General features: G+C 71.9%; 46 protein-coding genes and 1 pseudogene (1 of these 47 only partly in view). 30 read left to right on the top strand and 17 right to left on the bottom strand.

All coding sequences use genetic code 11. The features are described 5' to 3' along the window. Together ACWDN5_RS11400 and ACWDN5_RS11395 are read right to left on the bottom strand one after the other, a co-directional pair. Window positions 1-67: the start of a helix-turn-helix transcriptional regulator gene (locus ACWDN5_RS11400; protein ID WP_449676120.1), read on the bottom strand. The gene continues 551 nt to the left of window position 1, outside the view; 67 of the gene's 618 nt are visible here — the first part of the coding sequence; its start codon is at window positions 65-67; the stop codon falls past the left edge of the window. Beyond that, window positions 64-1,173: a threonine synthase gene (locus ACWDN5_RS11395; protein ID WP_449676119.1), complete on the bottom strand. Its 1,110-nt coding sequence runs from the start codon at window positions 1,171-1,173 to the stop codon at window positions 64-66. The genes ACWDN5_RS11400 and ACWDN5_RS11395 overlap by 4 nt, the downstream gene beginning before the upstream one ends. 769 nt (window positions 1,174-1,942) lie before the next feature. Between ACWDN5_RS11395 and ACWDN5_RS11390 the strand changes: the two genes are divergently transcribed. The 8 genes from ACWDN5_RS11390 (at window position 1,943) to ACWDN5_RS11355 (ending at window position 18,708) form a co-directional block, all read left to right on the top strand. Beyond that, window positions 1,943-8,695 (top strand): SDR family NAD(P)-dependent oxidoreductase, encoded by a 6,753-nt coding sequence (locus ACWDN5_RS11390; protein ID WP_449676118.1) that lies wholly within the window; start codon window positions 1,943-1,945, stop codon window positions 8,693-8,695. 5 nt (window positions 8,696-8,700) lie between these two features. After that, a complete protein-coding gene (locus ACWDN5_RS11385) occupies window positions 8,701-12,978 on the top strand; it encodes a beta-ketoacyl synthase N-terminal-like domain-containing protein (protein ID WP_449676117.1) in 4,278 nt (1,425 codons plus the stop codon). After that, window positions 12,975-13,289: an acyl carrier protein gene (locus ACWDN5_RS11380; protein ID WP_310972761.1), complete on the top strand. Its 315-nt coding sequence runs from the start codon at window positions 12,975-12,977 to the stop codon at window positions 13,287-13,289. The genes ACWDN5_RS11385 and ACWDN5_RS11380 overlap by 4 nt, the downstream gene beginning before the upstream one ends. Continuing rightward, complete coding sequence (locus tag ACWDN5_RS11375) at window positions 13,286-14,089, top strand: alpha/beta fold hydrolase (protein ID WP_449676116.1); 804 nt, start codon at window positions 13,286-13,288, stop codon at window positions 14,087-14,089. The genes ACWDN5_RS11380 and ACWDN5_RS11375 overlap by 4 nt, the downstream gene beginning before the upstream one ends. Further along, window positions 14,089-15,255: a glycosyltransferase gene (locus tag ACWDN5_RS11370; RefSeq protein WP_449676115.1), complete on the top strand. Its 1,167-nt coding sequence runs from the start codon at window positions 14,089-14,091 to the stop codon at window positions 15,253-15,255. The genes ACWDN5_RS11375 and ACWDN5_RS11370 overlap by 1 nt, the downstream gene beginning before the upstream one ends. 44 nt (window positions 15,256-15,299) lie before the next feature. Further along, window positions 15,300-15,752, top strand: a complete 453-nt coding sequence (locus tag ACWDN5_RS11365; RefSeq protein ID WP_449676113.1) for a GNAT family N-acetyltransferase — start codon at window positions 15,300-15,302, stop codon at window positions 15,750-15,752. A gap of 26 nt (window positions 15,753-15,778) precedes the next feature. Continuing rightward, window positions 15,779-16,615 carry an SDR family NAD(P)-dependent oxidoreductase gene (locus ACWDN5_RS11360; protein ID WP_449676112.1) on the top strand — a complete coding sequence of 279 codons (837 nt, stop codon included), beginning with the start codon at window positions 15,779-15,781 and terminating at the stop codon, window positions 16,613-16,615. A gap of 62 nt (window positions 16,616-16,677) precedes the next feature. Next, entirely contained in the window at window positions 16,678-18,708 is a 2,031-nt protein-coding gene (locus tag ACWDN5_RS11355) for a DHA2 family efflux MFS transporter permease subunit (protein WP_449676110.1), read from the top strand. A 16-nt stretch (window positions 18,709-18,724) separates the two neighbouring features. Here the strand turns inward: ACWDN5_RS11355 and ACWDN5_RS11350 are convergent, their stop codons facing one another. Continuing rightward, window positions 18,725-19,561: a PHP domain-containing protein gene (locus ACWDN5_RS11350; protein WP_449676108.1), complete on the bottom strand. Its 837-nt coding sequence runs from the start codon at window positions 19,559-19,561 to the stop codon at window positions 18,725-18,727. Between the two features lie 65 nt (window positions 19,562-19,626). On the opposite strand from ACWDN5_RS11350, the gene ligD reads away from it, so the two are divergent. Continuing rightward, window positions 19,627-20,568 carry a non-homologous end-joining DNA ligase gene (gene ligD / locus ACWDN5_RS11345; protein WP_449676107.1) on the top strand — a complete coding sequence of 314 codons (942 nt, stop codon included), beginning with the start codon at window positions 19,627-19,629 and terminating at the stop codon, window positions 20,566-20,568. Window positions 20,569-20,640: 72 nt separating this feature from the next. Here the strand turns inward: ligD and ACWDN5_RS11340 are convergent, their stop codons facing one another. Next, a complete protein-coding gene (locus ACWDN5_RS11340; RefSeq protein ID WP_449676106.1) occupies window positions 20,641-21,837 on the bottom strand; it encodes a thiolase family protein in 1,197 nt (398 codons plus the stop codon). Window positions 21,838-21,968: 131 nt separating this feature from the next. Between ACWDN5_RS11340 and ACWDN5_RS11335 the strand changes: the two genes are divergently transcribed. The 5 genes from ACWDN5_RS11335 (at window position 21,969) to ACWDN5_RS11315 (ending at window position 30,135) form a co-directional block, all read left to right on the top strand. Then, entirely contained in the window at window positions 21,969-22,409 is a 441-nt protein-coding gene (locus ACWDN5_RS11335) for a winged helix-turn-helix transcriptional regulator (protein ID WP_310972752.1), read from the top strand. Window positions 22,410-22,612: 203 nt separating this feature from the next. Continuing rightward, complete coding sequence (locus ACWDN5_RS11330; RefSeq protein WP_449676104.1) at window positions 22,613-26,191, top strand: discoidin domain-containing protein; 3,579 nt, start codon at window positions 22,613-22,615, stop codon at window positions 26,189-26,191. A 58-nt stretch (window positions 26,192-26,249) separates the two neighbouring features. Then, entirely contained in the window at window positions 26,250-27,011 is a 762-nt protein-coding gene (locus ACWDN5_RS11325) for an SDR family oxidoreductase (RefSeq protein ID WP_449676102.1), read from the top strand. Window positions 27,012-27,110: 99 nt separating this feature from the next. Beyond that, entirely contained in the window at window positions 27,111-29,411 is a 2,301-nt protein-coding gene (locus ACWDN5_RS11320) for a glycosyl hydrolase family 95 catalytic domain-containing protein (RefSeq protein ID WP_449676101.1), read from the top strand. A gap of 55 nt (window positions 29,412-29,466) precedes the next feature. Next, a complete protein-coding gene (locus ACWDN5_RS11315; RefSeq protein WP_310972748.1) occupies window positions 29,467-30,135 on the top strand; it encodes an HAD family hydrolase in 669 nt (222 codons plus the stop codon). Window positions 30,136-30,141: 6 nt separating this feature from the next. Here ACWDN5_RS11315 and ACWDN5_RS11310 read toward each other — a convergent pair whose 3' ends face one another. Next, on the bottom strand, window positions 30,142-30,303 hold the full coding sequence (locus ACWDN5_RS11310) for a hypothetical protein (protein WP_310972747.1): 162 nt from the start codon (window positions 30,301-30,303) through the stop codon (window positions 30,142-30,144). A gap of 170 nt (window positions 30,304-30,473) precedes the next feature. Here ACWDN5_RS11310 and ACWDN5_RS11305 point away from each other — a divergent pair, with 170 nt between their 5' ends. Beyond that, window positions 30,474-30,956 carry a hypothetical protein gene (locus ACWDN5_RS11305; RefSeq protein WP_449676100.1) on the top strand — a complete coding sequence of 161 codons (483 nt, stop codon included), beginning with the start codon at window positions 30,474-30,476 and terminating at the stop codon, window positions 30,954-30,956. Between the two features lie 90 nt (window positions 30,957-31,046). Here ACWDN5_RS11305 and ACWDN5_RS11300 read toward each other — a convergent pair whose 3' ends face one another. After that, the gene (locus ACWDN5_RS11300; protein WP_449676099.1) at window positions 31,047-32,126 is read right to left on the bottom strand and encodes a hypothetical protein; all 1,080 of its coding nucleotides are present in this window, start codon (window positions 32,124-32,126) and stop codon (window positions 31,047-31,049) included. Window positions 32,127-32,480: 354 nt separating this feature from the next. Continuing rightward, entirely contained in the window at window positions 32,481-33,656 is a 1,176-nt protein-coding gene (locus ACWDN5_RS11295; protein ID WP_449676097.1) for a CaiB/BaiF CoA transferase family protein, read from the bottom strand. 139 nt (window positions 33,657-33,795) lie between these two features. On the opposite strand from ACWDN5_RS11295, the gene ACWDN5_RS11290 reads away from it, so the two are divergent. Then, window positions 33,796-34,728 (top strand): LacI family DNA-binding transcriptional regulator, encoded by a 933-nt coding sequence (locus tag ACWDN5_RS11290; protein ID WP_449676096.1) that lies wholly within the window; start codon window positions 33,796-33,798, stop codon window positions 34,726-34,728. Here the strand turns inward: ACWDN5_RS11290 and ACWDN5_RS11285 are convergent. Continuing rightward, complete coding sequence (locus ACWDN5_RS11285; RefSeq protein ID WP_449676095.1) at window positions 34,707-35,312, bottom strand: HAD family acid phosphatase; 606 nt, start codon at window positions 35,310-35,312, stop codon at window positions 34,707-34,709. The two genes, ACWDN5_RS11290 and ACWDN5_RS11285, sit on opposite strands and share 22 nt — an antisense overlap. A gap of 161 nt (window positions 35,313-35,473) precedes the next feature. Between ACWDN5_RS11285 and ACWDN5_RS11280 the strand changes: the two genes are divergently transcribed. The 3 genes from ACWDN5_RS11280 (at window position 35,474) to ACWDN5_RS11270 (ending at window position 38,001) form a co-directional block, all read left to right on the top strand. Next, complete coding sequence (locus ACWDN5_RS11280) at window positions 35,474-35,713, top strand: OST-HTH/LOTUS domain-containing protein (protein WP_449676094.1); 240 nt, start codon at window positions 35,474-35,476, stop codon at window positions 35,711-35,713. An 84-nt stretch (window positions 35,714-35,797) separates the two neighbouring features. Next, on the top strand, window positions 35,798-37,120 hold the full coding sequence (locus tag ACWDN5_RS11275) for a M20/M25/M40 family metallo-hydrolase (RefSeq protein ID WP_449676092.1): 1,323 nt from the start codon (window positions 35,798-35,800) through the stop codon (window positions 37,118-37,120). Further along, window positions 37,120-38,001, top strand: coding sequence for an alpha/beta fold hydrolase (locus ACWDN5_RS11270; protein ID WP_449676090.1), 882 nt, complete (start codon window positions 37,120-37,122; stop codon window positions 37,999-38,001). Before ACWDN5_RS11275 ends, ACWDN5_RS11270 begins: the two co-directional genes overlap by 1 nt. 2 nt (window positions 38,002-38,003) lie before the next feature. Here the strand turns inward: ACWDN5_RS11270 and ACWDN5_RS11265 are convergent, their stop codons facing one another. Continuing rightward, on the bottom strand, window positions 38,004-38,687 hold the full coding sequence (locus ACWDN5_RS11265) for a methyltransferase domain-containing protein (RefSeq protein ID WP_449676089.1): 684 nt from the start codon (window positions 38,685-38,687) through the stop codon (window positions 38,004-38,006). Window positions 38,688-38,715: 28 nt separating this feature from the next. Between ACWDN5_RS11265 and ACWDN5_RS11260 the strand changes: the two genes are divergently transcribed. From ACWDN5_RS11260 to ACWDN5_RS11250, 3 genes are read left to right on the top strand one after another with little or no spacing between them, the layout of a single operon-like run. Then, the gene (locus ACWDN5_RS11260; protein WP_449676088.1) at window positions 38,716-39,093 is read left to right on the top strand and encodes a MerR family transcriptional regulator; all 378 of its coding nucleotides are present in this window, start codon (window positions 38,716-38,718) and stop codon (window positions 39,091-39,093) included. Between the two features lie 31 nt (window positions 39,094-39,124). Further along, window positions 39,125-39,712 (top strand): ArsR/SmtB family transcription factor, encoded by a 588-nt coding sequence (locus ACWDN5_RS11255; protein WP_449676086.1) that lies wholly within the window; start codon window positions 39,125-39,127, stop codon window positions 39,710-39,712. 1 nt (window position 39,713) lies between these two features. Continuing rightward, the gene (locus tag ACWDN5_RS11250; RefSeq protein WP_449676084.1) at window positions 39,714-40,442 is read left to right on the top strand and encodes an SRPBCC family protein; all 729 of its coding nucleotides are present in this window, start codon (window positions 39,714-39,716) and stop codon (window positions 40,440-40,442) included. Here the strand turns inward: ACWDN5_RS11250 and ACWDN5_RS11245 are convergent. The 3 genes from ACWDN5_RS11245 to ACWDN5_RS11235 all read right to left on the bottom strand — a co-directional run bounded on the left by ACWDN5_RS11245 (window position 40,439) and on the right by ACWDN5_RS11235 (window position 42,740). Further along, a complete protein-coding gene (locus ACWDN5_RS11245; RefSeq protein ID WP_004561940.1) occupies window positions 40,439-40,663 on the bottom strand; it encodes a DUF5703 family protein in 225 nt (74 codons plus the stop codon). The genes ACWDN5_RS11250 and ACWDN5_RS11245 overlap by 4 nt on opposite strands. Beyond that, window positions 40,660-41,673 (bottom strand): YncE family protein, encoded by a 1,014-nt coding sequence (locus ACWDN5_RS11240; RefSeq protein WP_310973209.1) that lies wholly within the window; start codon window positions 41,671-41,673, stop codon window positions 40,660-40,662. The genes ACWDN5_RS11245 and ACWDN5_RS11240 overlap by 4 nt, the downstream gene beginning before the upstream one ends. Before the next feature lie 98 nt (window positions 41,674-41,771). Beyond that, a complete protein-coding gene (locus ACWDN5_RS11235; protein WP_310972737.1) occupies window positions 41,772-42,740 on the bottom strand; it encodes an aldo/keto reductase in 969 nt (322 codons plus the stop codon). An 86-nt stretch (window positions 42,741-42,826) separates the two neighbouring features. Here ACWDN5_RS11235 and ACWDN5_RS11230 point away from each other — a divergent pair, with 86 nt between their 5' ends. From ACWDN5_RS11230 to ACWDN5_RS11215, 4 genes are all read left to right on the top strand, one after another. Beyond that, window positions 42,827-43,864: an LLM class F420-dependent oxidoreductase gene (locus ACWDN5_RS11230; RefSeq protein WP_310972736.1), complete on the top strand. Its 1,038-nt coding sequence runs from the start codon at window positions 42,827-42,829 to the stop codon at window positions 43,862-43,864. A 1-nt stretch (window position 43,865) separates the two neighbouring features. Then, a complete protein-coding gene (locus tag ACWDN5_RS11225) occupies window positions 43,866-44,708 on the top strand; it encodes an undecaprenyl-diphosphate phosphatase (protein ID WP_310972735.1) in 843 nt (280 codons plus the stop codon). A gap of 83 nt (window positions 44,709-44,791) precedes the next feature. Beyond that, window positions 44,792-45,499 carry a histidine phosphatase family protein gene (locus ACWDN5_RS11220; protein ID WP_449676082.1) on the top strand — a complete coding sequence of 236 codons (708 nt, stop codon included), beginning with the start codon at window positions 44,792-44,794 and terminating at the stop codon, window positions 45,497-45,499. Window positions 45,500-45,592: 93 nt separating this feature from the next. Next, entirely contained in the window at window positions 45,593-47,647 is a 2,055-nt protein-coding gene (locus ACWDN5_RS11215) for a M3 family metallopeptidase (RefSeq protein ID WP_449676081.1), read from the top strand. A gap of 128 nt (window positions 47,648-47,775) precedes the next feature. On the opposite strand, the gene ACWDN5_RS11210 is transcribed toward ACWDN5_RS11215, so the two are convergent. The 3 genes from ACWDN5_RS11210 to ACWDN5_RS11200 form a co-directional block, all read right to left on the bottom strand. Beyond that, on the bottom strand, window positions 47,776-48,351 hold the full coding sequence (locus ACWDN5_RS11210) for a ClpP family protease (RefSeq protein WP_310972732.1): 576 nt from the start codon (window positions 48,349-48,351) through the stop codon (window positions 47,776-47,778). Window positions 48,352-48,478: 127 nt separating this feature from the next. Beyond that, complete coding sequence (locus ACWDN5_RS11205; RefSeq protein ID WP_449676079.1) at window positions 48,479-49,465, bottom strand: malate dehydrogenase; 987 nt, start codon at window positions 49,463-49,465, stop codon at window positions 48,479-48,481. Between the two features lie 183 nt (window positions 49,466-49,648). Then, entirely contained in the window at window positions 49,649-50,080 is a 432-nt protein-coding gene (locus ACWDN5_RS11200; protein WP_310972730.1) for a MarR family winged helix-turn-helix transcriptional regulator, read from the bottom strand. 94 nt (window positions 50,081-50,174) lie between these two features. Between ACWDN5_RS11200 and ACWDN5_RS11195 the strand changes: the two genes are divergently transcribed. From ACWDN5_RS11195 to ACWDN5_RS11180, 4 genes are all read left to right on the top strand, one after another. Continuing rightward, window positions 50,175-50,573: a nuclear transport factor 2 family protein gene (locus tag ACWDN5_RS11195; protein WP_449676077.1), complete on the top strand. Its 399-nt coding sequence runs from the start codon at window positions 50,175-50,177 to the stop codon at window positions 50,571-50,573. After that, window positions 50,570-50,935, top strand: coding sequence for a VOC family protein (locus tag ACWDN5_RS11190; RefSeq protein WP_310972728.1), 366 nt, complete (start codon window positions 50,570-50,572; stop codon window positions 50,933-50,935). The genes ACWDN5_RS11195 and ACWDN5_RS11190 overlap by 4 nt, the downstream gene beginning before the upstream one ends. Before the next feature lie 2 nt (window positions 50,936-50,937). Then, window positions 50,938-51,789, top strand: coding sequence for a TIGR03560 family F420-dependent LLM class oxidoreductase (locus ACWDN5_RS11185; RefSeq protein ID WP_449676076.1), 852 nt, complete (start codon window positions 50,938-50,940; stop codon window positions 51,787-51,789). A gap of 271 nt (window positions 51,790-52,060) precedes the next feature. Continuing rightward, window positions 52,061-52,663: a DUF4360 domain-containing protein gene (locus tag ACWDN5_RS11180; protein WP_396136951.1), complete on the top strand. Its 603-nt coding sequence runs from the start codon at window positions 52,061-52,063 to the stop codon at window positions 52,661-52,663. A gap of 65 nt (window positions 52,664-52,728) precedes the next feature. On the opposite strand, the gene ACWDN5_RS11175 is transcribed toward ACWDN5_RS11180, so the two are convergent. Together ACWDN5_RS11175 and ACWDN5_RS11170 are read right to left on the bottom strand one after the other, a co-directional pair. Beyond that, entirely contained in the window at window positions 52,729-54,816 is a 2,088-nt protein-coding gene (locus ACWDN5_RS11175) for an FUSC family protein (RefSeq protein ID WP_310972726.1), read from the bottom strand. Next, window positions 54,813-57,383 (bottom strand): annotated as a pseudogene (locus ACWDN5_RS11170) (GH92 family glycosyl hydrolase); the annotation flags it as partial. The gene ACWDN5_RS11175 and the pseudogene ACWDN5_RS11170, both read right to left, overlap by 4 nt. Window positions 57,384-57,477 lie beyond the last annotated feature (94 nt).

Here is a 57,477-nt window from a genome sequence, read left to right as displayed (position 1 = left end):
GGAACATCCGGCCGACGGCGTGGGCGATCTTCTCCGCCTCGCGCAGCAGCAGCTCGTCCTCGGTCATCCGATCAGCTCCCGCAGCTTGTCGGCGGCTTTAAGGCCGGAGCCGGTGAGCACGACGACCGTGGTTTCGCCGTCACGGATGGCGCCCCGCGCGCGGAAGACGTCGATCGCCGCCGCGGCCGTGGCGCTGGTCGGCTCCGCGTACAGGCCCACGGCCGCCAGGCGGCGGGCGGCCGCGGCGATGGCGTCCTCGTCGATCGCCGCGGTGTCCCCGCCCGAGCGCCGGATCGCCGCGAGGACCTCCGGCAGCCGCACCGGACGGCGGATCGCCGTGCCTTCGGCGACGGTCGGGGCGAACTCCGGTGGCTGCCGGTCGTGGAAGGCCGCGTCGAGGGGGGAGCAGTTGCGCGGCTGCGCGACCAGCAGCCGCGGGCGCCGCTTGATCGACCCGGCTTCGAGGAGTTCCCCGAACCCGAGGTCGCAACCCAGCACGATGCTGCCCGCGCCGGCCACGGTGACGACGGCGTCCGGGGCGCGGAACCCGAGGTCCTCCCACAGCTCGTAGGCGAGGGTCTTGGTGCCCTGCAGGAAGAACGGGTGCCAGTTGTGGCTCGCGTAAGTCGTGCGGTCCGACCGGCGGACGGCCTCGGCAGCAGTGTCGTCGCGGGTGCCCGGCACCAGTTCGACGGCCGCGCCGTACGCGCGAGTCTGGAGCACCTTGGCCGGTGACGTCCCTTCCGGGGCGAGGACGGTCGCCGCGATCCCGGCCGCGGCGCTGTAGGCCGCCACCGACGAGCCACCGTTGCCGGAGCTGTCCTCCAGGAGCTCCCGGACCCCGGCGCCGGCCAGCGCCGAGACCATGACGCTGGAGCCGCGGTCCTTGAAGCTGCCGGTCGGGCTGAACCATTCGAGCTTGAACCGGACGTCGGCACCGGCCCAGTCCCGGGGGACGAGCGGGGTGCAGCCTTCCCCGAGGGACACCGGGCGCAGGTCGCCGGGCAGCGCCGCCCGGTACCGCCAGAGCGAGCGGACGCCGGTGTCGACGTCCGCCGGGCGCAGGCCGGGCCGGGGTGCCACGGTCAGCGGGGCGCCGTCGTCGCCGCGCCAGCGCAGTGGGTCGCCGGGGTACCGCGTCCCCGATCGCTCGTCGGTGTACCAGTACTCCACCGCCACCTCCAGGTCTGGACGAACAGTCCAAGCTTAGACGTACTGTCTAGTGCTACTCCGCAGTACGCGAAATGTCTTCAGCTTCTTCTCAGGAAAAGCCTGTAACGCGATGGTGGGAAATTTCGATCACGCGCGCCCGCCCGGGGTACCGCCGGTGGTCGCCCGAATACCGGCGGTCGCCCCGATCGGCGTGGATGTGGCCTCCGACGTCCCCGTTCGTGGTCTCGTGAGCACCGAGAATCCCGGAGGGCGAACAATCCACTGTGGACTCGGCGGGGTGTGCGGAGGTGTGTCGGCAATTCTCGTTGCGATTTGTTCAGCGCTCGGGAACATTCCTGTTAAATCGCCGGTGGGGGTATTCGGCGGCGGCTTGTCCGGATCGGCGAAGCGAACGTCCGGGTCCCTCAGCTTTACCGGCGGGATAAGCGCCGGGGGTCCCCGGGAAACGCCGGACCCGACGGACGGCGTGGTCCGGATCGGCCAGTGCGTGCAGGTCCACCAGGCGGGATGGCTTGCGCCGTCCGGCGGCGCGTGCCGGGTGGACCACGTCCCGAACCGGTCCACTCCCGGCAGGACCGGGTATTGGTCGTGGCCCGTGTCCGGGGCGGGAACGTGACGGCGACGTTAAATTCTTGCACCTTCGGCCTGGTCGCTCCCGAATTTTCTGAACCATGGCGATGAAATCGCGGTGGGTTGTTGACGGCACGGAAGGAACCCGCTTAAGTACTCCCCGTTACCCTTCACCCTTTCGTGCGTAGCGGGAGTTCCCATGCGTCTCTCGAAAGACGACTCCGTGCCGGCCGGGCTGGTCGTCGCCGTGTCGCCGCTGCGATGGCCGTCGGCACGCGGCGTCGCCGCCGCCGCACGCGGGGGCGGGCTCGGCGTGCTCGACCTCACGGCCGGAGGCACCGCGGCCGCGGACGAGCTCGCACTGCTCGGCGAATGGGGCGTCCCGGCGTTCGGGGTCCGGCTGGCCGGTCCGGCGGACCTGCCCGACGCCGTGACCACCGTGCTGCTGACCGAAGACGCCGAGTGCGCCCCGCGGGACTTCCCGGGACGGCGAGTGCTGGCCGAGGTCACCTCCCGCGCCGCGGCCGGCCGGGCCGTCGCCGCCGGCGCCCACGGCCTGATCGCCCGCGGCCACGAAAGCGGCGGCCGGGTCGGGGAACTGAGCACCTTCGTGCTGCTGCAGGCCCTGCTCGCCGACGACACCCTGGACATCCCGGTGTGGGCCGCGGGCGGCATCGGGCCGCACACCGCCGCGGCCGCCGTCGCCGGTGGCGCGGCCGGCGTCGTCGTCGACACCCAGCTGGCCCTGCTCCCGGAAGCCGAACTGCCGTCGGCCCTGACCACCGCCGTCACCGGGCTCGACGGCTCGGAAACGACCGTCACCGACGGCGTCCGCGTGCTGGCCCGCCGCGGCATCGAACCCCTGGAAGCCGGCCAGGACGTCTTCCTCGCCACCCGGTTCCGCGACCGCTGGGGCACGGTGACCGCGGCGGTGCGCGGCCTGGCCGACGCCGTCGGCGAGGCCCTCCGCCTGCCGGACGCGGTGCTGGGCCCCGGCAGCGCGGGCAGCCGCGCGCTCGGCACGGCCCTGCCGGTCGCCCAGGGCCCGATGACCCGGGTCAGCGACCAGCCCGCCTTCGCGGCCGCGGTCGCCGCGGGCGGCGCGCTGCCGTTCATCGCGCTGGCCCTGTCCGGCCCGGAACAGACCCGCGACGTGCTGGACCGGACCCGCGCGGCCGTGGGCGGCGCACCCTGGGGCGTCGGCGTCCTCGGGTTCGCCGCCGACGACGTCAAGGCCGCGCAGCTGGCCGTCATCCGCGAACTCCGGCCGACGCACGCGATCATCGCCGGCGGCCGGCCCGCGCAGGCCGTGGCGCTGGAAGAGGCCGGCATCGCCACCTTCCTGCACGTGCCCTCGCCGGGGCTGCTGAAGCAGTTCCTCGAAGCGGGCGCCCGCAAGTTCGTCTTCGAAGGCTCCGAATGCGGCGGTCACGTCGGACCGCGCACCAGCTTCCCGTTGTGGGAGGCCCAGCTCGGCGTCCTCGCCGACTTCCTCGCGGCCACCCCGGACGCGGCCACGGACCTGCAGCTGCTGTTCGCCGGCGGCATCCACGACGAACGCTCGGCCGCGATGGTGGCGGCCCTCGCCGCCCCGGTGGCCGCGCGCGGTGCGGCGATCGGCGTGCTGATGGGCACCGCCTACCTCTTCACGCGCGAGGCCGTCGACGCGGGTGCCGTGCTCCCGCTGTTCCAGCGCAGCCTGCTCGAAGCCGAGCACACCGACCTCCTCGAGACCGCGCCGGGCCACGCCACCCGCTGCGTGCGCAGCCCGTTCACCGAGGAGTACGCGGCGATCAAGGCGGATCTCGCCGAGCGCGGCGTGCCGAGCCGCGACGCCTGGGAGCGGCTGGAAACGCTCAACGTCGGGCGGCTTCGCCTGGCGAGCAAGGGCATCGAGCGCGTGGGCGCCGAGCTGCGGGACGTCGGCGAAGACCGTCAGCTCGCCGAAGGCATGTTCATGGCCGGCGAAGTCGCCGTCCTGCGCTCGGCCGTCACCACGATCGCCGGCCTGCACCACTCGGTCGGCGAAGGCGCCAACGCGTTCCTGCGGGCGCGGGCGGCCGAGTTCGGCGTCACCGAGACCGAACCGGGCGCGCCGGCGCCGCTGGACATCGCGATCGTCGGCATGGCGTGCATGTTCCCGCAGGCCCCGGACCTGGCCGCGTTCTGGGCGAACGTGCTGGCCGGCACCGACGCGGTCACCGAGGTGCCCCCGCAGCGCTGGGACACCTCCCTCTATTACGACCCCGAGGGCCAGGGGGAGCGGACGCCGTCGCGCTGGGGCGGGTTCCTGCCCGAGATCGGCTTCGACCCGCTGAAGTACGGCATTCCGCCGTCGTCGCTGGCCAGCATCGAGCCCGTGCAGCTGCTCGCCTTGGAAGCCGCGCACCGCGCGCTGGCCGACGCGGGCTACGCCGACCGCGCGTTCGACCGGGCCCGGACGTCGGTCGTGTTCGGCGCCGAAGCGGGCAGCGACCTGTCGAACGCGATGACCCTGCGGTCCGTGCTGCCGTCCTACCTCGGCGAACTCCCGTCCGAACTGGACGAACGGCTGCCGAAGATCACCGAGGACTCCTTCCCGGGCGTGCTCGCGAACGTCATCGCCGGGCGCATCGCCAACCGGCTCGACCTGGGCGGGGCCAACTACACCGTCGACGCCGCGTGCGCGTCCTCGCTGACCGCGGTCGACGTCGCCTGCAAGGAACTGACCGCCGGCACCAGCGACCTCGTCCTGTGCGGGGGCGCGGACCTGCACAACGGCATCAACGACTACCTCCTGTTCGCCTCGGCGCACGCGCTTTCGCCGACCGGGCGGTCGGCGACGTTCGACAACGCGGCCGACGGCATCGCGCTCGGCGAAGGCGTCGCCTGCCTCGCCCTGAAGCGCCTCGCCGACGCCGAACGCGACGGTGACCGCGTGTACGCCGTGATCAAGGGCGTCGGCGCGGCTTCGGACGGCCGCGCGCTGGGGTTGACGGCGCCGCGGCCCGAGGGGCAGCACACCGCGCTGACCCGCGCCTACCGCAACGCCGGTGTCTCGCCCGCGCGCGTCGGGCTGGTCGAGGCGCACGGGACCGGCACCGTCGTCGGCGACCGGACCGAGCTGGGCACGCTGACCAAGGTGTTCACCGAGGCCGGCGCCGCCCCCGGGGCGTGCACGATCGGCTCGGTGAAGTCCCAGATCGGGCACACCAAGTGCGCCGCGGGCCTGGCCGGGCTGATCAAGGCCGCCCTCTCCGTGCACACCGGCGTCAAACCGCCGACGCTGCACCTCGCGGCACCGAACCCGGCCTGGGACCCGGCGACCAGCCCGTTCGTCTTCCAGTCGGCCGCGCAGCCGTGGACCGCGCCACCGGCCGAGCGGCTGGCCGGGGTCAGCGCGTTCGGCTTCGGCGGCACCAACTTCCACGTCGTGCTCGCCGCCCACGACGGCGTCCCGCCCGCGCAAGCCGCCGACGAGTGGCCGGCGGAACTGTTCACCTTCGCGACGGAGGCGGCGGCGCGGGATCTGCTGGCCCTGGCTTCGGAGGCCCCTTCGCCGTGGCGGCTGCGGGACCTGGCCCTCGCGGCGGCCCAGCGGGCGCAGGGACGTCCGGCCCGCCTGGCCGTCGTCGCGTCCACTGTGGACGAATTGACCGGACTGCTGCGGCAGGCACTGGACGGGCACGACGCCCCAGGCGTGTTCCGCGCGGACGACACCGTGGCGGGCGAGGTCGCGGTGCTGTTCCCCGGCCAGGGCAGCCAGCGGCCGGGCATGTTCGCCGAGCTGTTCGTCACCTTCCCCGAGCTGCAGCGCTACCTGCGGCTCGACCCGGCGACGGCCGAGGTCGTCTTCGGCCCGGCGGTGTTCGGGGAGCCGGCGCGGCGGGACCGCGTCGAGCGGGTCACCGACACGCGCGTCGCCCAGCCCGCGCTCGGGATGGCCGGGCTGGCCGCGTTCCGGCTGCTGACCCGGGCCGGCGTGCGGCCCGGGATGCTGGGCGGCCACAGCTACGGCGAACTGACGGCTCTGGCCGCGGCGGGCGCCTTCACGCCGGAAGGGCTGGTGCACGCGAGCCACGTCCGGGCGGCGGCGATCCTCGACGCGGTTCCCGCCGACGACCCGGGCGCGATGGCCGCGGTGTCGGCGTCCGCCGCCGAGGTTCTCGCGGTCCTCGGGGAATCGCCGGTCGTGCTGGCGAACCACAACTCGCCCAAGCAGACGGTGATTTCCGGGCCGACAGCCGACGTCGAGACCGCGGTCGGGCAGCTGCGGGCCGCCGGGCTGGGCGCGAAGCGGATCCAGGTGGCGTGCGCGTTCCACAGCTCGCTGGTGGCGCCGGCGGGGGAGACGTTCGGCCGGGCCCTGGAGGCGATCGGCGTCGTGCGGCCCGCGGTTGCGGTGTACGGCAACCGGACGGCCGGGCCCTACCCGCAGGAGCCGGACGCGATCCGCGGCGAGCTGGCCGCCCAAGTGGGCTCGCCGGTCCGGTTCGTGGAGCAGGTCGAGGCGATGTACGCGGCCGGGGCCCGGGTGTTCGTCGAGGCCGGGCCCGGTGCCGTGCTGGCCAAGCAGGTCGCCGCCATCCTCGGCGACCGGCCGCACCGGACGGTCGGGTTCGAGCAGCCGGGCCGCCGCGGCCTGCCGGGCTTCCTCGGCGCGCTGGCGCAGCTGGCGGTGTCCGGAGTGCCGCTCGAGACGGGCTGGCTGTTCCGCGGGCGTGACGCGGTGGACGCATTCGTGGCGCCGCGGCCGAAGCGTCCCGGGTGGACGGTCGACGGCCACCTCCTCCGCGCGGCGGACGGCACCATCCCGGCGGGCGCCCTCCGCCCGGCGGAGCGGGTCTCGTTCGGGGTGTCGGCCGCGGCTCCGCCGGCGGCGACGTCGGAGGCGATGGTCGCGGACTTCCTGCGCACGAGCCGCGAGATGATCGCCGCCCAGCGCGACGTCCTGTTGGGCTTCCTCGGCACGGACGCTCCGTTGCCTTCCCCGGTCCCGGTCATCGAACAACAGCCCGCGGCGGTGGCGCCGGTCGCGCTGCCGAAGTCCGCTTCGGTGCTGGAGACGGTGGTCGAGGTGATCGGGGAACGGACGGGTTATCCGGTGGAGATGATCGAGCCGGACCTCGATCTGGAAGCCGATTTGAGCGTGGATTCGATCAAGCGGGCGGAGATCGCGGGTGAGCTGGCGTCCCGGCTCGGGCTCGCCGGCGGTGACGTGGAGGAGTTCGCGAAGGCGCGCACGGCGGCGGCGATCGCGGCGCTGATCGGCCCCGCGCCGGCCCCGGAGACCGCTTCGGTACTGGAGACGGTGGTGGCGGTGATCGGGGAGCGGACGGGTTATCCGGTGGAGATGATCGAGCCGGACCTCGATCTGGAAGCCGATCTGAGCGTGGACTCCATCAAGCGCGCCGAGATCGCCGGGGAACTGGCGACGCGCTTGAACCTCGACCCAGGTGGCGACGTCGAGGAACTGGCCAAGGCCCGCACCGCCGCGGCGATCGCCGACCTCATCGACGGCGAACGTCCCCCAGTGGCGTCGGACGCCACATCGGGGCGCTCGGAGCCGGCCGAGCCCGCGCCGCTCATCGTGGCGCCGAAACGCCTGGTCATGGCCGAAGCCGACCTGCCACCCGCCGAGACGCCCGACGTCACCGGGCGGAAGTTCCTGCTTCTCGGCGGGGGGCCGCTCGCCGAGGCCGTCCACACTCACCTCACCGGGCTCGGCGCGACGGCCGAGGTCGCCGACGAGGTCCGTGCCGGGTTCGACGGGGTCCTCTTCCTCCCCGGCACCGCGCTGCCCGCCGCCTTCCCGCAGTACCAGGCCGCCCTCGCGACGAACCCGTCCTGGCTGCTCACCGCCGGGCCCGGCGAAGGCCTGCGCGGCTTCCACCGCAGCCTCGCCCGCGAATACCCCGCCACCCTCACCCGCGTGGTCGAGCTGTTCCCGGACGAAACACCCGAAAACCAAGCCACCGCACTGATCCAAGAACTGTCCACAGCAGACCGCGAACCCGTCGTCGTCCGTGACGGCAACGCTCGCAGGGGTTTCCGGATGACCGAACAGGACCTCGGCCCGCTCGCCACCAACGGCGCGGGCCCGGCCGGCGACGGCGCCGCCGAAGCCGCCGCCATCGGCCTGACCCGGGACTCGGTCGTCCTGCTCGTCGGCGGCGCCAAGGGCATCACCGCCCGGTTCGCCACCACCCTCGCCGCGGCCGCCGGGTGCCGGATCGAACTGCTCGGCCGGACACCCGTGCCCGCCCACCACGACGAACACCCGCAGGCCACGACGGCCCAAGACCTCCGAGCCGCGCTCATCGGATCCGGCTCGAAGAGCCCCGCCGAGATCGAACGTGCCGTCCGCCGGATCCTGGGTGAACGCGAGGTCCGGCAGACCCTGGCCAAGCTCGAAGCCCTCGGCAGCCCGGCGCGCTACCAGTCGGTCGACATGCTCGACGCCGAAGCCGTGCACCGCGCGGTCAAGGAGATCCACGCCGAGCACGGCCGGCTCGACGGCATCGTCTACGCGGCCGGCGTCATCGAGGACAAGCTCGTCGCCGAGAAGACGCCCGAGTCGTTCGAGCGCGTCTACGGCACCAAGGTCGACGGCGCCCGCACCCTCCTCGAAGCGACCGCCGACCTGCCCGAAGAGCCCGCTTTCGTCGTCCTGTTCGGCAGCATCGCCGCCACGCTCGGCAACCGCGGCCAGTCCGACTACGCCGCCGCGAACGACGCCCTCGAGACGCTCGGCCGCCAGTGGCCGGCCGGGCGGGCGGTGACCGTCCACTGGGGACCGTGGGCCCCGACCGGTGAGCACGACGGCATGGTCACGCCCGAACTCATGCGCGACTACGCCCGCCGCGGCATCGCGCTGATCGACCCGGAGGAGGGCACCCTCGGCCTGCTGCGCGAGCTGGCCTGGGGCCGTCCGGGCACCGGCGCCGTCGTCCACACCGCCTCGGGCTGGTGACCGGCATGCGCGTGGCCATCGTCGGGATGTCGGTCCTGCTGCCCGGCGCCCCCGACCTGGTGAGCTACTGGCGCAACCTCGCGGGCGGCGTCGACGCGATCACCGAGGTGCCGCCGGGCAAGTGGGACCACGCGCACTACGCGCCGGACGAGCAGCGCCGGGCCGACCGGGTCTACTGCCGGCGCGGCGGGTTCGTCGACGAACTGGCCGAAGTGGACGTCACCGGCTTCGGGATCATGCCGAAGTCCGTGCCCGCCACCGAGCCCGACCAGCTGATCGCGCTGCGCGTAGCGGCGCAGGCCGTCGCCGACGCCGGTGGCCCGGACCGCCTGCCCGCTGACCGCGCGAAGGTCGGCGTCGTGCTGGGCCGCGGCGGGTACCTGACGCCCGGGCTGGTCCGGCTCGACCAGCGGGTCCGCACCGCGAGCCAGCTCGTCCGCACCCTCGGCGAGCTCATGCCCGACCTCGACGCCGACCGGCTCGACGCCGTCCGCCAGGCCTTCACCGACCAGCTCGGCCCCGAGGCACCCGAATCCGCGATCGGGCTGGTGCCGAACCTGGCCGCGTCGCGGCTGGCCAACCGCCTCGACCTGCGCGGCCCGGCCTACACGGTGGACGCCGCGTGCGCGTCCTCGCTGATCGCCGTCGACCACGCCGTGCGGGAGCTGGCCACCGGCCGGTGCGACGTCGTCCTCGCCGGCGGGGTGCACCACTGCCACGACATCACCTTCTGGAGCGTGTTCACCCAGCTCGGCGCGCTGTCACCGTCGGAGCGGATCCGGCCGTTCCACCGCGACGCCGACGGGGTGCTGATCGGCGAAGGCACCGGCGTCGTCGTCCTCAAGCGCCTCGAAGACGCCCAGCGCGACGGCGACCGCGTCTACGCCGTGATCACCGGGACCGGCGTCGCCTCCGACGGCCGGACCGCGAGCCTGGCCAGCCCCGACTCCGGTGGCCAGGTCCGGGCCGTCCGCCAGGCGTGGGCCGCGGCCGGCCTCGATCCGGCCGCCCCGGACTCCATCGGCCTGCTGGAGGCGCACGGCACCGCGACCCCGGCCGGCGACGCCGCGGAACTCACCACGCTGAAAGAGGTGTTCGGAAGCGCAGGCTCTGCCGTTCTGGGCTCGGTCAAGTCGATGATCGGCCACACGATGCCCGCGGCCGGGATCGCCGGGCTGGTCAAGGCGGCCTTGGCCGTGCACCACGGCGTCCTGCTGCCCACGCTGCACTGCGACGACCCGCACCCGGAGCTGGCCAAGACCCGCTTTTCCACGCTGGCCGCCGCCGCGCCGTGGGACGCGCCGGTGCGCCGCGCCGCGGTCAACGCGTTCGGCTTCGGCGGGATCAACGCCCACGTCGTCCTCGAACAGGCCCCGGGCCGCGCGAAACCGGTCGTGGTGCGCGAGCCCGAGCGCGTGCTGCGGCTGGCCGCGCCGACCCTCGACGCGCTGCGCGAGGCGTTCGACCGGCCCGGGCCGCCGGAAACCGGGCGCGGCCCGGTCCGGCTCGGCATCGTCGACCCGACCGGGAAACGGCTGGCCCTGGCCCGGAAGGTCCTGGCGCGCGGCCGGGCCTGGCGCGGCCGCAACGACGTCTGGTTCGCCGACCGCCCCCTGCTCGGGCCGGGCGGCGGCAAGATCGCGTTCCTCTTCCCCGGCCTGGAGTCGGAACTCACGCTCGACTGCGGCGACGTCGCCCGTCACTTCGGTCTGCCCTGGAAGCACGCGGACGTCGAGGTCGGCGACGTCGGGCGGCAGGGTGCGGCGGTGTTCGAGCTGGGCCGGCTGCTGCACGGCGCCCTCGGCCGGCTCGGTGTCACGCCGGACGCCGTCGCCGGGCACAGCCTGGGCGAATGGACGGCGATGGCCGTCGCCGGCGTCTACGCCGAAGAAGAGGTCGACACCTTCCTCGCCGGGTTCGACCCGGACGCGCTCGTCGTCCCCGGTCTCGCCTTCGCCGCGATCGGCGCGTCCGCGCCGCGGGTGACCGAAGAGCTGGCCGAGCGGGCGGACGTCGTCCTCTCCCACGACAATTCCCCGAACCAGGCCATGATCTGCGGGCCGGAAGCGGCGGTCGGCGCGCTCGTGGAGCGGTTCCGCGACGCCGGGATCGTGGCGCAGGTGCTGCCGTTCCGCTCGGGCTTCCACACCCCGATGCTGCGGCCGTACCTGGACCCGATCCGGGCGGCGGCCGAGCGGTTCACGCTGCACCCGCCCGCCCTGCCGCTCTGGTCGGCGACCACGGTGTCCGAATACCCGGCGGGTGCGGCCGGGATCCGCGAGCTGTTCGTGCGCCACCTGCTGCAGCCGGTCCGGTTCCGCCCGCTCGTGCGGGCCCTGTACGACGCCGGGTTCCGCGCGTTCGTCCAGGTGGGCGCCGGGCAGCTCGGCTCGCTGGTCGGCGACACCCTGCACGGCGAGGAACACCTGGTCGTGGCCGCGCACTCGGCGCAACGACCCGGGCTCGCGCAGCTGCGCCGGGTCGCGACCGCGCTGTGGGCCGACGGTCTCGACGTCGACTTCGCGCGCCTGCCCGGCGAACGCCCGGCCGCGCCCAAGGCGGTCAAGCTCGATCTCGGCGGCCGCCTGATCTCCCTGGACGACCAGGTCCGCGCGCGGATCGCGCTGCCGGCCGCCCGGAAGGCAGGCGTGGACGACCTGGCCGCGAAGGGCCCGCTCGCCGCGGAGTTCGCCGCCCTGCTGGCCGACACCGCCGAGCTGGCGTCCACCGTGCTCGCCGGCCCGGCGCGCCGCCTCCCGGCACCGCGGGCACTCGACACCACCCTCACCGTGTCGCTCGAAACGATGCCGTACCTGCTCGACCACTGTTTCTTCAAACAGCCACCCCAAGCCGACCCGGGCGATCGCTGGCCGGTCGTCCCGGCGACCACGGTGATCGACCACCTCATGCGGTTCGCCGAGCAGGCCGCGCCCGGACGGCAGGCGGTCGCCGTGCACGACGTGCGGCTCAGCCAGTGGATCACCGCGGTTCCGGCGGTCACCGTGCCGGTGCGCGTCCGGCCGCACGGCCCGGACCGGGTGCACGCGGCCATCACCGGCTACTCCCAGGCCGTCGTCGAACTCGCCCCGCAGTACCCGGCCGCCGCACCGGCGCCGTGGCGGTTCCCGGCGTCGGCCGAGAAGGTGCCCGAGACCACGGCGGCCCAGCTGTACGACGAGCGGTGGATGTTCCACGGGCCGCGCTTCCAGGGCGTCACCGAGCTGACCGCCATCGGCGACCGGCACGTGCGGGCCGTGCTGACCACCCCGGCCGCGCCCGGCGCGCTGCTCGACAACGTCGGCCAGGTGCTCGGCTACTGGATCATGTCCCGGCTGCCCGAACGGACCACCGTCTTCCCGGTCGCCATGCGCGAAATCCGGTTCCACGGGCCGCACCCGGCCCCGGGCGAGCGCCTGGAGTGCCTGGTCCGGATCACCGGGCTGACCGGCGAGTTCCTCGACGCGGACATGCAGCTCGTCCACGACGGCCGGGTCTGGGCCGAGTTCGCCGGCTGGCGCGACCGGCGGTTCGACAGCACGGCGCACATCCGGCAGGCCGACCGGACGCCGGAGCGTTCGACGCTGTCGCACGAGCAGCCGGGCGGCTGGGCCCTGGTGCGCGAGCAGTGGCCCGACCTGGCCACCCGCGAGCTGATCATGCGCAACTACCTCGCCGGCCCCGAACGCGACGCCTACGACCGCCGTCCGCCGCGCGGGCGGCGCCAGTGGCTGCTCGGCCGGATCGCGGCCAAGGACGCGGTCCGCCAGTTCCTCTGGGCCCGCGGCGAACCCGAGATGTTCCCCGCCGAACTGCGGATCGGCAACGACGAGAGCGGCCGGCCGTTCGCGGCCGGCGCCTACGGCCGGGAGCTGCCCCCGGTGACGATTTCCGTGGCGCACCGCGCCGAAGCCGGGGTGTCGATCGCCCGGTTCGGGCCGTGCGGCATCGACATCGAAGAGGTGGCCCCGCGCGCGGAGTCCACTGTGGAGGCCGCGCTCGGCCCGGGCGAGCTGGCGTTGTTCGCGAGCCTGCCGGGCGATCCGGAGCAGTGGTTCGCCCGGTTCTGGACGGCGAAGGAGGCCGTCGCGAAACTGCGCGGCACCGGCTTGCGCGGGGAACCCCGGGACTTCGAGGTCGTCGCGGCGGCCCCGGAAGAGCTGACCGTCCGCGTCGCGGGCCGCGCGTACCGCGTGTGCTGTGCCGACGTCGAGAACCCGCCCGGTGCGCCGCCGCGCCGCTACGTCGTCGCCTGGACCGAAGAGACGAAGGAGACTGCCGGATGAGCATCGAGACCACGGCCGCGAACGAGGTGACCGTGCTCGCCCAGCTCAGCGGAATGCTGCGCGAGCTGCTCGAGGAGTACGGGCTGGACGGGGAAGACACTGCGGAAATCACCATGGAGACGACGTTCCACGACGATCTCGAGCTGGAGAGCGTCGACCTGGTGGCGCTGTCCGGGCAGCTGCGCGAGCACTACGGGGACCGCGTCAACTTCGCCACCTTCATCGCCGAGCGCGACCTGGACGAGATCATCGCGCTGACCGTGGGCGAGCTCGTCCGGTACATCGTCGCTTCCCTGCGGGCGACGGCGTGACCCGGATCCGCGCGGGCGAGCTGGACGTGCACGTCCAGCGGCTCACCCCGGACGTTCCCCTGGACGGGGACGCGCCGATCGTGGTGTGCGTCCACGGGCTGCTGACCGACAGCCTGGCCAGCTACTACTTCACGCTCGGCCCGGCCTTCGCCGAGCGCGGCCTCGACGTGCTGATGTACGACCTGCGCGGGCACGGCCGGACGACCCGCCCGGCGTCCGGGTACCGGCTGGAGCGGTTCGTCGACGACCTCGTCGCGGTCCTCGACGCCTGCGACGTCACCCGGCCCGTCCACGTCGTCGGCAACTCCTTCGGCGCTTCGGTGGCGCTCGGGCTGGCCGCCGCCCGGCCCGACCGGGTGGCCAGCGTGGTCGTGCTCGAAGGCGAACCACCGACCGAGGAGTGGACCCGGCACATGGCCGACGGGCTCGCCGACGCCAAGACCCGGCTGGCGATCGACGAGGTGATCGGCTGGATCGCCGACCACCACGGCGCGCACACCGCCCGGCTGTCCAAGGCCGCGAACAAGATCCTGCAGACCACCACGATCGCCGAGGACATCCCGCGCAGCGCCACGATCGCGGCGGACCTTTCGGCGGTGCGCTGCCCGGTGTTCGCGATCTTCGGTGGCGATTCGGGGCTGGCGGCGCAGGTGCCGCACTTCGAGACGCACCTCGAAGGCCGCTGCGTCGTGCTGCCCGAGCAGGGGCATTCGGTGCTGGTCGAGCGGACCGCGGAGGTCATCGAGCTGATCTCGGACTGGGTCCGTGACACCGCGCGCACGCAGGCGCGGGTGCGGTAGTGGCCCGGTTCCTCTTCGTCGTCCCGCCCCTGGTGGGGCACGTCAACCCGGCTGTCGGCGTGGCGGCCGAGCTCACCGCGCGCGGCCACGAGGTCGCCTGGGCGGGCCACGGCGAACTGCTGTGGCAGCTGGCCGGCCCGGAGGCGCTGGTGTTCTCCTGCGCCGCGGGAGACCTGCCCGTGCGCCCGGCCGACCTGAAGGGCCCGGCGGCGCTGCGCTTCCTGTGGCAGGACTTCCTCGTCCCGCTGGCGGACGCGATGGCCCCCGGCGTGGCCGCGGCGCTCGATGCCTTCGAGCCGCACGTCGTGGTCGCCGACCAGCAGGCCCTCGCCGGTGGCCTGCTCGCCGAAGCCGCCGGCCTGCCGTGGGTCACGTCGGCGACGACGTCGGCCGAGCTCGTCGACCCCCTGGCCGGGATGCCGAAGATCGGGGCGTGGGTCGGCGAGCTGCTCGACGGGCTCCGCGCGCGGATCGCCGGCGGCCGGGGCGGGGCGGACCCGCGGTTCTCACCGCACGGCGTCCTCGCCTTCACCACCCGAGAACTGCTCGGCGCGGCCACCCTGCCCGCGGCGGTCCGGCTCGTCGGGCCCGCCCTCGGCGCCCGGCCGTCCACACCGGACTTCCCGTGGGAGTGGCTCGACCCGCTGCGGCCGACCGTCCTGGTCTCCCTGGGGACGGCGAACACGTCCGCGGGCGCCGGGTTCCTGGCGGCGACGGCGGAGGCGTTCGCCGGGACGAGCGTGCGCGCGGTGATCGCCGACCCGGGCGGCGTGCTCGGCGACGTCCCGCCGAACGTCCTGGTGCGCCCGAGCGTCCCGCAGCTGCCGCTGCTGTCCCGGGTCGACGCCGTGCTGTGCCACGCGGGCCACAACACGGTCTGCGAAACGCTGTGGCACGGCCTGCCGCTGGTGGTCGCGCCGATCCGCGACGACCAGCCGGTCGTGGCGGCCCAGGTGGTCGCGGCGGGCGCGGGCGTCCGCCTGCGGTTCGGCCGCGCGGACGCACCCCGCATCGCGGCGGCGGTCGAGGAGGTCCTGACGGAACCGTCGTACCGCCGCGCGGCCGAGGTCGTGGCGGCCTCGTTCCACGCGGCCGGCGGAAGCGCGGCGGCCGCCGCGCACCTGGAGCAGCTGGCGTTGGAGAGCCTGGCGCACCTTTCCCGCTGAAGCCGTGATTTACAGCGGAAAACAGGGCCGTTACCGTGGTCGGGATGACTCTTTGCGAGTGTCGTCCCGAGGACGTTCCCGAGCTCGTCGCGTCGGCCGCGGCGTTGTTCGCCGAGGACGGTGGGCAGCACGACCCGTTCATGGACACGGGCTGGCCCGCACGCGAAGGCGAGGCCTACTACGCGGGCCTCGTCGAGAACCCGGAGTGCCTGTGCCTGCTGGCCGGCGGGGGCGCAGGCCACCTGATCGGGCGGTTGCGCCGGCCGGACCCATTGCGGCCGGACGCGGTGACGGCCGTGCTCGAGAGCATGCGCGTCGCTCCGGACCGCCGTCGCGAGGGAGTGGGCAGCGCGCTGGTGGCCGCATTTCTGGCCTGGGCACGGGAGCGCGGCGCGAACGAAATGACCGTGCAGGCGTACGCGCAGAACGCCGGTGCACTCGATTTCTACCGCGCGCACGGGTTCCGCCCGTTTCTGGTGTCCTTGACGCGCAGCTGAGCCGGTCCCGCGTCACACTGGAGGCCATGGGCTTCCTGGACGGGCGGGCCGTGGTGATCACCGGTGCCGGACGCGGGCTGGGGCGGGCGTTCGCGCGGCACGCGGCCGCGAGCGGCGCCGCGGTCGTCGTCAACGACGTCGACGGCGAACCGGCCTGCGAGACCGTGGAGGCGATCGTGGCCGACGGCGGTACCGCGGCGGCGAGCGTCGGCTCGGTGGCCGACCCGGACTACGCCCGGTCGCTGATCAGCCTGTGCTGCAGCCGGTTCGGGGCGCTGGACGGGCTCGTCAACAACGCCGCCGTCGGTTACCACGCGCCGCCGTGGGAGGACGACGACGCCGAGCGGACCCGCACACTGGTCGAGACCAACGTGCTCGGCCCGTTCCACTGTGGCACCGCGGCCGCGAAAGTCATGTGCGCCCGGGGCCGCGGTGTCATCGTCAACGTGACGTCGGGGTCGATGATCGGCCAGCGCCGCGCCGCCGCGTACTCGGCGTCGAAGGGCGCGGTGGCGTCGATGACCTACTCGTGGGCCTCGGACCTGGCGGAGCACGGCGTGCGCGTCAACGCCGTCAGCCCGATCGCCTGGACCCGGCTGATGGCCGCCGACCCGAACGGGAACCGCGACGCACCACCGCCCGAACGGGTGGCGCCGCTGGTGACCTACCTGCTCAGCGACCTCTCGGCCGGCGTCACCGGGCAGGTGCTGCGGCTCGCCGACGGGCACCTGCACGCCGTCCGCCAGCCCGCGATCATCCGGCCCGTCCTGCACCGGGAAACCTGGACGGTGGAGGAGATCGCCGCGGCCGTCGAACGCGAGCTCGTCCTCGAATCGCCGCTGCGGGAGCGCTGGACCCTTTGAGGGACAAGGACCACCGGAACGGGTGGCTATCCACAGTGGACGCCTCCTACTAGCTTGGGGGGATGACGGCCACCGCGGAGGTCACCCCGGGCGCGGCGGCGCCGCCGGCGCTCAGCCGCGGCCGGGTCAACGCCGTGTTCGGTGCGGTGCTGCTCGGCATGCTGCTGGCGGCGCTGGACCAGACCATCGTCGGCACGGCGCTGCCGACCATCGTCGGCGACCTCGGGGGCGCCGGGCACCTGTCCTGGGTGGTGACGTCCTACCTGCTGGCCGAGACGATCATGACGGTGGTCGTCGGCAAGCTCGGCGACCTGTTCGGCCGCAAGCTGATGTTCCAGCTGTCGGTGATCGTGTTCGGCATCGGCTCGTTCTGCGCCGGGTTCGCCGACAGCATGGTCTGGCTGATCGTCTGGCGCGCGGTGCAGGGCCTGGGCGGCGGCGGGCTGATGGTCACCTCGACCGCGCTGATCGCCGACGTCGTCCCGCTGCGCGAGCGCGGCAAGTACCAGGGCGTGCTCGGCTCGGTGTTCGGCGTGGTGACCGTGGCCGGCCCGATGCTCGGCGGCTTCTTCGTCGACCACCTGTCGTGGCGCTGGGCGTTCTACGTCAACATCCCGCTGGTCCTCGTGGTGCTCGTGGTGGCGTCCTCGGCGATGCCGAACGCGCGCGCGGCGGTCAAGCCGGTCATCGACTACCTCGGCATCCTGCTCATCGGCCTCGCCGCGACCGGCTTGACCCTGGTGACGAGCTGGGGCGGCACGCAGTACGCGTGGGGCTCGCCGACCATCATCGGGATGGCGCTCGGCTCGGTCGTGCTGCTCGCGGCGTTCGTCTTCGTGGAGCTGCGGGCGAAGGAACCGATGCTGCCGATGCGGCTGTTCCGCAACCCGGTGTTCACCGTCGGCGGGATCATGAGCTTCGTCGTCGGCTTCGCGATGCTCGGCGCGCTGTCGTACCTGCCGACGTACATGCAGTACGTCCAGGGCACGTCCGCGACGACGTCCGGGGTCCGGTTGCTGCCGATGGTGCTGGCCCTGCTGGTGGCCTCGATCGCCGCGGGCAACGCGGTGAGCCGCACCGGGCGGTACAAGATCTTCCCGCTGGCCGGGGCGGCGGGCATGACGATCGGGCTGTACCTGCTGTCGCGGCTGGACACCGGCACCGGGTTCTGGGAGGCGTCGGCGTACATGGCCGTGCTGGGCCTCGGCATCGGGCTCGGCATGCAGGTCCTGACCATCGCGGTGCAGAACACGGTGGACTACGCCGACCTCGGCGTCGCGACCTCGGGCGTGACGTTCCTGCGCTCGATCGGCAGCTCGTTCGGCGCGGCTATCTTCGGCACGGTGTACGCGAACCAGCTGACGCCCAAGCTGGCCGCCCTCCCGGTACCGCCGGGGGTGGACCCGCGGGCGCTGCAGGTACCCACGGCGTTGCACGCGCTGCCTTCGTCGGTGTCGGCGCCGGTGATCCGCGCGTACAGCGACTCGCTGCACGTGGTGTTCCTCGCGGCGGCGCCGGTGGGCTTGGTGGCGCTGGTCCTGGCGTTCTTCCTGAAGGAGGTTCCGCTGCGCGACACGGCTCGGGCGGCGGCGCCGGACCTGGGCGACGGTTTCGCGATGCCGGAGGCCCGCACCGACGACCGCGAGCTGGAGCGGGCGGTGGCGACCCTGTTCTTCCGCGAGCGCCGCCAGGTGGCGCCGTCGATCATCGAGCGCGCCGGGGGAGACCTGGACGAGGGCGGGATGTGGTGCCTGCTGCAGGTCCACCTGCGTCGCCGCCGCGGTGAGCCGGCCACGTTGCCGGCGATCGGCTCGTACTTCGGCGTGCCGGCGCAGGTGCTGGAGCCGGCGTTCAACCGCCTGGAGCTGACGGGCCACCTGCGGTACACCCGGGACGGCTGGGAGCTGACGGCCGGGGGCCGCGCCGAGTTCGGCAAGGTGGTCCAGGCCTGGCACGACTGGCTGGCCGACCGCCTCGGCGACTGGGGGCCGGGTGACCGAGCCGAACTGGACGCGGCGATCGGCCGGGTCGCGGCCCGCCTGATGGACCAGAGCGCGGAGTCCCGCGCCTCCGGGCGGCACGCCCTCGCTTGACGTGCCGCGCCGGGCGTCAGCGGCGCCAGAAGTCGTGCGGGGTGCGGCCCGGCCGGAAGCCGCACGATTCCACCAGGGTTGCCGCCTGCTCGAAGCCGTGGCCGACCAGGCCCGGCTCGTGGGCGTCGCTGCCGAACGACACCGCCTCGCCGCCCACCTCGAACCACCACCGGACCACCTCGCCCGGCAACGGCACCTTCGTGTTGACCTCCAGCGCTCGGCCGCTCGCCCGCAACGCGCGCAGCACCGTCCGGAACTCCTCCTCGAAGTCCGCCGCCACGAACGGGGGGCCTTCGGCCGGCCATGGGCGCAGGGCGTAGTCGATGTGGGCCAGCACCGCGAAGTCCGCCGTCGACTCGACCAGGCCCAGCACCTCGCCCAGGTACGCCCGCAGCAGCTCGCCCGGCGGCCGGCCCGAGACCACCGTCAGCTCCTGGTGGTGCTCGCCGTCCGGCAGGGAGTGCACCGAGCCCAGGACGCGGTCGAAGTCGTGGGCCGCCAGGAGGGCGTCGGCGCGGGGGCGGTGCCAGTGCGGCTCGCTCAGCTCGACGCCCGACAGGATCCGCAGGTCGGGAAACCGCGCGCGGCACTCTTCGACGCACGCCAGGTACCCCGCGACGTCCAGGTCCGGCGGCTCCAGGACGCCGTCCGCGCGCAGGCGCACCCGGAAGTGGTCCGGCAGCAGCGGCCGGACCGGCTCCGGGATCAGCCACGGGGTCAGGTCCGCGTGCTCGGTGAACGCCACCGACGGCAGGCCCAGCTCGATCGCCCGCTCGCACGAGCCGATCATCGAACCGGTGACCGTGTCCCAGGACCATTCGGTGTGGACGTGCCCGTCCGTCGGGAGGCTCACCACGCCGATTGTGCACCACCGCCTTCCTCCCGCCGCCGCCCTTCGCGCCGCTGTACCGTCATGCCATGGCGTCCAAGGCTGTGGAGCTCGAGGTCGGCCCGCACACCGTGCGGATCTCCAACCCGGACCGGGTCTACTTCCCGGCTCGGGGTGAGACGAAGCTCGACCTGGTCAACTACTACCTCTCGGTGGGCGACGGCATCGTCAACGCCCTGCGCGAGCGGCCCTGCATGCTGCACCGGTTCCCGTCCGGGGTGGCCGGGGAAAAGGTGCACCAGAAGCGGGTGCCGAACGGTGCTCCGCCGTGGCTGGAGACGGTCCGGGTGACTTTTCCGCGGTACAACCGGCACGCGGACGAGCTGTGCGTCACCGAGCTGGCGCACGTCGCGTGGGCGGTGCAGATGGCCACTGTGGAGTTCCACCCGTGGAACTCGCGGCGGGCCGATACCGAGAAGCCGGACGAGTGGCGGATCGATCTCGACCCGATGCCCGATTGTGGTTACGACCGGGTGCGGCGGGTTGCCCACGTGGCGCACGAGATTCTCGACGAGCTCGGTGCGGTGGGCTTTCCCAAGACCTCCGGTGGCCGGGGGCTGCACATCTACGTCCGGATCGAGCCGCGGTGGGGTTTTGCCGATGTCCGGCGGGCTGCGCTGGCCTTCGCCCATGAGGTCGAACGGCGGGCGCCGGACGACGTCACCACCACCTGGTGGCGGAAGGACCGGGATCCGCGGTTGCTCTTCGTCGACTACAACCAGAACGCCCGGGATCACACGATCGCCAGTGCCTACTCGGTTCGCGGAAATCCTGAAGGGACGGTTTCGACGCCGGTTCGGTGGTCGGAGATCGATGATGCCGAGCCGGGGGATTTCACGATCGCCACTGTTCCGGGCCGGTTCGCCGAGGTGGGTGATCTTCATGCCGGGATCGATGATGCGGTCTTCTCGCTTGAACCCTTGCTCGAGTGGGCTGATCGGGATGGTGTCGAGGCGCCTGATCCGGAGTGATTCCCGGGTCGTTGCCGGAGGTCTGGGTTCCTTGGTGCTTGGGTTGTGCGTGCTGCTTCGGTTTTGGTGCGGTCAGTCGATGCGCTCGATGATTGTTGCGTTGGCGAGGCCTCCTGCCTCGCACATCGTCTGCAAGCCGTAGCGGCCGCCCGTTTGCTCCAGGACCGACAGCAGTGTTGTGGCCAGCCTTGCTCCGCTGCCTCCCAAGGGGTGGCCCAGGGCTATGGCTCCTCCGTTGACGTTCACCTTCGCCAGGTCCGCTCCGGTCTCGTGCTGCCAGGCCAGGACCACACTGGCGAATGCCTCGTTGACCTCGAATGCGTCGATGTCCGACACCTTCAGGCCTGCCTTGGCCAGGACCTTGTTCGTGGCCGGGATGATGCCCGTCAGCATCAGGAGGGGGTCGTCGCCCGCTACCGCGAAACTGTGGATTCGGGCTCGGGGCTTCAGGCCCAGTGCCGCTGCCGCCTCGGCGCTCGTGATCAGCAATGCTGCCGCGCCGTCGTTGATCGGGGAAGAATTGCCCGCCGTCACCTGCCAGGCCAGCTGGGGGAAGCGCTGCTCCCAGACATCCGCCCGGAAGGCCGGCTTCAAGCCCGCGAGAACCTCCGTTGTGGTGCCCGGCCGGACCGTCTCGTCGGTGGTGACCTCCCGCAGCGTGCCGTCCGGTCCCGGTGCCTTCAGCGGGGCCACCTCGGCCGCGAACTTCCCGTCCGCCCACGCCTTCGCCGCCCGCTGGTGGCTTTGCGCCGAGAACTCGTCCAGCTGTGCCCGGGTGAAGCCCCACTTCGCGGCGATCAGCTCCGCGCTGATGCCCTGTGGGACCAGGCCGTCCGGATAGCGGGCCGCCACCTGGGGGCCGAACGGGTCGCGGCCCGCCACCTGGCTGCCCATCGGGACGCGGCTCATCGACTCGACACCCGAGGCGATCACCACGTCGTACGCGCCCGCGATCACGCCCTGGGCCGCGAAGTGGACGGCCTGCTGGCTGCTGCCGCACTGGCGGTCGACCGTCACCGCCGGGACCGACTCCGGGAGCCCGGCCGCCAGCGCCGCCCAGCGGGCCGTGTTCATGCTCTGCTCGCCGATCTGGCCCACCGCGCCGCTGATCACGTCGTCGATGCGGGCCGGGTCCACGCCCGTGCGCTCGACCAGCGACCGCAAGGCGTGGGCGTGCAGGTCCACCGGGTGCACCCCGGCCAGTGTCCCGTTCGGCTTGCCCTTGCCGATCGGGGTTCGTACCGCGTCGACGATCACCGCGTCCGTCATGGCGTCTGCCTCCTCGCAGATCGGGGGTCCCTCCGGTATACGCCCGGTCGGTTGGAATCCACAACTCAGCTGTTCGCCACGTCACATGCGGTTGACGTGCTAGGTTGGATTTTCAATCCCGTGGAGGTGGCATGGTCCGGCGTGGTCGCGAATGCTCGGTCGCCGAGGCGCTGGAGATTGTCGGCGAACGGTGGAGCCTGCTCGCGCTGCGCGAGATCATGCTGGGGGAGCGGCGGTTCAACCAGATCGCCGAGAACACCGGCGCGAGCCGGGACATCCTGGCCGCGCGGCTGCGCAAGCTCGTCGACGCCGGCGTCCTCGAGAAGGTCCAGTACGAAGCCCACCCGCCGCGCCACGAGTACCACCCGACCGAAGCCGGCCGCGCACTGCAGCCCGTCCTGCTCGGCCTGATGGCCTGGGGCGACAAGTACGTCCACCAGGGCGAACCGCCCACCCTCTGGCGCCACGCCTGCGGTGAAGTGCTCGAGCCGGCCACCGTCTGCGCCCACTGCGGCGGCCCGGTCGACGCCCCGGGCACCCACGCGATCAGGCTCGGCGCCGTGCACGCCTGAACCAAGCCGGAACGGCCTCCTCGCATCCCCCGCGAGGAGGCCTTTTTGCTGCGCGGGCGTTGACTTGTGGCCCCGGTCACTGTAACTCTTGAACGAATCAGTGCAAGAACCTGACAGATGACCGGCAGATCGCGGCAGACGTCAGGAAGATTCCGGTTTCGCTCCGAGTCGTCTCCCTCCCCTCCCCGGATCAGAGGAACCGCATGAGAACGAAGCGTGTGTTGTCACCCGCGGCCGCCTTCGCCGCCTTGTCCCTGCTCCTCGCCACGCCCGCCGCTCCGGCCAGCGCGGCGCCGGCCGCTCCCGCGCCGGCCGTCCAAGCCGCCTCCGCGACCTACACCGCCAGCAGCCAGCTCGCCGGCTACCCCGTCTCGAACGTCGGCGACGGCAACCAGGACACCTACTGGGAAAGCGCGAACAACCAGTTCCCGCAGTGGGTCCAGGCCGACCTCGGCACGCCGACCGACGTCGCGCAGCTCGTGCTCAAGCTGCCGGCCGCGAACTGGGGTGCCCGCACCGAGACCATCAGCGTCCAGGGCAGCACCGACGGGACCACCTTCACCGACCTGAAGCCCTCCGCCGGGTACGTCTTCGACCCGGCCAAGGCCAACACGGTCACCGTCGACGTCAGCGGCAAGCCCCGGTTCGTCCGGCTGAACGTCAGCGCCAACACCGGCTGGCCCGCCGCCCAGCTCTCGGAGTTCGAGGTGCACGGCCCCGCCGGCGGCGACACGCAGCCGCCGTCCGCGCCCGGCAACCTCGCCTACACCCAGCCCGCCAGCGGCCAGATCCGGCTCACCTGGTCGGCGTCGACCGACAACACCGGCGTCACCGGCTACGACGTCTACGCCAACAGTCAGCTCCGCGGCAGCGTCGCCGGGAACGTCCTGACCTACACCGACAGCCAGCCCGACGGCGCCACGGTCTCCTACTTCGTCCGGGCGAAGGACGCGGCGGGCAACCAGTCGGCCCCCAGCAGCACCGTGACCCGAACCGGCACCCAAGCCGGGACGAACCTGGCCCTGGGCAAGCCGATCACGGCGTCCTCGACGGAGTGGACGTACGTGGCGGGCAACGCGAACGACGGCTCCGTGGCCACCTACTGGGAGGGCGGCGGCGGGACCTACCCGAACCTGCTGTCCGTCGCGCTCGGCGCGAACGCCGACCTGAACCAGGTCGTGGTCAAGCTCAACCCGGACCCGGCGTGGGGGCCGCGGACCCAGACGATCGCCGTCGAGGGCCGGGAGCAGAGTGCGTCCGCCTTCACCACGCTGGCCGCCGCCCAGAGCTACAGCTTCAACCCCGCGAGCGGCAACACCGTGACGATCCCGCTCGGCGGGCGCGCCGCCGACATCCGCCTGCGCGTCACCGCCAACTCCGGCGCGGGCGGCGGGCAGGCCGCGGAGTTCCAGGTCTTCGGCGTCCCCGCACCCAACCCCGACCTGACCATCTCGGGGGTGTCCTGGTCGCCGCAGAACCCGGTGGAGACCGACACGATCACCGCGTCGGCGACCGTCCGCAACGCGGGCACGGCAGCTTCGGGCGCGACGAACGTCAACCTCTACCTCGGAACGACCAAGGTCGGCACGGCCACCGTCGGCGCGCTCGCGGCAGGCGCTTCGACGACGGTGTCGGCGAACATCGGCACCCGGGACGCGGGCAGCTACCCGTTGACGGCCAAGGTCGACGAAGCCAACGCCGTCATCGAGCAGAACGAGGCCAACAACGCCTACACGAGCTCGGCGGCGCTCGTCGTCAGCCCGGTGCAGAGCTCCGACCTCGTCGCGGCCACGGCCTGGTCGCCGAACAACCCGTCCGCGGGCAACACGGTCACCTTCACCACGACCCTGCGCAACCAGGGCACGGTGGCGAGCGCCGGCGGCGCCCACGGCATCACGGTGACGATCACGGACCAGAACGGCACCGTGGTGAAGACACTCAGCGGGACCTACACCGGCGCGATCGCCGCCGGAGCCACCGCGAGCCCGGTCACCGTCGGCACGTGGACCGCCGCCAACGGCCGGTACACCGTCAAGACCGTGGTCGCGAACGACGCCAACGAGCTGCCCGTCAAGCAGGGCAACAACACCGGCACGCAGGCGCTCTTCGCCGGCCGTGGCGCGAACATGCCCTACGACATGTACGAAGCCGAGGACGGCGTCCTGGCGGGTGGGGCCGCCGTGGTCGGGCCGAACCGCACGATCGGCGACCTCGCGGGCGAGGCGTCGGGCCGCAAGGCCGTGACGCTGAACTCGACCGGCTCCTCGGTGGAGTTCACCACCCGCGCGGCCACCAACACGCTGGTCACGCGGTTCTCCATCCCGGACAGCGCGGGCGGTGGCGGGATCAACTCGACGCTGAACGTCTACGTCGACGGCACCTTCCTCAAGGCCATCGACCTGACCTCGCACTTCGCGTGGCTCTACGGCGCCGAGACCGGCCCGGGCAACTCGCCGGGCGCCGGCCCGCGGCACATCTACGACGAAGCCAGCATGCTGCTGGGCACCACGGTGCCCGCCGGCAGCAGGATCAAGCTGCAGAAGGACGCGGCGAACACGACGAACTACGCGATCGACTTCGTCAACTTCGAGCAGGCCACCGCGGTCGCCAGCCCCGACCCGGCGCACTTCGCGGTGCCTGCCGGGTTCACCCAGCAGGACGTGCAGAACGCCCTCGACAAGGTCCGGCAGGACACCACCCTCACCGGCGTCTACCTGCCGGCCGGGACCTACGCGTTGTCGAGCAAGCTGAACGTCTACGGCAAGGCCGTCACGGTCACCGGCGCCGGGCCGTGGTTCACGAAGTTCTCCGCACCCTCCGGGCAGGAGAACACCGACATCGGCATCGACGTGCAGGCGAGCGCGAACGGCTCGACGTTCAGCGGGTTCGCCGTGTTCGGCAACTACACGTCCCGGATCGACGGCCCCGGCAAGGTGTTCAACCTGACGAACGTCGCGAACCTGACGATCGACAACATCTGGGTCGAACACCAGGTGGTCATGGTCTGGGGCACCAACGTGGACAACACCACGATCAAGAACTCCCGGATCCGCGACACCTTCGCCGACGGCGTCAACCTGACGAACGGGAGCACCGGCAACCACGTCACCAACATCGAGGCCCGGTCCACCGGTGACGACAGCTTCGCGCTGTTCGCCGCCACGGACCTCAACCCGGGCAACCAGTACGACAACGTGTTCGAGAACCTCACCGCGCTCACGCCGTGGCGTGCGGCCGGGCTGGCGGTGTACGGCGGGTACAGCAACACCTTCCGGAACCTCTACATCGCGGACACGCTGACCTACTCGGCGATCACGATCAGCTCGCTCGACTTCGGCTACCCGTTCCTCGGGTTCGGGCCGCAGCCGACGACGGTCCAGAACGCCTCCCTGGTCCGGGACGGCGGCCACTTCTGGGGCCAGCAGACCTTCCCGGCGATCTGGCTGTTCTCCGCGTCCAAGGAGTTCCGCGGCATCCGGGTGTCCGATGTGGACATCCAGAGCCCGACCTACAGCGGCATCATGTTCCAGACCAAGTACAACGGCACCACGCCGGAGCACCCGGTCGAGGACACCGTGCTGGCGAACGTGTCGATCACCGGCGCCCACCGCAGCGGGGACGCCTTCGACGCGAAGTCCGGGATCGGGATCTGGGCCAACGAGCTGCCGGAGCCGGGCCAGGGCCCGGCCGTCGGCTCGGCGACCTTCACCGGGCTGACCCTGGCCGACAACGCCGAGGACATCCGCAACCGCACCACCACCTTCACCATCAACCGCAGCTGAGCCAGGCCGCGCGGGCCCGCCGGGAAGCCGTTCCCCGGCGGGCCCGCGCCGTGCCAGGATGTCGCCGGAGGTGGTCGACGTGCGGATCCTGGTCACCGGCGGCACCGGGCAGCTCGGCTCGGCGGTCGTGACGCGGCTGCGGTCGGCGGGCGAGGAAGTCCGCGTGCTCAGCAGGCGGGCGGCGCCGGACGTCGTCCGCGGCGACCTGCGGACCGGGCGGGGCATCGACAGCGCCGTCGCCGGGGTGGACGTCGTCGTCCACTGCGCCACCGACTACTTCGGGCGGGAGACGCAGCTCGCGCGCACGCTGATCGAGGCGGCGCGGTGGGCGGGCGGCCCGCACCTGGTGTACGTCTCGATCGTCGGCGTCGACCGGGTCCCGCTCGGCTACTACCGGGCCAAGCACGAGACGGAGGAGTTGTTCGCGGCCTCGGGCCTGCCGTACACGATCCAGCGGGCCACCCAGTTCCACGGCCTGGTCCGCACGCTCCTTTCCGGCGCGTCCCGGCTCCCGGTGGTGCCGGTGCCGCGGATCTCGTTCCAGCCCGTCGACGTCCGGGACGTCGCCCGCCGCCTCGCCGCTCACGCGGTCGACGACCCGGCCGGCCGCGCGCCCGACTTCGGCGGCCCGGAGGTCCTCACCGCGACCGAGCTGGCCCAGGCGGTCGGCGAGGTGACCGGGCGGCACAAGCGGATCGTGCCGGTGAAGGTGCCGGGGGAGACGTTCCGGGCCTACGCCGGCGGCGGGCACCTGACCCCCGGGCACCGCGAAGGCGAGATCACCTTCCGCGAGTACCTGGCCGAGCACGCTCATATGTAATCCGATTAATTACGAAGAATCTTGACCTCGGCTCCGGATAGGTCATATGTTTGGCGAGCTGCACGCCGGTCCCGCCCTTCAACGCCGAACGGATCCGACATGTCGAACCCTCCCTCTCGCCGTACGTTCGTCAAGCTCGGTGGCGCGGTCGGCGCCGGCCTCGCCTTCAGCGGGATTCCATCGTTCCTGGCCAGCGCGGACGTGCTGCGGCCGGCCGCGGCGGACCTGGTGCCGGACGCACGGGCGACCACGCTGTGGTACCCGGCTCCCGCGGCCGAGGACAAGATCATCGAGCAGGGTCTGCCGATCGGGAATGGTCGGATCGGTGCTCTCGTCGGGGGCGACCCCGCCGCCGACTTCCTCTACCTCGCCGACGCGTCGTTGTGGACCGGCGGCGCCAACGACGTCCTCGAGGAGGACGGCCAGTTCCCGTACGAACGCGAGAAGTTCGGCACGCTCGGCCTGCTGGCGAAGCTGCGGATCTCGGTGCCCGCGCACACCGGCGTCACGGACTACCGCCGCACGCTCGACCTGAGCAACGGCCTCGTCGTGATCACCTACCGGCACCAGGGCGTCCGGTACCGCCGCGAGTACTTCGCGAGCCACCCCGACGACGTCGTGGTGATCCGGTTCAGCGGCGGCCCCGTCACCGGCTCGGTGTCGCTGGAGCCCACCCGGGGCGAGACCTCCTCCGGCGCGACGGCGTTCACCGGCACGTTCGCCAACGGCCTGGAGTACGCGTGCACGGTGGCCGGCGGGACCACGTTCAGCGGCGACGACGTCGTCATCGTGCTCAGCGGCGGCACGAACTACGTGCCCGACGCGGCGCGGAAGTTCCTCGACGCGTCGCTCGACCCCCTGGCCCTGGCGAAGCGGAAGGCGGCCGCGGCACTGGCCGTGGGTGGCAGCGCCCTGCGGGCCACCCACGTCGCGGACTACCGGCGGCTGTTCGACCGGATGAGCGTCGACCTCGGCCACTCGCCGCCGGCCCGGCGGGCCCTCGACACGTGGTCGCGGCTGGTCGCCCGGCACGACCAGCCGGGTGTGCCCGACCCGGAGCTGGAGGCGAGCTACCTGCAGTTCGGGCGCTACCTGACGATCACCGGCTCGCGCGACGGCCTGCCGATGGGCCTGCAGGGCCTGTGGCAGAACACCAACACGCCGGATTGGATGAGCGACTACCACACCGACATCAACGTCCAGATGAACTACTGGCTGGCCGATCGCGCGGCGCTGCCGGAGAACTTCACTGCCCTGGCCGGCTACTGCCTCGCGCAGCTTCCCGTGTGGACGGACAGCACGAACCGGCTGTTCAACGACCCGCGCAACCGCTACCGGAACACCAGCGGGAAGGTCGCGGGCTGGGCGGTCGCCTTCTCCACCAACATCTACGGCGGCTCCGGCTGGTGGTGGCACCCCGGCGGCAACGCGTGGCTGTGCAATTCGCTCTGGGACCACTACGCCCACACACAGGACAAGGCCTACCTCGCCCGGATCTACCCGCTGCTCAAGGGAGCGGCCGAGTTCTGGGACGCGCGGCTGCTCCCGATGACCGTCGACGGCCGCGAAGTGCTCGTCGACGACCACGACTGGTCACCCGAGCACGGCCCGCAGGACGCCCGCGGGATCACCTACGCGCAGGAGATCGTCTGGGACCTGTTCGAGCACTACCGCGAAGCCGTCGCGGTCCTGGGCCGGGACCGCGCCTACGGCGACCGGATCGCCGGGCTGCAGAAGAAGCTGTACCTGCCGAAGGTGAGCCCGGCCACCGGCCGGCTCGAGGAATGGATGTCGCCGGACAACCTCGGCGAGACCACGCACCGGCACCTGTCCCCGCTGATCGGCTTCTTCCCGGGCGACCGCATCGCGGCCGACACGGCACCGCGCGAGCTGCTCGACGGTGTCCGGGCGTTGCTGATCGCGCGCGGGATGGACAGCTACGGCTGGGCGACCGCGTGGCGCTCGGCGTGCTGGGCGCGGCTCAAGGACGCCGATCGTGCGTACCAGCTGCTGCTCACCGTGCTGCGGCCGTCGGTGGACAACGGCAACGGGACCGCGCCGAACTTCTTCGACATGTACAGCCAGGGCAGCTACGCGATCTTCCAGATCGACGCGAACCTCGGCGCGCCCACGGCGATGCTCGAAATGCTGGTGTACTCGCGGCCGGGCGTGCTGGAACTGCTGCCCGCGCTGCCGTCGGCGTGGGCGGCGTCGGGCCGGGTGACCGGGATCGGCGCGCGCGGAGGCTTCGAGGTGGACGTCGAATGGCGGGCCGGGAAGGTCACCAAGGCGGTGCTCCGCAGCGTCGGCGGGACCCGGACCGAGGTGCGGGCCGGCACCTGGCGGCGGATCATCACCCTGCGGCCGGGAGCGTCGATCACGGTCCGGCCGAGTGAATGAGGTCGGCCCGCCGCGGGTATCCGGACGGCTGCACCGACGCAGGGGAGAGGACAGGATGATCCGCTGGGCGACGTTCGACTGCTTCGGCACGCTGGTGGACTGGCGCCACGGCATCACCACCGGGCTGGAGCTGCTGTTCCCCGGCCGCGGCGCGGACCTGCTCGAGGTCTACAACCGGATCGAGCCGCAGGTCCAGGCCGAAGTGCCGGTGCGGCGCTACCGGGAGGTGCTCGCCGAGTCCGTGCGGCGGACCGCGGCCGAAGCCGGGCTGGAGCTGGTGGCGGACGACGCGTCGGTGCTCGGCACCGGGCTGCCGTACTGGCCGGTGTTCCCGGACGTCCGGCCGGCCCTGTCCGCGCTGCGGGAAGCGGGCTGGCGGCTCGCGCTGCTCACCAACTGCGACCGCGACCTCATCGGCGAGACCCAGCGGCGGCTGGTGGTGCCGATCGACGCGATCGTGACCGCGGAGGACGTCGGCGAGTACAAGCCGGGGCACGGCCACTTCCGGCGGTTCGCCGCCTCCTTCGACGCGACCGCCGCGAACTGGGTGCACGTCGCGCAGAGCCACTTCCACGACATGGTGCCCGCCCAGGCGCTGGACATCCCGCGCGTGTGGGTCAACCGGCACGACGGCCCGCAGGACCCGGCGGTGGCGGACGCGGTCCTGCCCGGCCTGGACACCCTGGTCGAGACGGTCGAGCGGGTGCACGCCGGAGCCCGCTGACGGCCGTCACGGGTGGCGCACCGCGGCCCGGCGCGGCGGGAACAGCGCGGCCCACAGCGTCTTCCAAGGGTGCGCAGCCGGCCGCTCGCGCACCACCGGTGCCGGGCGCTCCCCGGCCCGGTACGCCATCTCCACCTGCACCCAGTCGTGGATCCAATCGCCTCGCATGAGGGGCTCCTTCCGTCGTGAAGCCCAGGTTCGTCCTGAGGGGTGGGGCGTCGCATCGGGTGATCACGCAGTCCGGCGGCCCGGACCCCTTACGGCTATCGGCCGGGTGACCGCGACGACGTTCGAACCGGCGACCGGCCGCCGGTTCGACGGACCCTGCGCGTGCGGCTGTGGGCGAGTGGCTCGAGCGTGATCGCGCGGGGCGTGCCGGTGATGGTGCCGAAGGCGCGAAGACGCCGGGGGTGCTCGCCGGGTTCGATGAGGTGGTCGCCCTCATCGAGACCGCGCTCGGCGTGGAACGCGCGGGTGAGCTGGCCGCGGTGCCTTCGGTGCGGCGGCTGGCGTTCGGCAGTGTGGGCCTGGCGGCCCAGCTCGGCGTGGCGCCGGAGGACCGGGATCCGTTCGTCTACGCGCGTTCGCTGGGTTTCGGGGGCAAGTTGTGCCTCCATCCGCGGCAGCTGGGGCCGGTCCGGGACGGCTTCGCCCTGAAGGAGGCCGAGCGTGCGTGGGCCCGCCGGGTGCTGGCGGCGGGGGACGGGGTGTCCGCCGTGGACGGGCGGATGGTGGACAAGCCGGTGCTCACGAGGACCCGGCACATCCCGGGAGCTGACGAACCTCTGGACACATCGGCGCCCAGTCGCACCACCAAGTGACTGCTCCGCAACCCCGCCGCCGTGACTGTCCGCAAAGGTATGGCCAGTCCTTGGTGGCTACCTGGCTCCGCGACGATCGTGACCGGAGTGTCAGGCGCGCTGGAGCTGTGGCGTCGACGCAGACCAGCGGTAGCGAACGGCGTACTCGCCGGGACCTGTGAAGTGGAAAACCTTACTCGGGTCGACGAGTGAGGATGTCCAATTCGGGATGATGAATTCCAATTGTACCGGGTTGAATGGATCGTCTTTCCAGGCGGATACCAGTGCGTCAACGAGTTTACCCATCAGCCAGCCGGTCAGCCACCCGATCAATGCTCCGGCGGCCGCGCCCAAGGGGCCGCCGAGTAGAGCCCCGACTGTTGTGCCAAGTATGGACGCCAGCTTGGTTGCGACCTCATCGGCAAACTTCCGGAACAGCTTCTCGAACGTTGCGTCGAGATCGCCTTGGTCTTTCTCGAAAAGAAATAGGCTCGCGAAGAAGTGTTTCGGGTAGCTATTCGAGGTTGCAACCTGCCAGGTGTGAAGGCGCTTAGCCGGATTGAAGTCTTTTCGATCTCCGTCACTGAAGTTACCGATCTTGAACGGGTCGATCTTGTCGGTCGCCCCTCGGTCGTCAATGGTGGCGCCTGACAAGTAGATCTCGTCGTCGCCCGCCTCGCTCCCGAGGAATCCGTTGGTCTCGTCGACGCATACCACTCGCACCAAGTCCAGTGCCACTCGGTCCTGAGGGGCAACGGCACCGCTTGTTGTGCGTTGTAAGCCAATCTGCGCATAGTGTCGGTCGAGGAGGCGGATGATGTCCGCGCTCGTGGGGTTTGCCGTGACAGGAATAGCGGCGAGGTCGTCGACTGAGCGAGAGGAGTCGAATTTTAGTTCAAGAACCGATTCCAGTCTCCGCCGGGTCCGGGGAAGCGTCAACTTTTCTGCGGCTGCAGAAGCGACCAGGTCGGCGGTCGCGGGGTGGGTCTTTGCGAGCTCTTGGAATCGCGGCGCGAGGATTGATTCTGGAGTATTCTCGGCAATCGGTAAGGCAAACCGGGCGGACGCTGTGTGGTTAGCGGCAACGCGCAGTACGGCGGCTTCCCATCTTCGATAGATGGGAAGTGCAATAGCAAGCAGCTCGGGTTCCAGGTCGGAAGGGGTCAGTCGACGGATTTTCATGCTGGTCATCGCGCGTCCTCCAAATGATCGAATTCAATCATGGAAACTTCGACGATCCGCGCTCTGATGGCTGTAGTCAAGGTTGTCCAGGGCCTTGGTTCAACTATCTTTACCTGGGGCGCAGATGGCCTGACTGGTTGGTCTTTGGAAATTTTCGAGCCTTCCGCGTGGTGTAAAAGTTGCAATACTTTCCGTTGTCGATCTGTTGCAAAAGCTGCATTCGGCAATCGTAGTCATGATTTGAAGTGCCCAGCCGATGATCCGGCTTTCGTCGGGCAGTCAGCTCTCCGCTCAGCGACTCAATCTCCCTGGGACCTGTCGGCGTCACCTGATCGCCGGGTCCCGCCGGTATATGATCCCGCGCTACACCGCGCCCTGACGTCGCAGTGCGTCCACATCGAAGCCGAACTCCCTCAACACCGCGTCCGTGTGCTCGCCCAGCGCCGGCACCGGGGCCATCCTCGGCGCCCGGCCGGCCACCGTGATCGGCGGCAGCGTCGCCCGGATCGGCCCGCCCGGGGTCGCCACCTCCGCGAACCGGTCGCGGGCCGTGAGCTGGGGGTGCGCCAAGACGTCCGGCAGGTCGCGGCGGCGGGCATACGCGATCCGGCCCGCTGCCAACCGTGCCTCCAGTGAAGTGCCGGTGAGCTCGGCGAAGATCGCGTCGATCGCGGCCTCCAGCTCCGCCCGGTGGGTCACGCGGGCGCTGCCGGTGGCGAACCGCGGGTCGGTGACCCAGTCCGGGCGGGCGACCGCGTGCTCGCAGAACGCCGCCCACTCGCAGTCGTTCTGCACCGCCAGCACCACTTCGGTCCCGTCGCCCGCGGCGAACGTTCCATAGGGCGCGATCGCGGCGTGGCTGGTGCCCGTCCTCGGCGGCGGCGTCCCGCCGTAACCCGCGTAGTACAGCGGGAAGCCCATCCACTCCACCAGCGAATCGAACAGGCTCACTTCCAGTTCGGTGCCCTGCCCAGTGCGCTCGCGGTCGTACAGCGCGGAAAGGATGCCGGAGAACGCGTACATCCCGGCCCCGATGTCCGCGGCCGGGATACCGCTCTTGGCCGGCTCCTCCTCGGATCCGGTGACCGACACCAGTCCCGCTTCGGACTGGATGAGCAGGTCGTACGCCTTCGCGTCGCGGTACGGACCGGTCGAGCCGTAACCCGACACCGAGCACGTGATCAGCCGCGGCCGGGTCGCGCGCACGGCGGCCGCGCCCAGCCCGAGGCGGTCCGCGACGCCGGGCGCGAAGTTCTGCACGAACACGTCCGCCCGGTCCAGCAGTGCCGCCATCACGCCGGGCGCCGCGTCGCTCTTGAGGTCGAGGGCGACGCTCTCCTTCGACCGGTTCAGCCACACGAAGTGGCTGGAGAGGCCGTGCACGGTTTCGTCGTAGGCGCGGGCGAAGTCGCCGGTGCCCGGCCGCTCGATCTTGAGCACCCGGGCGCCGAGGTCGGCCAGGTGCCGGGTGGCCAGCGGCGCGGCCACGGCCTGTTCGCACGACACGACCGTGACGCCGTCGAGGGGCAAGGAGCGCATGGCCGCATCCTGCCATCCGCCGCCGGTATGACCGGGCCGGATCAACGGGAGTTTCGGGCAAAACCGTTGACGCGTCCCGAAGCGGGCTTGCAGTCTGAATCGATCAGCTGACCCCGGCGACCGGCGAGCGAGGTGCCCGATGGGCAGGGTGCGGCAGGCCGACATCGCGCGCGTGGCCGGGGTTTCCCAGGCGACCGTGTCGGTGGTGCTCGGCGGCAACCGCACCGGGGTCCGGCTGGCGGAGGCGACGCGGCTGCGCGTGCTGGAGGCCGCCCAGCGGCTCGGTTACGCCGATCCGCTCGCGAAACGGCAGGCGGGCCACGGCCTCTTCGGGATCTGCGCCGCCGGCCCGGCGTTCGAGGCGCACCAGGCGATCCTGGCCGGCATCGCGGCGGAGGCGGCCGTGCTCGGCAAGGACCTGATCATGTTCACCGCGCCCGGCCCCGGCTTCGCCCGCCGCAGCCGGCTCGCCGACGGCTGCCTGTTCTTCGGCGGCCCGGTGCCCGCGGAGCAGCTCGTCACCGGGTACCCGATCGTCCACATCGGACGCTGTCCGGAGCTCGGCGACCGCGTCCCGTACGTCGACGCCGACCACGCATCGGCGTCGGCCGAAGTGCTCGCCCGGCTGCGGCAGGCGGGGCACCACCGGATCCGCTACCTGCGCGAGCCGGCCGACACCCCGGCCGCGCGTGAGCGGGAAAGCGGCACCGGCATCGAGCCCGCCCTGGTGGTCCGCACCGACGGCACCGGCCTCGCGACGGCGGTCCGCGGCTGGCTCGCCGACGGCGTGACCGCGCTGGTCGTCGACGAGGCGGTGTTCGCTCCTGCCCAGCGGGCCCTGCACGCGGCGGCGGTGTCGGTCCCCGGTGACCTGTCGCTGGCGGTGCTCGGCTGCCCGCCGTCCAGTCCGGAAGCCAGCGGCTTCGAGGTGCCGCGGCGCGCCCTCGGCCGGGAGGCGGTGCGGCTGCTGGCGTCCGTCGTGGCCACGGGGGCAGGCGAGCCCCGGCTGCTCACCTGCCCGCCGGTGGCCGGGACGACGATCGCGTCGGTTCAGGACAGCGCGCCGTTGTAGTCCGGCAGCTTGAAGGTCCGCTCGGCGTGCCCGCCGTCGAGGTCGGTGGTGTTGTTGCCGATGTTCGCGACGATCGTGTAGCCGGCCTGTTCGATGGCGGCCCGGGCCTTGGTCTTGTTGGTCTGCACCGGGTCGAAGTTGAACAGGGGACGCAGGTAGAGCCCGTCGTCCGGGTACCCGACCGCCTTCAGGTTCCCCTCGGTGGGCCACCGGAGCACCTCGGTGCGGTCGCTGACGAAGAGGACCGCGGCCCCCTTGGCCTGGGCGAGCTTGGCGAGCGCGAGGACCGGCTTGACGGCCGGGGTGGTGAACCCGCCGTTGTAGTAGGTCTCCAGGCTCGTGTTGTCGATGTCGAGCACGATCGCGGTCCGCCCGCCCGGGACGGCGAGCCGCTGGGTGAGGTAGTCGGCGGCCGGAGTGGTGACCGCGGTGACGTCGGCGACCCAGGTGGCATAGGACGGCGCGGCGGCGGCCGTGACGGCGGGCCGGGCAACGGCGGCGTCGGCGACACCGGCGTTGCCGAGCAGCAGCAGGACGGCGGAGGCGGTACCGGCCACGGCGAGGCGGGCTTTCGAGGGTGACATGGCTGACAGTCCACCAGCCGGTGGGGAATGATCGTACCGGCAAGTAGCCGAATCTATTTCATGTTCGCGACGGGCCGGGAGACCGGAGCGCGCCGGGTCCCCGGTTCGGGCAGGATGCACCCGGGCCGGCCGGGACGGATTCCCGGTGCGGCGGAGGATCCGTGCTGCGCAACGCGGTCGAAGCCGCTTCCGACGACGACGGCTGGGCGTCGCTGTCCGCCATCGGTAACATCGTCACGAAGCAGCGCCCGGACTTCGACTCCCGCACCTACGGCTACGCCAAGCTCAGTGACCTGATCGCCGCGACCGCGCTGTTCGAGATGAACCGCCGCAGCCCGGGCGAAAGCAAGTCGCCGGTCATCTACGTGCGCGACCGGCGACGGCAGGCCCACCCTGTATAACGTCGTATTCCGCCGGTCGGACGGCCGAGCTCAGCCTGTTCCCACGGCCAGCGCGTCCGACGGCGCCAATGATAGGAATGGCCGGTGACCGAACCGAACCTGATCGAAGCCGCCGCGGCCGAAGCCGTCACGCTGACCAGCGAGCTCATCCGCATCGACACGACCAACACCGGCGATCCCGACACGCTGGTCGGCGAGCGGGCGGCGGCGGAGTACGTGGCGGAGAAGCTGACCGACGCCGGCTACGAGATCACCTACGTCGAGTCGGGCGGGAAGAACCGGCACAACGTGATCGTGCGGCTCGAAGGCGCCGACCGCGAGCGGGGCGCCCTGCTCATCCACGGTCACCTCGACGCCGTGCCCGCCGACGCGTCGGAGTGGTCGGTGCACCCCTTCTCCGGGGCGATCCAGGACGACTACGTCTGGGGCCGCGGCGCGGTCGACATGAAGGACATGTGCGCGATGGCGCTCGCGCTGGCCCGGCACTACAAGCTGAACAACATCGTGCCGCCGCGGGACCTCGTCTTCGCCTTCTTGGCCGACGAAGAGGCCGGTGGCAAGTTCGGCGCGCAGTGGCTGGTCGAGAACCGGCCCGAGCTGTTCGAGGGCGTCACCGAGGCGATCAGTGAGGTCGGGGGCTTCTCGATCACGCTCAAGGACGACGTCCGCGCCTACCTGATCGAGACGGCGGAGAAGGGCATCCGCTGGATGAAGCTGCGCGTGCGCGGCACCGCCGGGCACGGCTCGATGATCCACCGCGACAACGCGGTCACGAAGCTGTCCGAGGCCGTGGCGAAGCTCGGCAACCACCGGTTCCCGCTCGTGCTCACCGACTCGGTGAAGGAGTTCCTGGCCGGCGTCACCGAGATCACCGGCTGGGACTTCCCCGAGGACGACCTCGAAGGCTCGGTCGCCAAGCTGGGCAACATCTCCCGGATGATCGGCGCGACCCTGCGCGACACGGCCAACCCGACCATGCTCACCGCCGGGTACAAGTCGAACGTCATCCCGTCCGTCGCCGAGGCCGCGGTCGACTGCCGGATCCTGCCGGGCCGGCTGGAGGCCTTCGACCGCGAGCTGGACGAGCTGCTCGGTCCCGACATCGAGAAGGAGTGGATGGAGCTCCCGCCGGTAGAGACCACCTTCGACGGCGCGCTCGTGGACGCCATGACCGCCGCGGTCCTGGCCGAGGATCCGGGCGCGAAGACGCTGCCGTACATGCTGTCCGGCGGCACCGACGCGAAGTCGTTCCAGGAGCTGGGCATCCGCAACTTCGGCTTCGCGCCGCTGAAGCTGCCCGCGGACCTCGACTTCTCGGCGCTGTTCCACGGCGTCGACGAGCGGGTCCCGGTCGAGGCGCTGAAGTTCGGCACCCGCGTACTCGACCGGTTCCTGCGCACCAGCTGATGACCGGGTTCGCGCTCGCCGACGGCACGCCCCTGCAGGTGATCCGCAGGGGCGACCCGGCCGCGCCGGTGACCGTGGTGTTCGTCCACGGCTACGCGCTTGACCAGCGCAGCTGGGGCCGTATCGCGCCACTGGTGCCCGACGCCGCCGACGGGCCGGTGGCCGTGCTGACCTTCGACCAGCGCGGCCACGGCGGCTCCGGGCGGGCCCGCCGCGGCACCGCGACCATGGCCCAGCTCGGCGACGACCTCGCCGAGCTGCTGACCCGCGAGGTGCCCGACGGCCGGGTGGTGCTGGTCGGCCACGACATGGGCGGCCTGGCGATCATGTCGCTGTCCCAGCGGCACCCGGCGTTGTTCGCCGAGCGGGTGTCGGGGCTGGTACTGCTGGCGACGTCGTCGGGCACCCTCGCCACCGAGGTGTCGGCGACCTGGCCGAACGCGCTGGGCAAGCTGGCCCGCGACCTCGAAGCGGTGCTCGGCTCGAAGCTGTTCGGCGTGGTGCGCGAGCACACCAGCCGGGCGGTCAGCGCGGGCCTGCGCTGGTGGCTCTTCGGCGACGACCCGGACCCGGACCTGGTCGAGCTGACGGTCAAGATGATCCGCGGCAACTGGCCCCACACGGTGTCGGTGTTCCGCCCGGCCATGGACGCCTACGCGCGCGACGCGGCGCTGGCCCAGGTCGCCGACCTCCCGGTGACGGCGATCGTGGGGGAGCGCGACCGGATCGTCCGCGCGTCCGATGTGGAGCACTGGGTCCGCGGCCTCGGCAACGGGACGGCGGTGGTGCTGCCGGGGGTGGGCCACGTCGTGCCGCTGGAGGCCGCGGCCCAGGTGCTGCCGCGGGTGGTCGCGCTGGTCAACGCGAGCCGGCGCGCCTGAGGTCAGCGGGTGCCGGTGGCGACGAACATCGGCGCCGCGACGAACAGCCGGTCGTCGCGGGCGCGGGCCGACTGCTCCTCCAGCCAGGCGCCGTCGCCGCCGAGGTTGGCCAAGACCGGCAGGGCCGCCACGTCCGTCCACACCACCGTGTGAACCTCGACCGTGACCTGCTTGAACCCGTGGTCCAGCAACAGGTTCCGGTACCGTCGCGCGATCCGCGGGTGCGGCATGCCGTCCGCTCGCGTGTGGACGATCGAGCGGGTGCGCGCCGGATCGTCCGAATCGATGACGATCGTGTCCCAGTCCTGGCCGGCGAGCACCGCGCGGCCGCCCGGGGCCAGGACGCGGCGGGCCTCGGCGACCGCGAGCGCGGGGTCGGGCAGGACGTGCAGGACCTTGTCGGCGCGGTAGCCGGTGACCGCGCCGTCGTCGAGGGGCAGGGCGGTCGCGTCGGCGACGTGGAACTCGCCGTCCGGCCAGCGCGCGGCCGCCACCGAGATCATGGCCGGGTCGGCGTCGACGCCGATGGCCCGCACCCCGCGGGCGGCCAGCTCGCCGACGGCCCGCCCGCCGCCGCAGCCGACGTCGACCACGACGTCACCAAGTCCTTCGTAAGTACGTTCCCGCAGGTGGACGGCTTGCGGGCGGTCGTCGAGGGCGTCGAGGAGGCTCAGCAACGTGGACATGCGACCCATCCTGCGACTTAATGCCGACATGAAGTCAATCGGCGAAGTGGCGGCCCGGTTCGGGCTGCCGGCCCACGTGCTGCGCTACTGGGAGGCGGAAGGGCTGCTGACCCCCGCCCGCGCCGGCAGCCGGCGCCGGTACACCGACGCGGACCTCCGGCGGGTGGCCGCGATCCTGGTCGCCAAGGAAGCCGGGTTCGAGCTCGCGGACATCCGGTCGATGCTGACCGACCGGTCCGCGGCCGGGCGGGCGGCGATGGCGGCCCGCCAGCGGGAGCGGCTCCGGACCCGGATCGCGCGCGCCCAGGCCGCGCTCGAGCTGATCGAGGGTGACTGCCGGCACGACGACCTCATGAGCTGCCCGCACTTCCAGACCCTCATCGACCGACAGCTCGATCGTTCTTGACAACTTCTCTGTTCGGCTGGATGCTGGGCGCATGTTTCCCGTTGCGGTGATCGAAGACGCGGCGGCGGCCGAGGTGTCGCTGGACCCGGTCCGGGCCCGGCTGCTGGCCGAACTGGCCGAGCCGGCCTCGGCGACCATGCTCGCCGCGCGCGTCGGCCTGCCGCGCCAGAAGGTCAACTACCACCTGCGCGCGCTGGAGAGCCACGGCCTGGTCGAACTGGTCGAGGAACGCCGCAAGGGCAACGTCACCGAGCGGATGATGCGGGCGACGGCGGCCTCGTACGTCATCTCGCCGACGGCGCTGGCCGCGGTGCAGCCGGACCCGGCCCGCTCACCGGACCGGCTCTCGGCGCGGTGGCTGCTCGCCGTCGCCGGCCGGCTCGTGCGGGACGTCGGCCTGCTGATCACCGGCGCGGCCAAGGCCAAGCAGCGCCTGGCGACGTTCGCGCTCGACGGCGAGGTGCGGTTCGCCTCCGCCGCCGACCGGGCCGCGTTCGCCGAGGAGCTCACGGCCGCGGTCACCACGCTGGTGGGGAAGTACCACGACGAGGCGGCCGAGAAGGGCCGCTCGCACCGGGTGGTCGTCGCCGTGCACCCGAGCGTCCCGGAGGAGTCCTGAAGTGGGGTACGAGTTCGAACTGACCGACGCCGCCGAAGTCGGGGCGACGCCGGAGCAGGTGTGGGAAGCCATCGCGACCGGCCCGGGCATCGACTCCTGGTTCATGGGCCGCAACGAGGTCGAGGGCGGCAGCGGCGGCACGATCCGCGGCGCCTTCGGGGCCTACCGGCCCGAGTTCCGGATCAGCGAGTGGGACCCGGCGGAGAAGCTCGCCTACGGCAGCGACACCGCACCGGACGGACGCCGGATCGCGTACGAATTCCTCATCGAGGGCCGCGGCGGCGGCAGCACGGTGCTCCGCTGCGTCACCAGCGGCTTCCTGCCGGGCGACGACTGGGAGGACGAGTTCGAGGCGATGACCGCGGGCGGCGACCTGTTCTTCCGCACGCTGGTCGAGTACGTGACGCACTTCGCGGGCCGGACGGCCACCCCGGTCACCGCGTTCGGCCCGCCGGTCGCGGACTGGGACGAGGCATGGACGCGGCTGGGCGCCGAGCTGGGACTGCCGGCGCGCCCGTCCGAAGGCGACCGGGTCCGGCTCGGCGGGGGAGGCGTGGTCTACGCCGTGAACGACCAGACGGTGGGCATCCGGACGCCGGACGCGATGTTCCGGTTCGTCCGCGGCTTCCAGGGCGCGATGGTCGCCTGCCACCACTTGTTCGCCCCGGGAGCCGACGCGGACGTCGAGGAGAAGACCTGGGGCGACTGGCTGAACCGCGTGCTCGGTTAGGTCGGGAGGGCGCCGGGGAGGCTCTGCGCCGTCTTCTTGCGGCGGAGCCAGACCCGGCGCGTGCCGTCGGCGTAGAGCCGCACGGTGCGCAGTTCCCAGCCCGCGAACTCCGCGTGGATGGAGAGCTGGATCGCCGCCGCACGCCGGGACACGCCCGGGGGGAGGTGCAGGCGGCGATACTCCCAATCCCCTTCGACCACCGCCTCGCTGACCGCTGTCATGGCTGGATCACCTGGGTCCCTTCTCCTGCGGCCGAGCCGACGATCACCCGGCCGCTCTTCTCGTCCACCCCCACCGAGTCCGGCTGGCGCACGGTGGGGAACCGGTACTTCTCCACGGGCTCGCCGCCGCGGACGTCGAACCCGACGACTTCGTTGCGTTCGGTGAGCGTCACCCACGCCAGGCTGCGCGCGGCGTCGTAGGCGATCCCGTACGCGCCGCCGGGCACCGGGTAGCGCTGCTTCAGGATCAGCGGGCCCGCCGAGAACGCCAGCAGCGCCCCCGCGCGGGCGTCGGTCACCAGCACGCGCCCATAAGAGTCCGCCACGGCGTTCGCGGCGCCGTCGCCCGCCCGCAAGCCTTCGTCGACCTTCCCGGCGGCGACGTCGACGGAGAACACCGCGGTCCGCAGCCGATCCAGCACCACCACGCCGTCCCCGGTGTCGACCACGTCGTCGGCGCTGTAGAGCTGCCCGCCGATCGTCCGTGCCGGACCCGTGGCCGGCAGCACCCGGATGTCCTTGCCCGCGCCCATCGCGACCAGGCGATCGGCCCCGTAGGCGATGCTCGAAGCCGGCTGCCCGCCGGTCTTCGTCTCGGTCAGCTTCCGGTCCGGCAACGTCAGCTGCTGCACCACACCCCGACCGGGCTCGGCGATCTCCACCCGCCCCGGCGACACCGTCAGCCGGGACGCAGCACTGTATAACGGCATATTCACCGGGGGGGACGCGAGTGCGTTCAAGTCGTACAGGCGCAGAGCCGGTGGCGAAGAAACCGCAACGACGAGGGTCGAGGTCTTCGCGTCCACGGCGACAGCCGACACCGAGCCGTCGCGGAGGACCTGACCGGCCGGCGGCACGGTCACGGCGGGGGAGACGGCCGGGCGCGCGGCGGTCGGGTTCGCGACGACCTGCAGGTCGTCGGAGGTCGACTTGGCCGACGAGCAGCCCGAGAGCACCAGGGCACCGGCGAGCGGGAGCGCGAGCCACGACACGGCGGCGAGCCGATGCACGTTGCGGCCTCCAGTTGTCCCTCGGCGGTCGGTCTTCACCAGCATGCTCCTCGATCCCCGTGCCGTCACGTGCGTGTCACCGAACAGACACCTGGCGCTCACCGCGGCCAGCGTTCGGGGTAGCCGACCTCGATCGCGCTGACGTCGTCGAGCGCGGACCGGATGGCGGGCGGGAGGGTGATGTCCTCCGCCGTCAGCGAGCCGGTGAGCTGGCCGGTGTCCCGGGCGCCGACCACCGGGGCGACGACGCCGGGCCGGTCGCGGACCCAGGCCAGGGCCACGGCCAGCGGGGACGTGCCAAGGCCGTCGGCGGCGGTCGCGACCGCCTGCACGATCCGGGCGGCGCGGTCGGTGCGGTGGTGCTCGACGTACCCGGCGTAGGCGCTGTTCGCGCCGCGGGAGTCGGCGGGGGTGCCGGTGCGGTACTTGCCGGTCAGCACGCCGCGGCCGAGCGGTGCCCACGGGAGCAGCCCGATGCCGTGGTGCGCGGCCGCGGGGACGACCTCGCGGTCCACCCCGCGTTCCAGCAGCGAGTACTCGACCTGGGTGGAGACGATCGGCGCGAGGGCCGAGGCGCCCGCGGCGGCGGTGGCCAGCTGCCAGCCGGCGTAGTTCGAGACGCCGACGTAGCGGACCTTTCCGCTGGTCACGGCGTACTCGAGGGCGGCGAGGGTCTCGGCGAGCGGCACGCAGTCGTCCCAGGCGTGCAGCTGCCACAGGTCGATGTGGTCGGTGCCGAGCCGCTTGAGCGAGCCGTCGAGCGCGGTGAGCAGGGCGCCGCGGGAGGCACCGCCGCCGAACGGCCCGTCGGTGCGCTTGGCGACGGCCTTCGTCGCGAGGACGACGTCTTCGCGGGGCACGAGGTCGCCGAGCAGCGAGCCGAGCACCCGCTCGCTCTCGCCCTCGCCGTAGATGTCGGCCGTGTCCACCAGGGTGCCGCCGGCGTCGACGAAGGCGACCAGCTGGCTGGCGGCCTCCTCCGCGTCGGTGTCGCCACCCCAGGTCATGGTGCCGAGCGCCATACGGGAGACGCGCAGTCCCGAGCGGCCGAGCAGTCGCTTTTCCACGACCGCCGAGCCTAGTGGGCTGCCCCGTCCGGAGGAGACCAAGGTGAGTCGTGTCGCGATCAAGGCCCCCGTTAGGGTCTGGCCCCGTGCGACTCGGACTGAATCTCGGCTACTGGGGAGCGGGGAACGACCCCGCGAACCTGGCCCTGGCGAAACAGGCGGAGGACCTCGGCTACGCGGTCGTGTGGGCCGCGGAGGCCTACGGCTCGGACGCGGTGACCGTGCTCACCTGGATCGCGGCGCGGACGTCGCGGATCGACGTCGGTGCCGCCGTGCTGCAGATCCCGGCCCGCACGCCGGCGATGACGGCGATGACCGCCGCGACGCTGGACACGCTGTCGGGCGGCCGGTTCCGGCTCGGCCTGGGCGTGTCCGGCCCGCAGGTGTCCGAGGGCTGGCACGGCGTGCGGTTCACCTCTCCGGTGGGCCGGACCCGGGAGTACGCCTCGATCGTGCGTTCGGCGTTGCGGCGGGAGCGGGTGCGGTTCGAGGGCGAGCACTTCACGCTGCCGCTGCCGGACGGCCCGGGCAAGGCGCTGCGGCTGACCGTCCGCCCGGCCCGCAAGCACCTCCCGCTGTACCTGGCCGCGATCGGCCCGAAGAACCTGGAGCTGGCCGGCGAGATCGCCGACGGCTGGCTGCCGGTGTTCTTCTCGCCGGCCCACGCGGGGGAGCAGCTGGCCCATGTCCGCGCCGGCGCCGAGCGGGCCGGACGCAACCTGGACGGCTTCGACGTCGTCCCTTCGGTGCCGCTGGTGCCGGGCGAGGACTGGCGGAGGAGCGCGGACGCCGTCCGCGGTTACGCGGCGCTCTACCTCGGGGGGATGGGGAGCAAGGAGAAGAACTTCTACAACCGGCTGGCGTGCCGGATGGGATTCGCGGCCGAGGCCGCCGAAGTGCAGGAGAAGTACCTGGCGGGCGACCGGGCGGGGGCGATGGCGGCGGTGCCGGCCGAGTTCCTCGACGCGACGTCGCTGCTGGGCCCGAAGGAACGGATCGCGGAGAAGATGACGGAATACGCCGAAGCCGGCGTGACGACCCTGTCGGTGTCGCCCTACGGCCCGGAGCCGGCCTCGGCGTTGCGCACGGCCGCCGAGGCGCTCGAGCTGGCGGGGGTGGCCTGACGTGGGGTGGTTCGAAGCACTCGTCCTGGGCCTGGTCCAGGGCCTGACGGAGTTCCTGCCGATTTCGTCGAGCGCGCACCTGCGGATCGTCGCGGCGCTGGCCGGCTGGGACGACCCGGGCGCGGCGTTCACCGCCGTCACCCAGATCGGCACCGAGCTGGCGGTGATCATCTACTTCGGGCCCAAGATCGGGAAGATCCTGCGGGCCTGGTTCTTCTCGCTGTACAAGGCGGAGTGGCGCCGCGACCCGGACGCCCGCCTCGGCTGGCTGATCATCGTCGGCTCGCTCCCGATCGTGGTGCTCGGCCTGCTGCTGCAGGACGAGATCGACAGCGCGTTCCGCGACCTGCGGATCACCGCGACGGTGCTCATCGTGTTCGGCGTGATCCTGCTGATCGCCGACCGGATCGGCAAGCAGGAGCGCACGCTGGACGACCTCACCGTGCCGCACGGCCTCGGGTTCGGGTTCGCGCAGGCGCTGGCCCTGATCCCGGGCGTGTCCCGTTCGGGTGGCACGACGAGCGCGGGCCTGCTGCTCGGCTACACCCGCGCGGAGGCGGCGGAGTACTCGTTCCTGCTGGCGCTGCCGGCGGTGTTCGGGTCGGGCGTGTACAAGCTCAAGGACATCGGCTCGGGCGACGTGCCCGCCCAGTGGGGCCCGACGATCCTGGCCACGCTGGTCGCGTTCGGCGTGGGGTACGCGGTGATCGCCTGGCTGATGGCGTACATCAAGAAGCGCAGCTTCGTGCCGTTCGTGGTCTACCGGCTGGTGCTGGGCGTCCTGCTGTTCGTGCTGATCTTCAGCGGCGTGCTGGACCCGAACGCGGGCCCGGTCGGTCACTGACGCGCCGGTGTCGCGAATGACTCATTCGGGACGTGGGAGGTCGCGAATGAGTCATTCGCGACCTCCCACGTAGGGTGGGCCCCGTGAGTACGGTGATCCTCCTCCGGCACGGCAAGTCGACGGCCAACGGGTCCGGCATCCTGGCCGGGCGCTCCCCGAAGGTCAACCTCGACGACACCGGCCGCGCCCAGGCGGAGAAGCTCGTCGGACGGCTCGACGGCGTGCCACTGGCCGGGCTCGTCGTGTCGCCGATGCTGCGGTGCAAGCAGACCGTCGGCCCCCTGGCGGCGGCCAGGGGGCTCGGCAAGGTCGTCGAGCCCGGGTTGTCCGAAGTGGACTACGGCGACTGGACCGGCAAGGAGCTCAAGCACCTCGCCAAGGAACCGCTGTGGCGGGTCGTGCAGGCGCACGCCTCGGCCGCGGTGTTCCCCGGCGGCGAGGGCCTGGCCCAGATGCAGGCCCGCTCGGTCGCCGCCGTCCGGGCGCACGACCGGCGGATCTCCGCCGAGCACGGGGACCACGCCGTCTGGCTGCTCTGCAGCCACGGGGACGTCATCAAATCCATCCTCGCCGACGCGCTCGGCCAGCACCTCGACGCCTTCCAGCGGATCGTCGTCGACCCGGCGTCCATCTCCGTCGTGCGCTACACCGAGACGCGGCCCTTCGTGATGCGCGTCAACGACCACGGCGGGGACCTGCGGGGCATCGTTCCGCCGGAACCGAAGCCGAAGAAGGGCAAGAAGGCCGCGTCGAGCAGCGACGCCGTGGTGGGCGGTACCACGGGGCGGTGACCCCGGCCACCTCCGGAAAGCGCTGACATCGACCCCGGCCGACCCCGTAGGGTGGCAAGACCGAGTGTCTGTCCCCGACCAGGAGCCTGCCCGATGATTTCGCCGGACAACCCGTTCGCCGCACCCAGCGAGCTGCCCTACGCCCTGCCGCCCTTCGACCGGATCTCCGACGAGCACTACCGGCCCGCGTTCGAGGCCGGCCTCGCCGATCACGCGGCGGAGATCGAGCAGATCGCGGCGCAGGACGCCGAGCCGACGTTCGAGAACACCATCGTGGCCCTCGAACGCGCCGGTGAGCTGCTGGGCCGGGTGGCGAGCGTGTTCTACAACCTGTCCGGCTCCAACAGCACCGACGAGATCCAGGCCATCCAGGCGGAGTTCGCGCCGAAGCTGGCCGCCCACCACGACGCCATCCACCTGAACCCGCAGCTGTTCGCCCGGATCGACGCCCTCCACGCGCGCCGCGGCGAGCTCGGGCTGGACGAGGAGTCGCTGCGGCTGCTGGAACGGCGGCACACCGACTTCAGCCGCGCCGGTGCCGGCCTCGGCGAAGCCGAGCAGGCCCGCCTGCGCGAGCTGAACGAGCAGCTGTCCACCCTGCAGACGAAGTTCCAGCAGAACCTGCTCAAGGACACCAACGAGCTGGCCGTCGTCATCGCCGACCGCGCCGAGCTCGACGGCTTCGGCGACGGCGCGATCGCCACCGCGGCCGAAGCGGCGTCCGCCCGCGGCGAAGACGGCAAGTACGTGCTCACGCTCAGCCTGCCGACGAGCCAGGCGTCGCCGCTGGAGACCCTGCGCGACCGGGACGTCCGGGAGCGCATCCACACCGCGTCGATGGCGCGGGGCAACCGCGGCAACGCCAACGACAACAACGCGATCGTCGCCGAGATCGTCCGCCTGCGCGCGGAACGAGCCGCCCTGCTCGGCTACCCGAACCACGCCGCGTACGTCATCGCCGACGAGACGGCGAAGACGGCCGAAGCCGCCGCCGGGCTGCTGGAACGGCTGGCACCCGCGGCCGTCGCGAACGCCCGCGCCGAAGCCGCCGAACTCCAGCAGCTGCTGGAAGCCGACGTGCCGGGCGCGAAGCTGGCGCCGTCGGACTGGCCGTTCTACGCCGCCCAGGTCCGCCGTGAGCGCTTCGAGGTCGACACCGAGGCCCTGCGCCCCTACTTCGAGGCCGACCGCGTGTACCTCGACGGTGTCTTCTTCGCCGCGACGAAGCTGTACGGCCTCACCTTCACCGAGCGCGACGACCTGCCGAAGTACCACCCGGAGGTCCGGACCTTCGAGGTCTTCGACGCCGACGGCACGCCGCTGGGCCTGTACCTGCTGGACCTCTACACCCGCGACGCCAAGCGCGGCGGCGCCTGGATGAACACCTTCGTCGACCAGTCCGAGCTGCTGGACCGCAAGACGGTCGTGGTCAACGTGCTGAACGTGAACAAGCCGCCGGCGGGGGAGCCGACCCTGCTCACCTTCGACGAGCTCGTCACCGCGTTCCACGAATTCGGCCACGCCCTGCACGCGCTGGTCTCCTCGGTCCGCTACCCGACCTTCTCCGGCACCAACGTCCCCCGCGACTTCGTCGAATACCCGTCGCAGGTCAACGAGATGTGGATGCTGTGGCCGGAAGTCCTGGCCCACTACGCGAAACACCACGAGACGGGCGAGGCGCTGCCGCAGGAGCAGGTGGAGAAGCTGCTCGCCGCCCAGCAGTACGGCGAAGGGTTCTCCACCACCGAGTACCTGGCGGCGTCCCTGCTCGACCAGGCCTGGCACGGCCTCGGCGTCGACGACCGGGTGGGGGACGTGCAGCGCTTCGAAACCGAGGCCCTCGTGAAGGCCGGTGTGGCCGTCGACGCCATCCCGCCGCGCTACCGCACGACGTACTTCGCCCACATCTTCAGCGGCGGCTACAGCGCCGGGTACTACTCCTACATCTGGAGCGAAGTCCTCGACGCCGACACCGTCCAGTGGTTCCGCGAAAACGGGGGACTGACCCGCGCCAACGGCGACCACTTCCGCCGCACCCTCCTCGGCAGGGGAGGGAGCATCGACCCCATGGACGCGTTCCGCGCCTTCCGCGGCCGCGACCCGGAGATCGAGCCCCTGCTGGCCCGCCGAGGCCTCGGCGGCGTCTGAACCCCGCCCGACACCCGGTCTCTTCGGTGACCTCACAAAGTGTATAACGACCTATACGCCGGGGCGATTTTCTTCGAAAATCGCCCCGGCACTCATTTGCGCACAAAGACCAGCAAAGACGGGGGAACTCAGCCCACGATGTGGTCGACGAAACCGTAGGTCAGGGCTTCGTCCGCGTCGAACCAGCGGTCGCGGTCGGCGTCGGCGGTGATGCGCTCGACGGTCTGGCCCGTCTGGCGCGCGGTGATTTCGGCGATGCGGCGTTTCATCTTGCCGAAGACCTCGGCCTGGATGGCGATGTCGGTGGCGGCGCCGCTGATGCCGGCCGAGGGCTGGTGCATGACGATGCGGGTGTTGGGCAGCAGGTAGCGCTTGCCGGGGGTGCCGGAGGAGAGCAGGAATTGGCCCATGGAGGCGACGAAGCCGAGGCCCCAGGTGGCGACGTCGGGTTTGACGAGCTGCATGGTGTCGTAGATGGCCATGCCGGCGGTCACCGAGCCGCCGGGGGAGTTGATGTAGAAGGTGATGTCCTTGGCGGGGTCGTCGGCGGCGAGCAGGAGCAGCTGGGCGATGATCCGGTTGGCGATGTCGTCGTTGACTTCGGAGCCGAGGAAGACGATGCGGTCGCGCAGGAGCTGTTCGTAGACCGAGTCGTTGAGGGTCTGGCCGGGGGCTTGGAGGTCGGGTGCGGCGAGAAGGGTCATGGTGGCGACGGTAGGGCCGAAGATCGCATGGCGGGCGGCGGTTTCGCTGTGAGCGTGCGGTGTTCGCCGGACGCGAAAGGGGCCGCCGTCCGCAGTGGACGGCGGCCCCGGTTCGGTGCGCGCAGGCTCAGATGAGGCCGAGCTTCTGCACGGTGTCGCGTTCTTCGACGAGTTCCGCGACGGAGGCGTCGATGCGGGCGCGGGAGAAGTCGTCGATCTCGAGGCCCTGGACGATCTTGTACTGGCCGTTCTCGGCGGTGACCGGGAAGGACGAGATGAGGCCTTCGGGGACGCCGTAGGAGCCGTCGGAGGCGACGGCGGCGGAGGTCCAGTCGCCGGCGGGGGTGCCGTTGACCCAGGTGTAGACGTGGTCGATGGCGGCGGAGGCGGCCGAGGCGGCGGAGGAGAGGCCGCGGGCTTCGATGATGGCCGCGCCGCGCTTGGCGACGGTGGGGATGAAGTCGTTCTCGAGCCAGGCCTGGTCGACGGCGTCGGCGATGCTCTTGCCGCCGAATTCGGCGTGCTGGACGGAGGGGTACTGGGTGGCGGAGTGGTTGCCCCAGATGGCGACCTTCTTGAGTTCGGTCACCGGGACGCCGAGCTTCTTGGCGAGCTGGGCGAGGGCGCGGTTGTGGTCGAGGCGGGTCATCGCGGTGAAGCGGTCGGCGGGCACGTCGGGGGCGTGCGAGCGGGCGATGAGGGCGTTGGTGTTGGCGGGGTTGCCGACGACGAGGACCTTGATGTCGTCGGCGGCGCCGGCGTTGATGGCTTCGCCCTGGGGCTTGAAGATGCCGCCGTTGGCTTCGAGGAGGTCGCCGCGCTCCATGCCCTTGCTGCGGGGGCGGGCGCCGACGAGGAGGGCGATGTTGGTGCCTTCGAAGGCCTGCTTGGGGTCGTCGAAGATGTCGGTGCCGGCGAGGAGGGGGAACGCGCCGTCTTCGAGCTCCATCGCGGTGCCCTCGGCCGCCTTGACCGCCTGCGGGATTTCGAGCAGCCGCAGCTTCACCGGGACGTCCTGGCCGAGGAGCTGACCGGACGCGATGCGGAAGAGCAGCGCGTAGCCGATCTGGCCGGCGGCGCCGGTGACGGTCACGTTGACGGGGGCTTGGGTCATTGCGGTTCTCCAGCTTGAGACGACTTTGGCTTGTGGGTGGAGCCTATCCCTCCTGGGCGTTGCTGGTCGGGTGCGTCCAGTCACTGTTGTGAGGATCGCTTTCGGGGGTCCGGGTGGCGGAGCCCCCGGCCCGGGGCGGAGCCCCCGGCCCGGGGCGGAGCCCCGGTTGTCAGAGCTCGCTTTTCAGTTGTCGGTGACGTTGGCGGCGAGGCGGGTGAGGAGGTCGGCGAGCTGGGCGATCTCGGTGTCGGTGAGGCCGCGGCGCATGCGCTGGTCGTGGGCGATGGCGGCGGTGGCGAGGCGGTGGAAGAGCTGTTCGCCGTCGTCGGTGAGTTCGACGAGGTGGACGCGGCGGTTGGCGGGGTCGCGGCGGCGGGTGACGAGGCCGGTTTCTTCCATGCCGTTGAGGTGGTGGGTGAGGGTGGCGCCTTGGATGCCGACGGCGTCGGCGAGTTCGCGCTGGTTGGCGACGGGGGTGGTTTTGAGGGAGATGAGGATCTGCCAGACGGGCTGGGAGCCGCCGGCGGCGGCGAGGGCGTGGTCGAAGGCGCGGGCGGCGGTTTTGGCGGTGCGGGCGAGAACGACGCCGATGGGGGCGGTGGCGGGTTTGGGCACGGCGGAACTCTAACGCAGATGCCGAGAGGTCTAAGCGTTTGACATCTAACAGTTAGACTTCTAACGTTGAGGCATCGAACGGAAGGGGACCGTGATGAGCACCGAAGAGCAGATCCGCGAGTTCGGCCGGGAGTGGGCGGCGGCGGAGGAACGTGGCGACACCGAGGCGTTGGCGGGGCTGGCGGCCGAGGGGTTCCGCCTGGTCGGGCCGCTGGGGTTCGTGCTGGACCGCGACCAGTGGCTGGCCCGCTACGACGGCGGCGGGCTGGTGACCGAGAAGCTGGACTGGACCGAGGTCGAGGTCCGGGAGTTCGGCGGGACGGCGATCGCGATCGGCGTGCACGAGCAGGTGGCGACCCATCGGGGGAACCCGGTGAACGGCCGCTTCCGCGCGACGCACGTGCTGGTCCGCGCGGACGACCGGTGGCGGCTGGCGGGGATCCACCTGAGCCCGATCGGCGCGCCGTTCGTCCCGGGTGGTGGCGGGCGATGAGCGTCGAATTGAACCACACGATCGTGTGCGCGACGGACCGCGGGAAGTCGGCGGAGTTCCTGGCCGGGATCCTGGGCCTGCGGACCGGGCCGGTGGCCGGGCCGTTCGTGCCGGTCCGGCTCGCGAACGGGGTCACGCTGGACTTCCTGCAGGTGGAGCGCGTGACGAGCCAGCACTACGCGTTCCTGGTCGGCGACGACGAGTTCGACGCGGCGATGGCGCGGATCGAGGCGGCCGGGGTGCCGTATTGGGCGGATCCGTTCCACGAGCGGCCCGGCGAGGTCAACGGACTCAACGGCGGGCGCGGGGTGTACTTCGCCGACCCCGACGGCCACAACCTCGAACTGCTGACGAGGGAGTAGTCATGCGCTTGAGCATCGGGGTCACGGACTTCTCGTGGCCGGACGAGCTGGCCGACGAGCTCGCCGCTGTCGCGGTGGCGGCCGAGGACGCCGGCTTGGACACGCTGTGGGTGGCCGACCATCTGCTGCAGGCCGACCCGCACAGTTCCGCGGACTCGGCCATGCTGGAGGCCTACACGACGCTGGGTTTCCTGGCCGGGCGGACGAGCCGGATCGGGCTGGGCACCATGGTGTCGGCGGTGACCTTCCGGCCGCCCGCGCTGCTGGTGAAGGCGGTCACCACGCTGGACGTCCTGTCGGGTGGGCGGGCCCGGTTCGGCATCGGCGCCGGTCACCACGAGGGGGAGGCGCGGGCGATGGGCCTGCCGTTCCCGCCGGTGGGCGAGCGGTTCGCGCGGGTGGAGGAGACCGTGCGGCTGGCGTTGCGGATGTGGGCGGGTGACGAGTCGCCGTTCGAGGGCGAGCACTACCGGCTGGAGCGCCCGGTCGGCCGGCCGCGGCCGGTGCGGCGGCCGCGGATCCTCGTCGGCGGGGCTGGCGAGCGGCGCACGCTGCGGCTGGTGGCGCAGTACGCCGACGCGTGCAACGTGTTCGACATCCCGGACGGCGGGCGGACGGTGCGGCACAAGCTGGCGGTGCTGCGGCGCCACTGCGACGAGGTGGGGCGGCCGTACGGGGAGATCGAGAAGACGATCAGCACGCGGCTGGCGCCGGGTGAGCCGGCGGAGTCGTTCGCCCGGCGGTGCGCGGAGTTCGCCGGGTGGGGTGTCGGCCACGCGGTGGTGATCACGGCCGGCCCGTGGGCGGTGGCGGGGGTCGAGACGCTGGGGCGGGCGGCGGCGTTGATCGGCTGAGCCGGACGTCACGTGGGTGATCGTGGTCGGCGGCCGGGGGAGCGGGGGTGCGAAATCGTTTTCTCCGCGCATTTATTCGCGCTCGTCGGAATGGGCTTTACGAAAATTGTCGAAACGTGAGCAATGCCGCTTGGTGGGACGAGCCGTGCAGCGTTGCTCCGTTCAGCGGGGTTTGCTTCCATGATCCTTTCGCTACCATGGTCCGGCCCCCGTCCCCAATTTGAATGTATTGGGAAGGATTCCGATGCTGTCTGCGGTCGTTGCTGCCGTAATGGCGCTGTCCTCTGTGGTCACCCCGCATTCGTGGAACACTCCTCCGCCGCCCGACAAAATCGTCATCGACGTCGTGAACGCGATCGGCACCGGGTGTCCGACGGGCACGTCGGCCGTGGCTGTTTCGCAGGACAATACGGCGTTCACCGTGACCTACAGCGCCTACACGGCGTTGGTCGGGGTCGGTGCCGGGCCGCTGGACGCCCGGAAGAACTGCCAGATCGGCCTGCGGGTGCACGTGCCGCAGGGGTTCACCTACGGAATCGCGCAGGCCGACTACCGCGGATTCGCGCACCTGGAACGCGGCGCGACCGGCCTGGAAAGGGCCAACTATTATTTCCAGGGCAATTCTCCGACGGCGTACATCCAGCACCCGCTGGCCGGGCCGTTCGAAGATGACTGGCATTTCACCGATTCGACAGAGGTCGGGGCCATCGTCTTCAAGCCCTGCGGTGAGGAACGCAACCTGAACATCAACACGGAATTGCGGGCCGCGGCCGGGACGTCGGATCCGAAGAAGACGACGAGCTACGTCACGATGGACTCGACCGACGGCAGCATCACCACCACGTACCACTTCGCGTGGCTCGTCTGCCCGTGATCGGCTCCGGGTGACCGGAGGTCCAGAGGGGCGGCGCGGCCCGCAAGCCGCGCCGCTCCGGCCGATCACCGCCGGAGCGGGGCCCGGGGATCGGTGGCTTCGACGCCGAAGACGCGGCCGAGGGAGACGAGGGCCTCGTCGAGGTGGCTGAGGCTGGAGAGGACGGCCCGGGTTTCGGCCGCTTCGACGCGGTCGGAGACGGGGGTGCCGTCGTCGCGCACGAGCGTGCCGGGTGTGGGGCCACCCGGGGCGTTCAGCGCGGTGCGGAGAACGTCGATGTTGGCCAGCAGCCGTCCGGTGAACTGCCTGAGCCGGTCGGCGTCGGCGCCGGTGAGCTGGCCGGGCTGGGCGCGGGCGGCGACGTGCCGGGCCCGGAAGGCGATGGTTTCCAGGGTGGTGAGCACGTGCCAGCCGTAGTCGCGGCGGGCGCTGCGCAGGTTCACCGGGTGGGTCAGCGGTTCGATGGTGGTGCGGACCTGGTCGACGCTGCGGTCGAGGTCGCGGGAGAGCTCGATGATGTTGACGTTCTCCTCGCCGGCGAGCAGGCCGCGGGTGTGTTCGAGGAACTCTTCGAGGTCGTCGAGCACCGCGGCGACGTCGTCGAGCATGACCGAGCGGGTGCGGACCGGGACGATGACGACCGCGGCCAGGATGCCCGCCGCGGCGCCGACCGCGGTCTCGGCGACGCGGATCCAGAGCACTTCGAGGCTGAACGTGCCGAGCAGGCTGTAGAGCAGGCCGAGCATGCTGGTGACGAAGAAGGCCATCACCACCTGGGACACCCGTGCGGTGTAGACCATCCCGAACACGCACACGAGGATCAACGCCAGGGTGGCGGCGGTGTTGCCGCCGACCAGCAGTGCGAGCAGGACGCCGCCGACGATGCCGATCAGGGTGCCGCCGAGGCGGCGGACGCCCTTGACGAAGGTGGCGCCGGCGCTCGAGGCGCCGATGAACACCACGAACACCGTGAGCACGGCCCAGTACCAGCGCTGGTGGGAGACGAGTTCGCCGCCGAGCACGGCGAGCCCGCCGCCGACCACGGCCTGGATCGCGCTGCGGGTCCGGTTGTCGTAGGCGAACTTCGGGGCCGGCTCGTCGGTGTCGTCGGGGGCGAGCGGGTCCGGAATGGCTTCCGGGCCCGCGGCGCGCTGGGCGCGGTCGTCGGCGAGGGCGAGTTCGGCCAGTGCCTTGCGGACGCCGTCGCCGGGCGCGGCGTGGGAGTCGATGCGGCTGCCTTCGACGAGCATCCGGCTGTATTCGCCGGTCTGGCTGATCAGCGGGAGCTCCCGCGGGTCGCGTTCCATGAGGGCGCGGAAGCGGGCGAGGCGGGCGATGAGGTCGTCGCGAACCTCGGCGGTGAGCTCGTCGGAGCAGGTGCGCTGGACGGTGATCGCCAGCCAGCCGACGGCGAGCTCGACTTCGATGGCGCGGCGGCGCAGCACGTCGGCGGCCCGGGCGTCGACGACGTCGGGGGCGGCGTCCTCGATGAGCAGCACGCACTCGTGCAGCCGCGCCAACGCCGAGCGCAGCTGCTTGCGGGTGCGCTCGCTGCCGTTGACCGCCAGGTAGGCCTCGGCGGCGCGGACGACGGCGCCGAGGCGGGCGCGGAAGGCGCGGCGCACGCGCAGGAACTCGGCCGCGGCGTTGTGGCGCAGCAGGACGAACCGGACGAGCGCGTTGGCGAGGACGCCGACGCCGAGTGCCATCAGCAGCTGCGGGACCTGCTTGACGTGGGCCTGCAGGAACATCGGGAAGAAGAACAGGAAGAAGGCGATCGAGCCGAGTGCGGTGCCGCGGGGCCCGAAGCGCTGGGCGTAGACGGCGACGAAGATCAGCAGGACGAACACGACGCTGTCCAGCGGCGGCAGGGCCGAGCCGAGGCTGGCGACGGTGATCGACGCGCCCCCGGTGAGGAAGGCCAGGACGAGGGTGACGGCTTGGCCGCCCGGGGTGGGGTCGTTGACGGTGAACGCCGTCATCATCGCGGCGATGGCGCCGACGAGGGTGACGGTGAGCGGGACGTGCGCCGGCAGCAGCGCGAGCACGGCGAGGACGATGCCGAGCACGGCGGAGCCGGCCAGCCGCAGCCGGACCAGGCCGGGGTCGGCCGCCGCGAGCCGGTCGAGAGCGGCGGTGCGGAACTGGTTCATCGGGCGAGGAGCTCCCACTGGGCGAGGGTGGCGCGGCGGCCGCGGGTGGCGGTGATCCGCAGCCGGTAGCGGGCGTGCGCGGCGGGGGTGGCGAGGACGAACGGGCGGGTCTGGCAGCGCCAGCGGAACAGCTCGCCGTCGCGTTCGTCCAGGGTGGTCCAGTCGACGCCGTCGTCGGAGCCTTCCAGCACCCACGCGCTCGCGTCGCCGCGGCGGGCGCCGGAGGTGAGGGTGTACATGGTGACTTCGCGGGGTTCGCCGGTGACGGTGAATTCGATGGCCGGGGTGGCGCTGCGGAAGGTGACCTGGGTGCGGGTGGTGTCGTCGAACAGGGCGCCGACCTTGGTGCCGTCGGAGCTGGTCGCGGTGCCGGTCAGGTCGGTGACCGGGGCCGGGTGGTCGGCGGGCGGCGGCGGGGCGCCCCACCCGGCCGGTTCGGTGGTCAGGTCGAAGACGAGTTCGGCGCCGGCGGCGAGGGTGGCGTGCGCGATCGAGGTGGCCTCGTGCGGTTCGCCGTTCACGGTGAGCCCGCGGACGTAGACGGTGCCGGCGGTGTTGCCGGGGGCGTGGACGACCAGTTTCCGGCCTTCGCCCAGGTGGACGGTCGCCTTCTCGAACAGCGGCGAGCCGATGGCGTAGCGCGGGCTGCCGACGGCGAGGGGGTAGAAGCCCAGCGCGCTGAAGACGTACCAGGCGGACATCTCGCCGTTGTCCTCGTCGCCGGGGTAGCCCTGGCCGAGGTCGCTGCCGAGGTAGAGCCGCCGCAGCACCTCCCGCACGACGGCCTGGGTCTTCGCCGGCGCGCCGGCGTGGTTGTAGACGTAGGGGATGTGGTGCGAGGGCTGGTTCGAGTGGCCGTACTGGCCCATCCGGACGTCCCGGGCCTCGGTCATCTCGTGGATCAGGCCGCCGTAGGCGCCGGGGCGGCGGCCGGTCTCCGGGGTGGCGAAGAAGGTGTCCAGTTTGGCTTCGAGTGCCTCGGTGCCGCCGTGGAGGGCGGCGAGTCCGGGGCCGTCGTGCGGGGCGGTGAAGGCGGTGTTCCAGGCGTTGGTCTCGACGAAGTCGCCACCCCAGGCGGCCGGGTCGTAGCCCTCGGGGGCGAACTTGCGGCGGCCGTCGCGGTGGCGGCCCTGGAAGAAGCCGATCTCCGGGTCGAAGTGGTGGACGTAGTGCTTCGCGCGCTCGCGGAAGTAGGCGGCGTACTCGGCGTACATCCGCGCCCGGGGCCCGTCGCTTTCCCGGGACAGCGCCTCGGCGAAGTTGGCCAGGCCGAAGTCGTTGATGCAGCCTTCCAGCGCCCAGGACAGTCCTTCGTGGACCGACACCGGGGTGTAGTGGAGGAAGATCGACTCTTCGAGGCCCTTGCGGCCGACCGCGCGGCGCGGCGGGGTGACGGTGGCGTTCTTCAGGCCGGCGTCGAAGGCGGCTTCGGCGTCGAAGTCGCGGACGCCCTTGAGGTAGGCGTCGGCGAACGCGACGTCCGAGCTGGTGCCGGTCATCAGGTCTGCGTAGCCGGGGGAGGACCAGCGGGCGATCCAGCCGCCTTCGCGGTACTGCTGGACGAAGCCGTCGATCATCCGGCCGCAGCGTTCCGGGGTGAGCAGCGCGTAGGCCGGCCAGGTCGTGCGGTAGGTGTCCCAGAAGCCGTTGTTGACGTACAGCTCGCCGTCGACGACCTTCGCGCCGGTCCGCCGCCGGGTGCTCGGCCACCACCGGCGCACCACCGGGCTGGCGTGCCGGATCCCCTTCGGCGTGTTCTCGTGCGCCACGTTCGGGTAGAGGAACAGCCGGTAGAGGTTCGAGTACAGCGTCGTGCGCTGGTCCTCGGTGGCGCCTTCGACCTCGACGCGGCCGAGTTCCTCCTGCCACAGCCGTCTGGCTTGGGCCGCCACCTGCTCGACCGTGGACCCGGCCGGGATCTCCAGTTCGAGGTTGCGCTTGGCCTGGGCGAGGCTGATCAGCGACGTCGCGATCCGCAGCGTGACGTCGGGCCCGTCGAATTCGAAGTAGCCCGAGACCCGCCGCCACGGCGGGAAGCGGACCTTGGCGCCACGGGTGGCCGGGGCGTCGGTGACGGCGTAGACGAACATCCGGCGCGCGCCGGCCGACAGCCGGCTGCGGACCGTGGTGTAGCCGGTGATCACGCCGGTGTCGGCGTTGATGCGCAGCCGGCCGCGGTTGCGGACGTTGTCGAACAGCAGCCAGCCGTGCTTGGTGGGGAAGGTGAACCGCATGATGGCCGCGTGCGACGTCGGGGCGAGGTCGGCGGTCATCCCGTTGGCGAACCGGACGCCGTAGTGGTGCGGCGAGTCGGTCTCGTCCTCGTGGGTGAAGGCCAGGGCGCGCTTGCGGCGGTCGCGTTCGACCGGGCCGGTGCCGGGCATGAGGTGGAAGGTGTGCCGGTCGCCCATCCAGGGGCTCGGCTGGTGCGACAGCGCGAACGCCTGCAGCGCGGGCCGGTTCTGCTCGTCGTTGTGGCGGTGGTAGGAGTACAGCCAGTTGGTGACGCCGGCGTCGGTGACCGGGGTCCAGAAGTTGAACCCGTGCGGCACCGCCGTGGCCGGGACGTGTCCAGCACCTGCGCCGTGTGCTCGTCGGCCTCGCCGTCGAGCAGGCCCAGCAGGATCGTCACCGCCGCCCGGCCCGCCGCCTCGGTCGGCA

It is taken from the genome of Amycolatopsis sp. NPDC003731, assembly GCF_053586895.1.
This window is presented reverse-complemented; position numbering and strand designations above follow the sequence as displayed.

What these genes read in the sequence shown, in the direction of transcription:
- ACWDN5_RS11355 (WP_449676110.1), top strand. Translation starts at nt 16,678, where the DNA reads ATGACGGCCACCGCGGAGGTCACCCCGGGCGCGGCGGCGCCGCCGGCG.
- ACWDN5_RS11295 (WP_449676097.1), bottom strand. Translation starts at nt 33,656, where the DNA reads ATGCGCTCCTTGCCCCTCGACGGCGTCACGGTCGTGTCGTGCGAACAG.
- ACWDN5_RS11175 (WP_310972726.1), bottom strand. Translation starts at nt 54,816, where the DNA reads ATGAACCAGTTCCGCACCGCCGCTCTCGACCGGCTCGCGGCGGCCGAC.
- ACWDN5_RS11320 (WP_449676101.1), top strand. Translation starts at nt 27,111, where the DNA reads ATGTCGAACCCTCCCTCTCGCCGTACGTTCGTCAAGCTCGGTGGCGCG.
- ligD (WP_449676107.1), top strand. Translation starts at nt 19,627, where the DNA reads ATGGCGTCCAAGGCTGTGGAGCTCGAGGTCGGCCCGCACACCGTGCGG.
- ACWDN5_RS11310 (WP_310972747.1), bottom strand. Translation starts at nt 30,303, where the DNA reads ATGCGAGGCGATTGGATCCACGACTGGGTGCAGGTGGAGATGGCGTAC.
- ACWDN5_RS11180 (WP_396136951.1), top strand. Translation starts at nt 52,061, where the DNA reads ATGGCGCTGTCCTCTGTGGTCACCCCGCATTCGTGGAACACTCCTCCG.
- ACWDN5_RS11245 (WP_004561940.1), bottom strand. Translation starts at nt 40,663, where the DNA reads ATGACAGCGGTCAGCGAGGCGGTGGTCGAAGGGGATTGGGAGTATCGC.
- ACWDN5_RS11210 (WP_310972732.1), bottom strand. Translation starts at nt 48,351, where the DNA reads ATGACCCTTCTCGCCGCACCCGACCTCCAAGCCCCCGGCCAGACCCTC.
- ACWDN5_RS11290 (WP_449676096.1), top strand. Translation starts at nt 33,796, where the DNA reads ATGGGCAGGGTGCGGCAGGCCGACATCGCGCGCGTGGCCGGGGTTTCC.
- ACWDN5_RS11185 (WP_449676076.1), top strand. Translation starts at nt 50,938, where the DNA reads ATGCGCTTGAGCATCGGGGTCACGGACTTCTCGTGGCCGGACGAGCTG.
- ACWDN5_RS11360 (WP_449676112.1), top strand. Translation starts at nt 15,779, where the DNA reads ATGGGCTTCCTGGACGGGCGGGCCGTGGTGATCACCGGTGCCGGACGC.
- ACWDN5_RS11325 (WP_449676102.1), top strand. Translation starts at nt 26,250, where the DNA reads ATGTCGCCGGAGGTGGTCGACGTGCGGATCCTGGTCACCGGCGGCACC.
- ACWDN5_RS11380 (WP_310972761.1), top strand. Translation starts at nt 12,975, where the DNA reads ATGAGCATCGAGACCACGGCCGCGAACGAGGTGACCGTGCTCGCCCAG.
- ACWDN5_RS11390 (WP_449676118.1), top strand. Translation starts at nt 1,943, where the DNA reads ATGCGTCTCTCGAAAGACGACTCCGTGCCGGCCGGGCTGGTCGTCGCC.
- ACWDN5_RS11215 (WP_449676081.1), top strand. Translation starts at nt 45,593, where the DNA reads ATGATTTCGCCGGACAACCCGTTCGCCGCACCCAGCGAGCTGCCCTAC.
- ACWDN5_RS11315 (WP_310972748.1), top strand. Translation starts at nt 29,467, where the DNA reads ATGATCCGCTGGGCGACGTTCGACTGCTTCGGCACGCTGGTGGACTGG.
- ACWDN5_RS11300 (WP_449676099.1), bottom strand. Translation starts at nt 32,126, where the DNA reads ATGACCAGCATGAAAATCCGTCGACTGACCCCTTCCGACCTGGAACCC.
- ACWDN5_RS11285 (WP_449676095.1), bottom strand. Translation starts at nt 35,312, where the DNA reads ATGTCACCCTCGAAAGCCCGCCTCGCCGTGGCCGGTACCGCCTCCGCC.
- ACWDN5_RS11255 (WP_449676086.1), top strand. Translation starts at nt 39,125, where the DNA reads ATGTTTCCCGTTGCGGTGATCGAAGACGCGGCGGCGGCCGAGGTGTCG.
- ACWDN5_RS11335 (WP_310972752.1), top strand. Translation starts at nt 21,969, where the DNA reads ATGGTCCGGCGTGGTCGCGAATGCTCGGTCGCCGAGGCGCTGGAGATT.
- ACWDN5_RS11190 (WP_310972728.1), top strand. Translation starts at nt 50,570, where the DNA reads ATGAGCGTCGAATTGAACCACACGATCGTGTGCGCGACGGACCGCGGG.
- ACWDN5_RS11195 (WP_449676077.1), top strand. Translation starts at nt 50,175, where the DNA reads ATGAGCACCGAAGAGCAGATCCGCGAGTTCGGCCGGGAGTGGGCGGCG.
- ACWDN5_RS11270 (WP_449676090.1), top strand. Translation starts at nt 37,120, where the DNA reads ATGACCGGGTTCGCGCTCGCCGACGGCACGCCCCTGCAGGTGATCCGC.
- ACWDN5_RS11205 (WP_449676079.1), bottom strand. Translation starts at nt 49,465, where the DNA reads ATGACCCAAGCCCCCGTCAACGTGACCGTCACCGGCGCCGCCGGCCAG.
- ACWDN5_RS11365 (WP_449676113.1), top strand. Translation starts at nt 15,300, where the DNA reads ATGACTCTTTGCGAGTGTCGTCCCGAGGACGTTCCCGAGCTCGTCGCG.
- ACWDN5_RS11260 (WP_449676088.1), top strand. Translation starts at nt 38,716, where the DNA reads ATGAAGTCAATCGGCGAAGTGGCGGCCCGGTTCGGGCTGCCGGCCCAC.
- ACWDN5_RS11385 (WP_449676117.1), top strand. Translation starts at nt 8,701, where the DNA reads ATGCGCGTGGCCATCGTCGGGATGTCGGTCCTGCTGCCCGGCGCCCCC.
- ACWDN5_RS11330 (WP_449676104.1), top strand. Translation starts at nt 22,613, where the DNA reads ATGAGAACGAAGCGTGTGTTGTCACCCGCGGCCGCCTTCGCCGCCTTG.
- ACWDN5_RS11340 (WP_449676106.1), bottom strand. Translation starts at nt 21,837, where the DNA reads ATGACGGACGCGGTGATCGTCGACGCGGTACGAACCCCGATCGGCAAG.
- ACWDN5_RS11265 (WP_449676089.1), bottom strand. Translation starts at nt 38,687, where the DNA reads ATGTCCACGTTGCTGAGCCTCCTCGACGCCCTCGACGACCGCCCGCAA.